The sequence below is a fragment of the Porphyromonas canoris genome, from assembly GCF_000765975.1.
GTDB classification, from domain to species: domain Bacteria; phylum Bacteroidota; class Bacteroidia; order Bacteroidales; family Porphyromonadaceae; genus Porphyromonas_A; species Porphyromonas_A canoris.
Genome location: NZ_JQZX01000009.1, coordinates 287,679 through 345,349 on the forward strand (window position 1 = coordinate 287,679; position 57,671 = coordinate 345,349).

The following is a 57,671-nucleotide window of genomic DNA, read 5'->3' on the forward strand; positions in this document are numbered from 1 at the left end:
CCAAAGTATTGCCCCAATGATGAGGGCATAAGCCAAGATGTACACTGCGATTGCCAAAGTGATGGTAAGGAGTAGCCGAATGAGGAATTTCCCTGCACATAACCCTGCCAGCCAAAGCCAGACGCTTCCGCCCCAAAGGAGAGAGCCTGCGAGTGTAAGAGCCACCCAAATTGATATTTTGTATCTCGGTTTCATCTTGTCTGATTTTTTTGATTTTATGCGGATTCCAGAGGTGAGGGAGGTAGAGTTTCCATTTTTCTTTTTCTCTGTCCTCGTGTTTCCGACATTTTTTTTATGCGTTTTTCCGTCGGGTCGGTCGTTTTCGTTTCAGGGGCTTAAAAAGGTAGGGCTTAGGACAAACAAGGTTTTACGGCGAGAATACTACCTGCAATGAAATGGAAGTGTGGAGATTGTCGCCTAAACGGCTTGCCGCCCCGACCTTTTTTGTACGTGAAAGCCCGGAACTACCTTTGCCGCTGACAACGAACAACCGATCCCGATGCGAATACATAGAATGGAACGTGGAGAGGAACACCGCAGAGGATAGAGCGAAAAAATGAAAGGCAGCCTTCACAAGAAAGACTGCCACAACAATGAGCAATGAGACGAAAAAATAGAATCAGCTGTCTGGATAGAGAGCCGTCAGAAAAGAAAAACGGAGAAAGTTTCGTCTTTCTCCGTAGATAGTATTACCTTTGAGGTAGGTTATTTGAGTTACACAAAGCATTGTATATTATTGCAGAAGATAGGTCGCTAAATCATTACCTACTGCATTTCATAACTCATTCGACTGTTGATAGCCAATTACTTAGGGGTAAATAATAGATTTTCGGAAAAAGTACCTAATCTTTTCGGAAAAAGTACCTAATCTTTTCAGAAAAAGTACCCACGTGATTTTTCGTTAGCGAGCTATCTTGTTGAAGAATAGAGTGTTACCATTTAGGGATAGATGGATAGGTAACGATTTAGAAATGAGCGGAGTGCATTGAGGCACATTGTTTTGAATAGCCAAAGAACGCTCACTTTTACTACTTGCAAAGGTACATATTTGCGAGGGAAAGTGAGCGTCTTTCCTTGTTTTTCTTCTTGTCAGTGAAAGAAAAAAGCAATTACAGCCGTTGCGAGCGGTTGCGATTGATGAGTTGTTTCCATTTCTGCTCGCACCAATCAGTTATGGGAAGTCCGTTGATGGTGAGGAGCGGTCGTTTCTTCTCATCCTTGATGATACAGATTTCGCTGTCCTCTTCCGTAAACTCTCTCTTGTATAATCCCGAATAGGCTTTAGCCGTACCTCGCTGGGGGGCTTCCGTTCGATACATCTCCGCTATCCTATCATCAGAGAAGTTCATCTTTCTGAGCATCAGACGGATATTCAAAAGCTGGTAGAAGCCACTGAAGAAACGTTTTATCCAATTCCGCTCTTCCTCATAAACCTGCACGGTCTCTTTCAATTCGGCAATGGCTCTGTCCCTTCCCTTGACCGTGTCCTGCAAGAGTACCACCTCCTTTCGGATTTCATTCTTCTCCTTTTCCGAAAGATACTGTTGCCGTTTGGCTTCCTGCTCCAAGTCTGCAATACGCTTCTCTGCCTTGTCGAGTTCGGGGTTCCCAAAGAGGGAGTACAGCGTGCCTTTCATTCGGAGCTTGCCTGCCTGCTTCTCCAGCTCCTTTATCTTGGCTGTGAGTTCCGCCTTTTGAGCTTCCTTCTCTTTCGTGGATTTGAGAATTTCCTTGTAATACTCCATCGTGGTGCGGTGCTTGGCTTCCGAGCCGTGTACGCCCCGTTCCAATCCGAAACGCTGCACTCGCTTGGCATAGTCCGTTTGATACTGCTCCAGCTTCTTGGGCGTAAGCACATCATCGGCACAAAGCCGTACCTTGTTTTTCTTCGTCTTGTACTTCCGCTTCCCATTCTCGGCTTCCTCTTTGGCTTTCCTTCTTTCGCCCGTGACAATCGGAACGACCGTGGCGTGAATATGGGGAGTTTCCTCATCTGCGTGCAGCGTGGCAGCGACCACGTTGTCTGCTCCGAAAGTGGAGCGAAGCCAATCCATCGATTCATCACACCACTCGTACAGGCGTCCTTCCTGCTCTATGCGAGCCATATCCTCCGGTGAACTCGACAGAATAAAGCGCAGGGCTTTGACTTGGTTCTTTGCTACCTTTCGGTAGATACCGGCTGTGGCGATGCGATGCTCTATCGCTTCGCTACGGTTGGTCACATTTGCAGGGAATTGCACCAATTCCCTGTTCAGGTGTGTGCGAGAAGGATCGACGTTACTCGGGGTATATGTCCGTGCTATATGAGCGGTATTTCCCGAGTCGTTGCTTCTCGCCTTGTCTATATGTAATACGACGTAGCCCATTGTTTGAAAATTGTTTTAAGGGGTATCCAAAGGGGCGGACTCCCTTGGCTCAGGGGGGTATTTTTAGCGATAACGAAGTGCAGCGTGAAGAAAATGCCCTAATGAGCTATGGCATTTCTTGAAATGTCCGCTCTGCCCTTTCCGAAGTTTGCCCTTGAGGAGCTTGCATTCTCTGAATGCTCAGAGGGCTTTGTTTCTAAGTTTAGCTCTGCAAACTTGCTGTTCTGAGGAACTGCCGTAGCTATCGAAACAAAGCAATCTGTCTGCTTTTGTTCTCTTTTAGTCCCTAAGGATGCCCAGTTGATATTTGGTTTTGATTGCACTCTTTTGCCTTATCTGCGAAATCCACGCTTAACGACCAATTGAGGTTTCTTCTGTTTCTGTTCCATAGCTTGTTGGCGAGAAATGTGGTACTCGTTGAGGTCTTTGTATCGGGCATAGTGTCGGCTCATATCTTCTACCTTGATGCCTGCTGAGCGAAGAGATTGGAGGGCTTTTCGTCCTGCTTCATCGTTATCGAAGAAAGCCCGAACGGAGTCGATGCCGTTCTCGTGGAGATAGGCGATGGCTCGGGAAAGATTGCTGACGGAGTTCAACACAAGGCAGGGGGAGGTTTCTTTCCCTTTCATCGTGAGAAGGGAAAGGAAGTCCATAAAGCCCTCGAAGATGCAGAGAGGAGCGTTGTGCGCTTCTCCTACAATCACGGAAATATCCTTCGGTGCGATTGTTCCCTTGAATGTCTTGTCATCCCGAAGCTCATACCCTCCTGCACGGTTGGGAAAGCCGATGGCAGAGTACTCTCGTCCTCCTACCTTATAGCGAACGTGGCGGAGATAAGGACTTGCCACGGCAAGGTCTATCTTGCGCACCTCTCGGAGATAGTTTTGCAGATGTAGGGGCAACTCTTCACTGATGGAGAGAATGCGCCTTGTACTTGTGGTATTGGGCGTAGTAATGGTTGTTTCACGATGAAAGGAAGAAGAGGCGAGGGTTATCGCTTTCCCTTCGGCAAGATGCGCCATTGCTTCGTAGGCACTGCATCCTTGCATCTTCATCACAAGGTCGATGATGCTTCCGCCTTGGCTCGTGCCGTAGTCGTGCCACAGATTTTTCCGAAAGTCCACTTTCAGGCTGGCGTTGTGGTCTTCTCTGTAGGGTGCGTGATAAAGGGCATAGCCGTTATAAAGCTTGGCAGGCTCGATGCCACAGGCGTGCAGGTAGTCGCCTATCGGTATCGCCTTGATGTATTGTAGGTCGTAATATTCGTTGTTCATTGCTGTTATCGTTGGATTGGAATTGTTCGTATTCATAGTTCGCTCTGTTTTCTCTTTTTGGAATTTTCCTCTTTTTATCTTACTACTCTTCTACATTCAGATAAGAGATTGACAGTGAAAGAGAAAAGTGTAACACTTCATTCTGTTTTATCCTTCTACACCTCCTGTCTACACCTTTTCTCATTCATTCTTCCGTAGAAGCGTAGAAAGATGGTAGTAAGCCGTGTTGCAAGATGAATCCCTCCTGCAATCCTTTCTCTTTCACTGTATTATCCTTAGTTGTAGTAACGTAGTAAGGAGAATAGGAAAGAAAAGAGAAAGAAGTATTGCAAGGAGGGGTAACAACAAGGTGCTATGGCGGTTGCTCGGGGTAAATCTTACGGACGGCATAGACATATACGGGATTGCCGTTTATCCTGCAACACTCCTTTGTATAGCCAGCCTTTCGTAAGGCTTCCCCCATCCGCTTGGCGGAGAGGGATTGTCGGGTATAGCAGGAGAGGTAACCCACTATCTCCGAATTGGTCATATAGAAGCGTTTTGTTGCCGTCTCTGCCTCCGTGGGAAAGGTGAAATAGCGGAGCAACAGTTCCATCTCTGTCGTATAGACTTGGAAGGCTTCGCTGTTTCTATGCAATTCAATAATCTCTTCATCATTGAACCAATAGCGAAACCCTTCATTCAACCGTGTCTTGGCTTCGCTGTAAACGGCATCCATCGGAATGCTCTTGGCTCGGTCTATCTCTATCGCCAGCACCTCAAAAGGGAGGAAGCGTCTGCTCCCTGTCGGGTCGGTGAGGAAGTCGTTGCCATTGACCGAAGCCACGAAACTTGCCAAGTGGGGTCGCTCCTCGATATGCTTCTCGTAAGGCATACGGTACTTCACCTGCGGACAGGTAATGAGATTCTTCAGTTCGTTCTCGTCCCGTTTATTGAGGGCTTTGAGTTGGTCGTCAATATTGATGATAAGATTTTGCCCGATAAGGCTCAGCACGTCCTTCTCCTGTGGGTATATCTTCCCCGTATAGCGGTAATCGGAGAGAGAGGGAGGACAGAGCAAATCAAGAAACGTGGTCTTGAACTTACCCTGATCACCTGTCAGTACAAGGCAGGTATGATTACGACAATGCTTGTCGTCCATCGCATTGGCGACTACTGCCACCAACCATTTGGTAAGGTATTCCCGCCACTTATCGGGATTGATTACGCTCACGCAGTCGGCAAGGGCGGTGATAGCTTCCGCATTTCTTTTCGTCAGCGGTAAGGCTTCGAAATAGGTTTGTACAGGGTTGACACGTGGGGAGAAATCGCTTTCGATGATGCTGTACAAGTTATCGGGCGAGGTCTGTATATCGGCTTCCTTGTCCAAGGCTCGTTTGAGGGTATTGATGCAGTAGCGGTCTATGGCTGTGTAATCGCCCGTTCCTCGTGGACGGTACTCTGCTCGGTGCAATACGGTATTGTACCGAAACTCGTAACGAGCCGAAAGGAACTCTTCTATTTGCGTGTTCTTGGAGAGGTTGTCCTTCTCTTCTTTTTTCATTGTTCGTATCTCTTTTATTTGCTTGATTTTGAACTTTCATCCGAAAACGGATGCTGAAACCAAGTTAAAGAGGCGAACAAGTGAAGCCAAGCCTTATGGCGTTGTTGCATCGAGGTGCTGCATATTTCTTCGGCAAAAGGAAAGGATACCTCACATTTTCTCCTCAAAAATCAGAAAAAGACAAATGGAAGAACGGGAAACGCTACCCGAATGGCTGTATCGAATTACGTGCAGATGCATGCCTTTGCCTTTTCGATGAAAGCAGAGGGAAAAGCCTAAAAGACAGGTAGGAAGATTCTCTCTAACAGAGCCACTTCATACTATATCGACGCCAGAAGTATCTAGGAAGATTCTCTCTAACAGAGCCACTTCATTCTATATCGACGCCAGAAGTATCCACTTAGCAGGAATGGAGTAAACAGTATATGTTGGTTCGTTATTTTCGCATCGAAACAGGATTTTTCCTCTCGGAAGGAATTTGGAGAAACGGAGAGAAAAGGCAGGGAATCCCTTCTGAAAATAGATAGGTTTTACTTATACATTTGCCTGCAAATTCCTGCGATTTCCTTTGATCTCATCAGGTCAGAGAACAAGGATTTCGGCTGCATACATTTGCACCAAAAAGAGAAAACAACAACAATTAAAACGATATTGATATGAGATTTACCGCCATCGACACCTCCGCTTGGGAGGAACTGAAAAAGAGCATCGAAGAACTGGCTCTTTGCATGAGAGAACACTTCGGTACGAAGCCCGAAGTCCCTGACCTGTTGCACAATGGGGACGTGTGCCGAATACTCAACATCAGCAAGCGAACGCTCCAGCATTATCGGGATACTTCCGTATTGCCCTTCATTCAAATCGGGCATAAGTGCTACTACAAACGTGAGGATGTGGAAGCACTCCTCGAAAAGTCGAACCGAAAAATACAATGACTATGGAACACGAAATCGTAAACAAAGAAACACCCGAAATGAAACAACTCATTTCGGGCATTCAAGAAGTAAGCAAACGTATTCGGGAGATTGCCCAAACGCATCGTCCGCTCTTCGGGGGAGAAATCTATCTCACAGGGCGGGAGGTCTGCGAACGGCTTTTCATCAGTCCCCGCACCTTGCAGGACTATCGCGACAAAGGCATTATCCCCTACACCCAAATTGCAGGGAAAATTCTCTATCGACTCTCTGACATAAACCAACTATTGCAAGAGAACTATCGGAGATAACTGTTTATTCTTTTGCTATGATATTTTGTTGTGCCTTAAAGAATCAAGAGGATTGACAAACGACTTTTTCTTTTGTAAATAGGAATGCCACCCTGTCAATGTGCTGATGTACTTGAAAAGAGATTTATGACTATTACACCTGCCACGATAAGCGCAATGCCGATTCCATCTGGAATATCAAATTGTTGCTTAAATACTATACCCAGTACAATATCCAATGCCGCCTACATCGTATAGTCAACACCTCGCGGAATTATTTTCAGAGACACGAAATCGAATCAGACAATGTAAGTAACGCAGACTCACACTATACACAACGGTATGGGAGACAAAGCTTTAAGTTTACGTGTAACTCCACCTGACGGAAAGCGCATGTTGGCGATAGTTGTTTCTCTCTATTTTGTTTGGTCTGCATAGTTCCAATACATCACTGTCGCTATATACCCTGCAATACTCGTCAGTACTAAAATTCCGTAGCTGTAATTGTCAAGTAAGATTTTGTATTCGCCGCCTACACCACTATAAAGTGCGGGGACTGACCAAGGAAAATATGAGCCGTAACCTGTCGCTGCAATTACTTGTGCAAATACCAATGTCAATGCAACAAAGCCCAAAGGTGCAAGATAGCCTTTGCTCCAAAGAGCGAAAAATGCAATCGGAAAACCAATAATAATTGTCAAAACGGTCGTAAAGAAATAGTCGCCTAACGATTGGAGCAGCCAACCACTGCCTGGTGGTGGGAGTTGCAAAAGTGCTCCGAAAACAAATGCCAGCAACAAATTTGACAGCACAAGCAGGAAACACCAAAGTACGAACAGACTAAATTTTGCGTTCAGAATTTGTGTTCGTGATGTAGGGAGTGAAAGCAAATCTTTAGCTGTTCCGTCAGAATATTCACGACCAAAAATCCAACTTGCCACGAACCCGAAAACCAAAATACCGCCAACGCTAACGGCTTGTGTTAGTATATCAAAATACGATTCCCAATTTGCCTCAAAGTTCATTGCTTTTGCTTTGGCAACAAGTGTGCCTGTTTTTCCCAATGCTTCGCCACCTTGAATGATAAAAATGCAAACAGCACCCATAATTGGTGCTAATGCAAATGCGATAAAAGTTGCCCAAATAATTTTCGAGCATTTTATTTTTATCAGTTCTGCTTGTAATGCACGTATTTGCTGTTTCATAGTTTGTTCCCTTTTATGGTCCGTAGAAAATACATTTCTAAATCTTCCGTAAATAGGAAAATTTGTTTGGGGGGAAGTCCGTTTTCTGTCAATAGTTTTGATATGAGTTCCGGTTTTTCCAATGCTTCGCTATTTGTAATTTCTATTTCGTTTGTCTCTATTGGTTTAACTGAATAATTGGCATTTTGTAAATGTTGAATTGCCTTTTGATTGTCTGTTGTTTGCACCAGAATTTTCTTGATGATTTGACTTGATAATTCTTTTGTCGTCAACTCCTTAATCAGTCTTCCTTCGTGAATGATGGCAATACGGTTTGCAACTTTGGAAATTTCGCCGAGTATGTGACTTGAAAGAAAAATGGTTGAACCATTTTCAGCAAGGTTGATTAAAAGCTCCCGAACTTCGACAATTCCTTCCGGGTCTAAACCGTTTATTGGTTCGTCCAATATCAGAAGTTTAGGTTTGTGTATGAGTGCTTTTGCAAGTCCTAACCGTTGTTGGTTGCCAAGAGATAAGGCGTTGGCTTTGGTGTTTCTGTATTTTGTGAGTTTTAGTTTTTCAATAATCTCGTCAATCACTTTGGGGTTGTTCTGCTGTCGCAACTTGTAAATCACTTTCAGGTTTTCGTAAACCGAAAGATTGGGATATGAATAGGGCGTTTCAACCAAATAACCGATGTCATTCCATTGCCTGAATTGCGGTGTAAGTTCGTTGCCAAAAAGTGTGATTGTTCCGCTATCGGGTTTTATCATTCCTAACAGCATACGAATTAGGGTTGTCTTACCCGCACCGTTTAGTCCCAAAAAACCGTAAATCTCGCCCTGATTAACGTGAATGGAAATGTTATCTGTTGCAACGGTTGAACCGAAGCGTTTCGTTAAAGTATTTGTCTTTATGATTTCCATCTTTTCCATTATCTATAAATAGTTTGCTACAATTGCTACTAGCGGTCAGGCGATATTAGTTAACGCCAGTTCGATTTAAGCACAAGTAGGAAGTTTGGGTTTTCTAACGATTTCAATATTCAGTTCAGGCTTCTTAGGGAGGAAGTTGTAGGCAATCAGCCCCGAGATAAGGTTGGTAAGAAAATTGTTAACACTACGATGTCTGGTATGCTCTATCTGACAGACGTTTTTGAGCATATCATTGACGGTCTCTATGAGAGCTCTTTTCCTTAGTAACACTTTGTCGTAAAGATGCATAAGAGAGTTCTTCATGTTCTTTTTGATTCTTGTGATCATATGAATATCATCGACAAAGAGTTGATCAAAAAGACTTTGGGAAATATACCCTCTATCTCCGATGAGTTTGCCGAAAAGCTTCTTGGTGAAAGACGAGTCCTTAAGGGGCTCTCTGTCATCACAATTGCCCGGAGTGATCTGATATTTGATGATTTCTCCTTTGTCGTTAATGACAATGTGTAACTTAAAGCCATAAAACCAGCCCATGGTACACTTCCCTTTTCGAGCCAATCCTTTCATTGTCTTATGTCCTTGAGCTCGTTTGACATGACAGGCTCTCAGCGGGGTGGAGTCTATAAAAGAGATACCTGTACATTCGCCTAAACAGCACATATTCAGGAATGCGATGAGCTTGTATCCCACTTTACTTTGCAATTCGACAAATCGATTGTAGGAGACAAGATCAGGAAATTCGGATCGACACGAGTGGGTGATATATTGCAGATAAAAAGCCTTGAGATCTCTGTACCTTGAGAGATGAAAGAGTATAAGGATGGTCATTACCTCACCGTCAGACATCCTAGACTTCCTGTTTCTACACTTTTTACCATCCTTTTCTATACTCTTTTCCTTGATTGTTTGGTCAAAAAGCTTTGAGAAGTCATCTACCATACAAAAAATATCAACTATATTTGTCTTCATAAAGTGGCGTTTTATTTGTGTGTATCACCTTGGTTTTCAGATACTAATATACAAATAATTCGCCACTTTTTCAATTATAACCACAACAATATTAGGCACTTAATAAAGTTGATGAGATAGTTTCATTCATCGTTTTCTTATATCGAACTGACGTTAGTTAGACTTAAATGATAAATTTTCCTCTAAAAACAAAGGCGCAGTGTTACACCGTCGCCAATCTACGTTTGCGGGTATGAAGATACGAATTTTAGCACAAAAAAGGAATTTCAATGCTAACAAATTATTTCTTTAGAATCATTCAAGTCTCTACTAAGCAAGGACTGCAAAATAAGAGAAAGGGGCTTGTTCCATGATTAAGTAAGTAGAAGCGGTACTTCTTTATTGATCTAAATTTACAGACCTCCTTTCCGTATTAATCTTTCTATATCCATTGCAATCTTTTGGTCAGTGATTTGGGCATAAATTTGCGTGCTGGAGATGGAGGCGTGTCCCATCATCTTGGCGATGCTTTCTATCGGAATACCTGCCTCCAAAGTCAGCGTGCCGAAACTGTGTCTTCCGACATGCCAAGTCAGCGGAGTGCGAATGCCACAAGCCCAACCAACGGCTTTAAGGTGGGTGGATAGTTTGCCTTTGCTCATTGTGTCAGGGAATATCTTATAATCCTTCTTGCTTTTTTCTTTTGTGTAAAGGGAGAGTATCTGCTCCGCTATCGGATGCAGGGGGATCAAACTCTCCACCTCCGTTTTCTGTCTTGCCTTGCGGATATACCGCTTCCCCTCACTGTTCGTTTCGATTTGCGAAGCTCGCAGGCTTTGCAAGTCGGCAAATGCCAATCCCGTAAAGACGGAAAAAAGAAACATTCTTCGGCTTAGTTCCGCCCCCTCATCCTGCAATGGGAATGCCAAGAGCTTTGCCACATCACCTTTGTTTAGGAAACGAGGTTTACGCTCCACGGCTTCATACTTCCCCTCTTCAAATGGATTAAAGCGTATTGTCCCCTGACCGACGGCTCGATACATCAACCTACTCAACCAGCAGAGATGCTTATTTATTGTTGCAGGAGCATAGCCCTCCTTCTTCAAATAAAAACGGTAATCATCAAAAAAGTCTATCGTTAGAGCCGTTAGGGGAATATCCTCCTCTCCACGACTTCGCACAAAAGCATTGAGTTGCTTGTCGGAACTTCGATTGTTGCTACACGTTCCTTCACTCTTGCTTTCTCGCTGCGCTTTGAGTTCGTCTGCACTGAGGGCAAGAAGTGTCGTTGGAGTCCTCCCGATGCCTTGCAGGTGGTTCTTCAGAAGTTCGGCACTCACCACTCCATATTTATAAAGCAAAGTATTGTACCCCTGTTCGATTTCCGCCCGAAAGTTTCGCAGGTGTTGGTTGGTCTTTTTGTCCGTTGTCTCTCCTCGCTTCACGCTCCAATGGTGAGGAACAATGCTTTCGCCTGTGGTTATTACCACGTTTGAGCCATCAATGGTGATGCGACAAAGGATTGTCGTTGTACCGTCTGCTTTAGTCTTGTTCTTATTGATATAGAATAAGATTTTGAATGTACTGCGCATAATCTTTTCGTGTGCTATGTAAATGGTAATTACTTTTTACCCAAAGCTCCTAAGCTTTCGGGCAAAAACTTTATTTCTTTCTCGGAAAAGCTTAGGTGCTTTTGAGAGCATATTCTTGAATGTCACAAAAAGAGTTGTAAATCTTCAGTGAAAGAAAGAAATCGCTCGAACTCATCAAAGAGTTTCTTTGGAGTAACGTGGGCGTACCGTTCGGTCGTTTGAATGTTGCTATGCCCCAACATTCGGCTAACCGTTTCGATGGGAACACCACGTTCCAAAGTAATCAAGGTGGCAAAAGTGTGGCGACCAACGTGTGCCGAAAGGGGAATGGAGATGCCAGCCCGAAGCTGTAAGGCTTTGAGTTGGGTAAGATAAGCAGAATAGGCAATGGGAGCAAAGAGAGTGTTGCGCTCATCCGATTGATATCGCTCTATCAAACGCACCGCTTCGGATAGGAGTTTTACACGACAAAGGGTATTAGTCTTTTGTCTACGGAACTTCAGCCACAACGCCCCCTCATCATCTATAAAGAGATGTTCCCGATTCAGAGCAACCATATCACAATAGGCAACGCCCGTATAACAGGAGAAGAGAAAGAGATTGCGAGCGGTCTCCAACTCCACTTCATACGGCTCAAAGGTCAAGCCCAGCAACTTATCCAACGAAGCCCTATCCAAAGCCCGAGGTTGTTTGTTCTCTCCTCGCTCTATCTCTACGTGCGCAAATAGTTGTCGCTCTGTCAAGCCTTCACGATACGCCAAACGGCAGACTTTCTTTACCATCAATGCCATCTTACGATAATAGGCTTGCGAAAGTCCCAACTTTCCGACCGAGTAGTGTTGCAAGCATTCCAAGAAATCTTCTTCTATCTGTCCGAAAGGAATGTCTGCCGTATGGTACTTCTCACCAATAAAGACTTGCAGATGCTTACGGATAGTATAGTAACCACTCATAGTCGTAGCCTTTATTTCGATGCCCACCTTTTGCTCCATCTCTTCGACCATTCGGTCGTATCGCTCCAAGAAGGAGGTCTGGCTTTGCATACTGCCTTGAAACTGCTCCTTAATGTCTGTTGCCGTAAACACCGCACCTCGCTCGCAAAGAACTCGATAAGCCGACTGTACCGAGAGAAGCAAGCGTTCCAACTTGCCATTCGTTGCCACTGCTTCACGGCTCTTGCCGTTCAGTCTGCTCTCACGAGCATTCCACAACTTGGGGTCGCACGACAGTTTACAACTGAATTGGGCAATGGTTCGCCCGTAGGTTATCCGCCCCATGATCGGTGCTTGCCCCGACTTGTCCAATCCGCTCTTTTTCAGGTAGAGCAACACCTTGAATTTTTCTCTTTGCATACGCTTCTGTTTTTATGGGCAANCTTGTCCAATCCGCTCTTTTTCAGGTAGAGCAACACCTTGAATTTTTCTCTTTGCATACGCTTCTGTTTTTATGGGCAAAGTTACCCGTTGTCGAAGCGTTTTCAGCTACGCAAAACATTGTAATACAAAGCATAAGCACCGTGATAGAGAAAAGATGAGTTACCGAACACTCTTCTGTCAGTTACCTTCTCTTTCTTCTTCGTTACCATTCTGAAGACAGACTAATGATTTGGTAACGGAACTTCTGCATAAATCCTCGCTTTCTGCACTTTATCCCTCAATACAAACCACCGAGATATGGCGAAAATCCCTCTCATTTCCATTTACTTACCTCTCATCCTCTCTCTAATGCTCTTTCCTCTGATAGTTCCTAATCTTTTCGGAAAAAGTACCTAATCTTTTCGGAAAAAGTACCTAATCTTTTCTGGGAAAGTACCTAATTTTTTTGGAGAAAGTACCTAATCTTTTCGGGAAAGCGTTAAAGGTTTTGGAATATTGATAATTATCTTTTTGAGGAATGCTGATTTCTGCTTGCCCTTATGCAGCTCCGGATCGGAAAGAAAGTGGCAAAAAGAGGACCGACTTCCTGATATAGAAGTCAGTCCTTAAACCGTTCCCCCGAAAAACTTTATCGGATGCCGGGTGTGTTGATCTCTTAAAGATCAAATCATTATGATATGAGTCCGTCAGGAAGAGTCATCGTGATTTCCCTCGTATTCACATCTATGTTTGTGATCCACTCCTCGACGATCGGGATGTAAAATATGTTCTCTTTTTCAGCCGTATCGGTGGCAGATCTTACTTCAAAGAGCGGATTTTCGGCAATCATCATTATGCCTGCTATCTCTCCGATGTGATCGCCTGAAGCGGAGTCGATGACTGAGAAGCCGACCAGCTCGTCCTCCATGAGCTTTTCGTCCTCTCCCGTCCGGTTCAAGTGGTGCTCCCACTCTTCCCGGTCTATGTAAAAAGAAAGCCCGACAAGCTTTTCTGCCTCCTCCATCGAGGATACGAAGCCGACGGAGAGGATGTATTTCCCCTTATTGCCCCTGCTTTGAACGAACGGATAGGGGATCATGCAACCATCTTTTTGAACGAAGATAAACGAGGGCTCTATATCTACGAAGCTGTCCGAAAGAAGCTGCAAAGAAAGCTCGCCTTGTGTCCCGTGGGGCTGAACGCAAGTACCGATCTGCTTGTAATTTTTGGGGAGAAGACTTTGCATGGGTTCTATATCCGTTGTATGTTTGCTCCGATCGAGTTGAGTCTTTCTTCAATGTTCTGATAGCCTCTGTCTATCTGGTTGATGTTGTCTATCCTGCTCACTCCGTTAGCAGACATCGCCGCGATGAGCATCGCAATACCTGCACGAATGTCCGGAGATACCATGTTCGTTGCACGTAGCTTGTTGCTTTCTGCCAACCCTATGACTGTGGCTCTGTGCGGATCGCACAGGATAATCTGCGCTCCCATGTCTATGAGCTTGTCCACGAAGAAGAGACGGCTCTCGAACATCTTTTGATGGATGAGCACACTGCCTCTTGCCTGTGTGGCAACAACCAGAAAAACACTCAAAAGGTCCGGAGTGAGTCCCGGCCATGGAGCATCTGCAATAGTCATAATGGAGCCGTCCATGAAGCTTTCTATCTCATAAATCTCTTGAGACGGGATGTAGAGATCGTCGCCTTTCTCTTCTATCTTTATGCCCAGTCGCCTGAATTGGTTCGGAATAATCCCCAGCTCCCGTATCGCTGTATCCTTTATCGTAATCTCCGAATGAGTCATGGCTGCCATACCGATAAAGCTGCCAACCTCGATCATATCCGGAAGCATTCGGTGAGTAGTACCACTAAGAGAGTCTACACCATGTATCGTCAGAAGATTACTTCCTATTCCCTCTATCTTTGCTCCCATTCTTACAAGCATCTTGCATAGCTGCTGCAGATAGGGTTCGCATGCCGCATTGTAGATTGTAGTAGTTCCTTCTGCCATGACAGAAGCCATGACAATATTGGCTGTACCTGTTACGGACGCTTCATCCAAAAGCATGTATGTTCCGCGAAGACGTTCCGCATGAATGCTGAAAAGATCTTTCTCTTGATTAAACTCAAAATCCGCACCGAGCTTGATAAATCCCTCAAAATGTGTGTCCAATCTTCGTCTTCCGATCTTATCTCCTCCGGGTTTGGCTATAACGGCTCTTCCGAATCGGGCAAGTAACGGACCCAATATAAGAACAGACCCGCGAAGGGTTGAAGTCTTTTCCAGAAACTCTTTCGAGTAAGCAAATTCCAAGTTGATATCTTCCGCTACGAAGCTATATGTATCAGTACCGAGCTTCCGAACATTTACGCCAAGATCTATGAGAAGAGCTATCAGATTCTTGACATCCACGATGTCCGGAATATTTTCTATGATGACTTCTTCTTTCGTAAGAAGTGTGGCAGCTATTATCTGCAATGCTTCATTTTTTGCACCCTGAGGGATGATTTCTCCGCGGAGCCGGTGTCCGCCTTCAATGATAAACGAGGACATACAATTCTAAGATTTTAAGGTTAAAGGTCCATTACCATAATTCTCGGATATTTTGAACGCAACTCAAAAACGCTACTTACGTTGTTGTTTGCTTTTTTTCTTCTGTTTGTGTTTGTCTGAAACAGGCATGGGACTTACATCAGGAAGCAGGCAGTCGAACTCGTCCAAGTATATTTTGCCATCAGACATCTCGTGCAGATCCTTGAAGATCTTTTCATTTTGAACCTCTCCTTTATTCCAAGTGACGTATGCCTTTTTCATCTGTATCGCTGTGATACATTCCCTCTGCTTGCGAAGATCGGGATCTTCTGTTGCCATGGATATCTGTATCATCTTTTCTATTCCATGTCCATAGTGGCGGTATCTTGGAAGATTATAATGATAAGGGATCTTGTCCGGATTAAATTTTGCTTCTTCTTCGCTTCGCACTTCCACAGGAAAGTCAATGTCTAATTTGAAATCAGACATTGCGTACAAGTGATCCCACAATACTTTGACATTCTCTATGTCGTCCGTTTTCACTCCGCTCTTTCTCGCCATGAGGGAAACAATGTACTCGGCACATTTTAATCTTTCTACCCTGTTGGATAAGCCCATACAGATATCCAGCATATCTTGAATGGCTCTTCCATATTCCGGAATAGTCAACTTTTTAAGAGCTGTATTATAAGGGATATTAGGTCTGTTCATTTCTATTTATTTCTTGTTAAGTCTGTTTTGAATGGCTACGGAAGCTTCTTCATAGCCTGGCTTGTTTAACAGAGCAAACATATTACTTTTATATGCTTCTACTCCGGGCTGATCAAAAGGATTAACCCCAAGAAGATATCCACTTATTCCAACCGCTCTTTCAAAGAAATAAAAGAGTTGTCCTAAAGAGAACTCATTCAAAGCCGGAAGCTCAATTCTTATGACAGGAACACCGCCATCCTTATGAGCTAAGATCGTTCCCTCTTCCGCTTTCTTATTTACTTCATCTACACGTTTCCCGGCAATGTAGTTAAGTCCGTCGAGGTTCTCTTTATCTGTTGGGATTTTAACCTCATACTTCGGCGTTGCTGTACTTAGTACGGTCTCAAAGATTATTCTTTCACCTTCCTGTATCCACTGTCCCATGGAGTGAAGATCGGTGGTCAAGTCCACAGCTGCATTGAAGATCCCTTTGAGTTCTTTGCCCTCGCTTTCCCCAAAAAGCTGTTTCCACCACTCGCCAATAAAGTGCATTTTAGGGTGATAGTTTGCAAGGATTTCTATTTTCTTTCCGCTCTGATAGAGAGCATTTCTGACAGCAGCATACTGAATGGATATGTTTTCCTCCCCAATTACTTGAGCAGATGTCTGAAGCATCATCTCTTTAGCTCCGCGTACCAACTCCTTAATATCAAATCCTGCAACAGCTATTGGTAGCAATCCACAAGGAGTTAAGACAGAAAATCTACCACCAACATTGTCCGGAATAATAAAGCTTGTATATCCCTCTTCATCTGCAAGTTTACGAAGAGCGCCCTTGCTGCTATCTGTTATGGCAATAGTGTGCTTGGTGGCAAAATCCTTTCCTTCTTGTGCCTCAAGGAGTTCTTTCAGAAGACGAAAAGCAATGGCAGGTTCGGTTGTTGTACCACTCTTGGAAATATTGATTATTCCAAACTTATGTCCTTTAAGAAGCTCTATAAGTTCATATAAATAATCTTCCGAGATATGATTCCCGGCATAGAGAAGAGTCGCTCCTTTCTTAGTCTTAAAAGGGGCAAAACTATCTTGAAGGGCTTCTACAACTGCTTTTGCTCCGAGATATGAGCCTCCGATACCAATAGTTACAACGAACTCACAGTCTTTGCGAAGCAGATCTGCAACAGATTGTATATGGTTTAGGCCTTGTTCCGAAATATCCTTGGGTAGAGAAAGCCATCCCAGAAAGTCATTCCCTTTTCCGGTCCCATTTTCGAGAGACTCGTTGGCAGCCTGCGCCAAAGGAATCAGCTCTTTATATCTGTTCTCTATATCTGCACTATACAATGCTCCTGCTATCTCAATCTTCATCTTTTGTTATATATACGGTATAATAGTTGTTTGTCAATCTTAAATAAATTGCTTGGTAAGGTCTGCAATAGCTTCCTTGGGAGAGACTTTTTCGTAAAGGATCTTATATACAGCCTCCATTATAGGTAGGTTTGCTTTGAAACGTTTAGACACTTCATGCACACACTTCGCTCCATAGTAACCCTCCGCCACCATCTCCATCTCCAATTGGGCTTGTTTGACGGAGTAACCTTTCCCGATCATGGATCCGAATGTTCTGTTTCGACTAAAACGAGAATAGGCTGTAACCAAGAGGTCTCCAAGATATACAGAGTCTGCTATCTCTCTCTCCTCTTTTTGTACCATATCAACGAAGTCCTTCATCTCTCTAACAGCATTGGAAATCAATACGGCTTGAAAATTGTCCCCATACTTCATGCCGCTACATATTCCTGAAGCTATCGCATAGACATTCTTCAAAACGCTTGCATACTCAACGCCGACAACATCCGTATTTATTGAGCAACGAATATTTTTGCTCGCCACACAGTTCTTTAGTTGCTCAGCTTTCTGTTTGTCGCTACAAGCTATGGTTAGATACGAAAGCCTATCCATTGCCACCTCTTCGGCATGACAAGGTCCGCCTATTGCTCCAATGTAATCTACCGGAATCTTAAGATTGTCATGTAGATAGTCCGAAATAAGCACGTTATCTTCCGGAACAATGCCCTTGATGGCATTGAGAAAAAACTTCCCTTTTGTGTTGGCTTTTTTGATTTTACTCAAAAGATTTCGAACGTAGGGGGATGGTGTTATCAGGATAATTGTGTCGGAGTTTTCTATCAACTCCTCAACATCCGTATAGAAGTTTATTCTATCAGTTTCAAAATTGACACTCGAGAGATAACCGGGGTTATGCCCCCCTTGAATAAACTGCTTTACAGTATCCTTAAATCTGAAATACCAATTTATCTCATCTGCATTTTGGAGCAATATTTTAGCCAAAGCCGTTGCCCAGCTTCCACTACCCAACAAGCCTATACGACCGGGAGACCAGGAAGAATCTTCAAGATTAGTAGCCTTAGCTACTCTATCATCTGCATCAGATAGGGCTTGTGCCATACAATATCTCTATATTTTGATACCCTTTCGGATATAGTCAATACTATTGTCGTTTAGATGTCCTTTCTCGGACGCATTTGTGGGAAGAACAGTACCTCTTGTATACTCTCCTGTCCGGTGAGAAACATTACCAGACGATCCATTCCTATTCCCATTCCACTTGTTGGAGGCATTCCATATTCCAAGGCACGAACAAAGTCTTTGTCTATAAACATTGCTTCGTCATCACCTTTTTGAGAAAGTTTTAGCTGATCTTCAAATCTTTCCAACTGGTCTATCGGATCGTTCAACTCACTGTAAGCATTCGCTATTTCTTTCCCATTGACCATCAGTTCAAATCGTTCCGTAACGCCGGGAATACTTCTGTGCTTCTTAGTAAGAGGAGACATCTCTATCGGGTAGTCTGTGATGAAAGTTGGTTGGATGTAGTGCTTTTCACACTTTTCGCCAAAGATTTCATCAATCATTTTCCCTTTACCCATAGTGTTATCCACCTCTATGTGCATATCCTTACAAGCCTGACGGATTTCGTCTTCATTTTTGTTGTAAATGTCGAATCCCGTATGTTCTAATATGGCATCTCTCATGGAGATCCTTTTATAAGGAGCTTTGAAATCTATTTCAGTAGATCCGATAGTCGTTTTAGTTGTACCCAACACTTCTGTTGCCACATATTCAAGGAGTTGTTCGGTCATGTTCATCATCCAGTTGTAGTCCTTGTAAGCCACATAGATCTCCATAGCTGTAAATTCCGGGTTGTGTGTACGGTCCATACCCTCATTACGGAAATTACGGGAGAACTCATATACTCCGTCAAAGCCACCAACGATAAGTCTTTTCAGATACAGCTCGTTTGCTATACGAAGATAGAGTGGAATATCGAGAGTATTATGGTGGGTGATGAATGGTCTTGCCGCGGCTCCTCCCGGTATTGGTTGGAGTACAGGAGTATCTACTTCCAGCCAACCACGAGCATTGAAGAAGTCTCGCATAGCATTGAATATCTTTGTCCGCTTGATAAAGATCTCTTTCACGCCGGCATTAACCACAAGATCCACATAACGCTGACGGTAACGTTGTTCCGGATCACTGAAGCTATCGAATACCTGATCGTCTTTTGTCTTCACCACAGGAAGGGGACGAAGGCTCTTGGAAAGCAGCTTCAACTCTTGCACATGAATGGATATTTCTCCCATTTTTGTGCGAAAAACATAGCCATAGACCCCAATGAAGTCTCCGATATCCAATAGCTTTTTGAATAGCGTATTGTACAACTCTTTGTCTTCACCCGGACAGATGTCGTCTCTTGTGATATAAAGTTGGATTCGACCCGTAGAATCTTGAAGTTCACAGAAAGCTGCCTTCCCCATAATTCTACGTCCCATAACGCGTCCTGCCACGTATACCATACGTTTCGGTGCATCTTCCGGTTCGTCTTTGAAAGAACTTTTTATCTCTTCAGCATAGGCATTTACGGGGAATTCTTCTGCCGGATAGGGGTCTATACCCAAGTCTATGATTTGTTGAAGACTTTCTCTCCGGATTATTTCCTGTTCTTTTAGGTCTTTTATCTCCATATATCTGTTATGTTTTTATATTTCTACTCTTGTGTCTTTGGGATCATCATCCAAAAGGAAAGAGTCAACCAATAGATACGATACGAAAACAAACAAGAGAACGAAGCAGATAACCATTTTAAGGTATCTGTCCGTCTCCATGTTTTCCATACTCTGAGTACAAAGATAGACAATAATACTCAAACCTTACCGGTGTTATTTACCTTAAAAACGAAATGGGGGTGTTAAGATGGTAAGAATCATAAAAACTCTCATGGAGTTTGCATGAGTTATTCATGGTACACAATCTCATAGAGAAGCATATACTGAGCTTCAAGTCGTCCGGTAGTTTCATTGACATGATACGTTATGGTCTTCTGTGGGTTGCCATATTTATCATGTTCTGTAACAGATTTCGTTGTCATCTTATTGTCTTTGTAGTTTATGGTAATAGTATTGCCATTGTCTTCGTGGGTGATAACGGTTTTCTCACCTGCACTTGTTTCGGTTGTCTCTTCTATCAGTTTGCCTTTCTTGTAGGTATAAGTGTAAGTTGTTATATGCTTCTTGCCTTTCTCTTCTTTGACCTCTTCTACAAGATTTCCTTTGTTGTCAAATTTTCTGCTGACTCGGATCTTTTCCGGAGATCTGTCCAACTTACTTAGAAATAGCTCTTCAATCTCCTCTATTACTCTGCCTTTGCTGTCATATTTGTAGCTCTTTTTGCTGTCCGGTTCCGTTTTGCTCTCTTTTACGAAAGTGATTTCTTCCAACACTCTATTCTGCTTATCGTAGGTATAAGTGTGCTTTTGATAGCTTGGGTTACTGTCGGGAGTTTCAAGGCAATGTTTCTCTATAAGATTGTTTTTATCGTCGTAGAGATAGGTTTCTTTCTTAAAGACAGACTCGTCAAAGGTAGGCTCTTCACCACTTTCCACATCGAAATCGTCATTCATTTTCCGTTCAACGCACAGCTCCTCCATCAGCAATCCCGTCTTTGGATCATACTTGTAGGTCCCTGTATATTTGATCCCCCCTGCAAGAAGATGAGTATAGCCTGTTTTTTTGCCATTCTCATTATATTGGTAGCTGTATTCATCTCTTGGAAGATCATTACTGCTCCTGAACCCTTCAGCCATGAGCTGTCCTTTTTGATCAAACTCACTGAAATCATAATCCGACTGAGAGATCCATACAGAATCACTGTTGATGTAAAATAAAGTGCTTTTTACGAATTTTACATTCCCGTAATATCCTGTTTTTTCATAATTCGGATCTACTGTTTTCTCTTCGCCATTGTCTGAACAACCTCCCCAAATGGCAGGAGATAAAAGGAAAAGCAGGGTCAGAAAAAAATCTTTGTGATGCTTCATAAATGTTGATAGTTTAAGTGGTAGATTGTGGTTCTATGTTTGTGTCGGATTCGTGTGATTCCTCACATGTGACAAATTTACATTTTTATTGATTATAGAAAAGGATAAGGTATAAAAAAGAATATCCTTTTTGTACCTTTGTTCTCATGGAAGACTTAAAAGAACTATTCCGCCGAAACAGATCTTACAGACGTTTCGACGAATCGGAGAAGATTGATGAAGCAGAGATTTCAAAATGGATTGAGTCTGCTCGATTCTGTGCATCGGGGAGAAATCTTCAGCCGATCAAGTATATCATCGTAACCGATGCAGAGCTTTGTAATGCGCTTACCGCAACAGTGAAATGGGCAGGCTACTTACCGGAATGGGATGGACCTGAAGTGGGAGAGAGACCTACGGCTTATGTCGCGCAGCTATTGGATACCACTCTAACCTCTACGGTACGGTTGGATGATGGTTTGCAGCTGTCTGCCATAACGCTCTCTGCCGTCGAAGCCGGTTATGGATGCTGTATATTCCAGAGCTACAATGCTGCCACCATAACCGAGATGCTGGGCTTGCCCGAAGGGTTGAAGCTAATGTCCGTAGTGGCGGTAGGCAAACCCATCGAGGTGGTTATAATAAAAGACATAGAGCCGGGCGAGTGCATCAAATATTACAGAGATGAAAAGAGAAGGCACATAGTGCCTAAAAGAAGGCTCTCGGAGCTGATATACAAGGCACCGGATAAGAAAGCTTGAAAGATGAAGAGCGAAAAGATTGGAATAGCAATAGTAGGCTATGGCAATATCGGGCGTTATGCGTTGGAAGCTATAAAGGCTTCTCCGGATTGTGAACTGCGAGGAGTGGTCAGACGCAACCCTAATGATGTCCCGGAAGAGCTACGCTCTTATAGTGTCGTTGCTTCTTTGGAGCAGCTTTCAAACGTAGATGTCGCTCTGCTTGCTTCGCCTACACGCTTGGTAGAACAGGCTGCCAGAAAAGCATTGGAGCTGGGTATATCTACCGTAGACAGCTTTGACATCCATGGGGAGATCGTTTCTCTCAGACGCTCTTTAGACGAAGTGGCAAAAAAAACAGGGCGTGTAGCCATCACTGCAGCAGGCTGGGATCCGGGGAGCGATAGCGTTGTGCGTATTCTCATGCAGGCAATGGTGCCTCAAGGAATCACTTATACCAACTTTGGTCCCGGTATGAGTATGGGGCACTCTGTTGCTGCAAAATCTATACCCGGAGTAAAAGACGCTCTTTCCATGACTATTCCTCTCGGCACATCTGTACATCGGAGAATAGTCTATGTCGAGCTGGAAGAAGGGTATGATCTTGATCAGGTCTCTGCTTCTATAAAGTCTGACCCTTACTTTGTCCATGATGAAACTCATGTTATAGCCGTAAAGTGTGTGGCTGATCTTAAAGATGTCGGGCATGGAGTGGTAATGAGCCGTAAGGGTGTCAGCGGTTGCACGCACAACCAAATGCTGGATTTCTCCATGCGGATCAATAATCCGGCTCTCACTTCACAGATACTGGTGGCATGTGCAAGAGCAGCTACAAGACTTTCTCCCGGCTGTTACACTCTTCCGGAGATTGCTCCGATTGATTTGCTGCCGGGGGATAGAGAGGAGTGGATATCCAAACTGGTTTAAGAGGATACTCTTTTCCGCTCTTTCAGAACAAAATCAAACGTTAAAACTATAAGCGAAATTCCTGATTTTGCTATCTGTTATAATTTAAGAATGAACGTGTTCAAAATTTTCATTGTTCACGTTCATTTTTTATGTTTAATACGATAAAAAATAGCATTCAAGGCTTGCTTTGTCTCTTTCATGCCTTGCTTTGCTCCATTCATGGTTTGATTTGTAAAAGTCAAGACTCGGTTTATCAAAAAGTTAGGCTTCAGGGGAGTTTTTTAATGCATTGAACTCTTTTTGTAAACAGGTTCAGAGAGAATTTATATTCGCTTTTTGAATATTTATTATAAGTATAAGCCGATAATATGGATAATTATGCTTATATTTGCAAGCGGAATGGAAGGAGGGGGCGTATGCCTTCTCCTTCGTTTTTGTTGAAAATAATATTTCGGAGAAAATAGCTCTGATCTAAATGTAATGCTGAAACATGATAGATAAGCAAGACGTTGTCGCACTGGCAGAACGCTTTATAGAGGAGAGCGGGAAAGAGTACTTCCTTGTAGAGGTGGCTGTTCATCCCGGTAATGCAATCTCCATAGAATTTGACCACATGGATGGTGTCTCCATAGATGAATGCGTTGCACTAAGCAAGTACGTAGAGAAAGGGCTGGATCGTGAAGTGGAAGACTTCGAGCTCGAAGTGGGTTCTCCGGTGCTTACAGACCCGCTTCGTCATCCATTGCAGTACCGTAAGTTTTTCGGAGAGACGGTGGAAGTGTTGTTGAAGAACGGACAGAAGAAAAAGGGTACTCTTGTCTCTTTTGATGGACAGACCGTTACGGTAGAGGTAACAGAGATGCTGAAAAAGGAGGGAGACAAGCGAAAGAAAGCTTATAAAGAGGAGATGAAGTTCTCTCTCGATGAGATAAAATGGACGAAATATATTGTTCCGTTCAAGTAACAGGAAGAGAAATAAAAACATATATACACAATAGCAGACAAGAAGTATGGCTAAGAAAAAAGAGACGATGAGCATGATAGACTCTTTCTCGGAGTTTAAGAGTCTGAAAAATATCGACCGTGAAACCTTGGTGAAGGTTTTGGAAGAGTCGTTTCGTAACGTTATAGCTAAGATGTTTGGCTCTGATAGTAACTTTGACGTTATTATCAACCCGGAGAAGGGAGACTTGGAAATTTGGAGAAACAGGGAGGTTGTCGAAGACGGCCAAGCTACCAATGCCATGACCCAAGTAGAATTATCCGAAGCGTTGGAGCTGGATCCGGATACAGAGTTGGGCGAAGAGCTTACAGATCAGGTTTACTTTGAAGACTTTGGACGCCGTGCCATATTGAATCTTCGCCAGACATTAACTTCGAAGATATTAGAGCTTCAGAAAGATGCTCTCTATGGAGATTATATCAAGAGAGTAGGTCAGATCATCACTGCTGAGGTGTATCAAGTGTGGAAGAAAGAGGTGCTGCTGTTGGACTACGATGGCAACGAACTTATTCTTCCCAAACAATACCTTATCCCCAGAGATCGTATCAAAAAGGGAGATAGTGTAAGAGCTATTATAGAGAGGGTTGAAAACAACAATAATAACCCCAAGATTATACTTTCCAGAACATCCAACGATTTCCTAAAAGCCCTTTTTGAACTGGAAGTGCCTGAAATCGCCGATGAGCTTATCACTATTCGTCGTGTAGCCAGAATACCGGGAGAGAGAGCGAAGATCGCCGTGGAGTCTTTTGATGACAGAATAGACCCCGTGGGTGCTTGCGTTGGTGTCAAAGGAAGCCGTATTCATGGTATTGTGAGAGAGCTTCAGAATGAAAGTATAGACGTGATACAATATACTTCCAACCTTGGATTGTTCATACAACGTGCTTTGAGTCCGGCAAAGATAGCTTCCTATCATGTCAATGAGGAGAATGGTCATATAGAGGTTTATTTGAAGCAAGATCAAATCTCTTTGGCGATAGGTAGAGGTGGAGCAAACATAAAGCTTGCTTCTCAACTTTTAGGACACGAAATAGATATCTTCAGGGATGATGCCGACAGCATTGATGAAGAAGATATTTACCTTGAAGAGTTTGATGACGAAATAGAACCATGGGTGATAGATCTTCTTAAAAGTGTCGGATGCGATACTGCAAAGTCTGTCCTTAACAAGAGCAGGGAAGAGCTTATCCGTGTAACAGATCTTGAGGAAGATACAATAGACTTCGTGTTGGAAGTGCTTCGATCGGAATTTGAGCAAGATACGGTACAGCCATCAACAGAAGAAGATAAGCGCGAAGCCGAGGTCCAAACTTCTGATGAGAGTAAAGACCTGTAAGCTTATTTAGCTCACAAGATGTTTTGGATTTCTTTCCTGTAAAGCATCTGTAAGGATAAGATGGGGATGTATTTAATGAAATAAAAGAGAGTATCAGAGATATGCCAAGTATAAAGATTATAAATATTAGTCGAGACATAAAGGTCGGAGTTAACACGGTAGTTGAATTCCTGCAAAAGAAAGGTGTTGTGGAAGATTTCGGTCCCAATACACGTGTCTCTCCGGAAGACGGGGTGGCTTGTGTAAAAGAGCTGGGAAAATCTCTTTCACAAGAAGAAAAAGACGATCTGATAAGAAAGTATACATCCCCAAAATCAAATAGAAGTGAAGGCGCAACTACTTCTGCAGAAGAGAAGAAGGAGCACGAAACTGTCGCTTCTAAGGAGTCTTTGCCAAAGAAAGAGGAGGTAATAAAGGCTTCTGTCCCGGAAGATCTTAAACCTAAGATTGTTTCTAAAGGTTCAATAGACTTGTCTGAAGGACACCCTTCAAAGGGAAGATCACAAAAGGAAGCGGAAAGCAAACTTGTTGTGGATAAGGTTGAACCCCAAAAGAATAAGGAAGAGCAAGCCCCCGTGGTAGAAAAAAAACAGGAAGTACAAGCTACGCCGGTTACGATTAAGGAGAATCCGTTGCCTGAGAAGACAGTTCCGGAGAAGAAGACAGAAGATAAGAAGGTAGTTTCTGAAAAGCCGCAAAAGGTGGAAGAGAAAAGGCCGGTGGATACCCCAAATAAGAAAGAGGTTTCTGAAAAACCTTCTGTCGAGAAGAAAGAAAAGCCTAACCAAGAGGTGGCACCAACGTCTTCATCGGCTGTAAGTACAGAAAAGAAAGAGGAGACATCTGTCTCTTCCACTACGGAGTCTCAAATGCCGGGAGTGAAGATCTTAGGAAAGATAGACCTTTCTACAATAGAAGGATACTCAAGTGCCGGACAGAGAAAAAAGAAGAAAGGTAAGGACGGGGCGGAAGCCGATGCCAATGTAGAGAAGAAAAAACGCAAAAGAATCGGCAAACAGAAAGTAGATATAACTTCTCCTGAGAATCAGTCGAAAGAGACAAAGGGCAATCAGAAGAAAAATGCTTCTGCCAATAATGGTGGTCAAAATCAGAAAGGACGAACAGACCAGGCATCTTCCAATAATAACGGTAAACTTGGTCGGAAAGCCAAGCGTGCAGCCGTAGTAGCCAAAGCAGAAGTTTCTCAAGAAGAGATACAAAAGCAGATCAAAGAGACACTGCAACAAATGCAGAATCAAAAGAGAAAAGGTGCTACTGCTGCTAAGTATAGAAAAGATAAAAGAGAAGCTCATCGCCGTGAAGCGGATGAGATGGAAAGAGAAAATGCAGAAAGCAAAGTCTTACGCTTGACGGAGTATGTTACTCCTAACGATCTTTCTTCGATGATAGAGGTTCCGGTGAATGAGATTATCATGCTCTGCTTTAATATTGGAATTATTGTTTCCATCAATCAACGATTAGAGAAAGAAACAATAGATCTCGTACTCGAAGAGTATGGATATACTCCGGAGTATGTCGAAGCAGAGGTAATAGATGCTATCTCTTCGGATGAAGAAGAAAGAGAAGAAGACTTGGTTCCCAGAGCTCCTATTGTTACCGTTATGGGACACGTAGACCATGGTAAAACATCCTTGCTCGATAATATCAGGAAGACTAACGTTATAGCCGGAGAAGCCGGTGGTATCACTCAGCACGTGGGTGCATACAGTGTAAAGCTAAGCGATGGAAGAAGAATTACCTTCTTGGATACTCCGGGTCACGAGGCTTTTACCGCGATGCGTGCACGAGGAGCTAAGGTTACGGATATTGTGATAATTGTGGTTGCTGCCGATGATGGTGTTATGCCTCAGACTATAGAAGCTATAAATCACGCGTCCATGGCAGGTGTTCCTATTATTTTTGCAATAAATAAAATAGATAAGCCTTCTGCAAATCCGGATAAAATAAAAGAAGAACTTGCAAATCTAAACTACCTTGTAGAGGATTGGGGAGGAAAGTATCAGTCTCAAAATATTTCGGCGAAAGGAAATATCGGGATAGATGAACTCTTGGAAAAAGTTCTCTTGGAGGCAGAACTTTTGGATCTTAAGGCAAATCCGAATAAGAGAGCTGCCGGCTCCGTTATCGAATCTACATTGGAACATGGTCGCGGTTATACTACAAAGGTTCTTGTGCAAGAGGGAACTTTGAGAGTGGGAGACTATATCCTTTCCGGTATGCACTACGGTAGGGTAAAAGCTTTGTTCAATGAACGTGGACAAAATGTCGATAACGTAGGTCCTTCGACTCCTGTAAAAGTTTTAGGACTTAATGGAGCTGCTCAAGCGGGGGACGCTCTAAACGTTATGCCATCAGAGCATGAGGCACGAGAGATTGCGGCTAAACGTACGCAGCTTCAGAGAGAACAGAGAGAAAGAATGCATAAAGTTCCGACTCTGCAAGACTTGGGAGCAAGAATCAAAGATGGTAACGTTCAAGAACTTAACGTTATTGTTAAGGGAGATGTTGACGGTTCTGTCGAGGCTCTTTCCGGATCTATTGAAAAGCTTTCTACGGATACCATCCGTATCAGAGTAATCCATAAGGCTGTCGGACAGATTTCGGATTCTGACGTTATGCTGGCCGCTACTTCGGAAGGTCTTATCATTGGTTTCCAAGTACGTCCTTCGGCTTCAGCCAAACGCTTAGCGGAGAGTGAAGGAGTAGAGATACGTACTTACTCTGTTATCTATAATGCACTGGATGACGTGAAAGCAGCTATGGAAGGTATGCTTGAACCTGAATATGAAGAGAATGTAACAGCCAATTTGGAAGTAAGAGAAACATTCCGCATAAGCAAGGTGGGTACTATTGCAGGCTGTATAGTCAAGGATGGTAAGATAAACAGACATAATAAGGTGCGTCTGATACGAGATGGAATCGTACTATATTCCGGAGAGCTTGCATCTCTTAAGAGATTTAAGGATGATGTGAAAGAGGTCGGATATGGATATGAATGCGGTCTGAATCTTGACGGCTATAATGATCTTCTTGTCGGCGATATCATAGAAGCCTATGAGGTTGTAGAGGTAAAGAAAAAACTCTAATAGCTCTCCTTGAACAAGATTAAGTATAGCGCTTTGTGGATATGCAAGGTATAGACATAGCTTTACTAATAATTCTAATTATTGCTTTTATAAAAGGCTTGCGGGATGGTTTCATCCTGCAAGCTTTCTCAGTTTTAGGGTTATTGGCTGCTATGATTTTAGGTATAAGTTTAGCACCGGTATTGATAAACTTTATTCCTATAAAGCCGGAGGGAGGAGCCTTTATAGCTATGTGGATTGTCGCTTGGATAGTAACATCCTCTATTGTTCTGCTTCTTTTCTCAATGCTCAGTAAGATTTTATCTTCTACTGTAAACTCAACTCCTTTGGGATTTATAAACAAATTCTTGGGTGGCCTGTTTTCTATTGTCGCTACAGGTTTGATACTCTCATTTCTTATTGGATTGTATGAAATGGGGAGGTCAAAATTCGGTTTCCCCGATCTCTATAATCCCGAACAAAAGACATTATTATATGATCTTATACGTGAGTTTTCAGTCTTTAGACTTACCTCATAACATCATCAACACATACCATAAATAAAAACACCAAAAACTTTATTACACTTTTAGACTTCATGGAAGAAATACAAGACTCAGATAAAATTATTTCCGATGTAACCTCTTCGGAATATAAGTATGGTTTTGTTACAGATATAGAGACAGAGACTATTCCTAAAGGACTCAATGAGGATATTATCCGTCTGATATCAAAGAAAAAGAACGAACCGGATTGGTTGCTCGAATATCGCCTAAAAGCTTACGAGGCATGGACGAAGATGGAGATGCCTACATGGGCTCATTTGAATGTTCCAACGATAGACTATCAAGATATTATTTATTACGCAGCACCTAAGACAAAGAATCCCAACCTTACGGAAGACGGTGAAATTTTGCCGGAGTTAGTGGAAGCTTTCGATAAGTTAGGTATTCCATTGCACGAAAGAGAAGCTCTTACAGGAATGGCAGTAGACGCCGTTATGGATAGCGTTTCCGTAAAAACCACCTTTAAGGAGACTTTGGCGGAGAAAGGGATTATATTCTGCTCGTTTTCAGAAGCTGTTCAGGAGTATCCGGATCTTGTAAAAAAATATATGGGCAAGGTTGTAGGTTTTAGAGACAACTTCTTTGCGGCTCTTAACTCTGCAGTTTTCAGTGACGGCTCTTTTGTTTATATCCCGAAAGGAGTCAGATGTCCGATGGAGCTAAGTACTTATTTCCGTATAAATTCTGTCAATACCGGACAGTTTGAAAGAACTCTTATCGTCGCAGATGAAGACTCTTATGTCTCTTATTTGGAGGGATGTACAGCTCCCATAAGAGATACCAACCAGCTTCATGCCGCAATTGTAGAAATCATAGCCGAAGATAGAGCAGAGGTTAAATACTCTACTGTTCAAAACTGGTATCCGGGAGATAAAAACGGAAAAGGTGGAATATACAACTTTGTAACGAAAAGAGGAATTTGCAGAGGGTTCAGATCCAAAATTTCATGGACACAGGTTGAGACCGGCTCTGCTATAACATGGAAGTACCCAAGCTGTATCCTTAAAGGAGACGAATCTGTGGGAGAGTTTTACTCTGTTGCGGTTACCAATAATTACCAGATGGCAGATACCGGAACTAAAATGATTCACTTGGGCAAGAATACCAAAAGCCGTATTGTTTCCAAAGGAATTTCTGCCGGATATAGCCAAAATAGTTACAGGGGACTTGTAAAAGTGGCTCCGGATGCGGATAACTCAAGAAATTATTCCCAATGCGACAGTTTGCTGCTTGGTGATAAATGTGGTGCTCATACGTATCCATACGCAGATATTCAGAGTGATACAGCTATCATAGAGCATGAAGCAACTACCTCTAAGATTAGTGAAGATCAGATTTTCTACTGCAATCAAAGAGGGATCAACACTGAAGAGGCTGTAGCTTTGATCGTTAATGGCTATGCCAAGGAGGTGATGAACAAACTACCGATGGAGTTTGCTGTTGAAGCTCAAAAGCTGTTGTCCATCTCTTTGGAAGGTTCTGTCGGATGATGCTATCGGTATCATAACAATTATTTCTGTAATATATACAATCAAAATATACATCAAAAACAATGTTAAGTATTAGAAATCTTCATGCCTCAGTGGAGGGAAAACATATACTCAAAGGTATTAACCTAAACATAAATCCCGGAGAAGTCCATGCAATAATGGGACCTAATGGATCTGGAAAAAGTACTCTCTCTTCAGTCCTTGTAGGGAATCCTCTTTTTGAAGTTACCGAAGGGGAAGTTTTCTTTGAAGGACAAAACTTATTGGAGTTAGAGCCGGAAGAACGCGCTCATTTGGGAATATTTTTGAGTTTTCAGTATCCGGTAGAAATTCCCGGTGTGAGCATGGTTAATTTTATGAGGGCATCTCTCAATGAACTTCGTAAAAGTCAGAAAAAACAACCCCTGTCGGCGACAGAATTTCTCAAGTTAATGAGAGAAAAGAGAGCATTGGTAGAGTTGGATTCCAATCTTGCCAATCGTCCTGTAAACGTAGGTTTCTCCGGAGGAGAAAAGAAGCGCAACGAGATCTTTCAGATGGCAATGTTAGAACCGAAGCTGGCTATCTTGGACGAAACAGACTCCGGATTGGATATTGATGCTCTTCGGATTGTTTCAAATGGTGTGAATGCTCTAAAGACAAAAGAGAATGCCACACTTGTGATAACCCACTATCAGAGACTTTTGGATTATATCAAACCTGATTTTGTGCATGTATTATTGAAAGGACGTATTGTAATGTCCGGTGGCCCGGAGCTTGCTCTCAAATTGGAGGAGCAGGGTTACGATTGGCTAAGAACCGGTGAAGAGACCGAATGATACTGTCTCAGTTTAATTTATGCAAGATACCATGACAAGAATCAGTAATACAACTACTCCGATGGAAGATAGATATGTCGCGCAATACATAGACTTCTATCGGAAATATAAGGATTTATGCAACTCCAACTCTCCGGGAGTGATGAATTTGAGGAGAGAAGAGGCATTGAATATTCTCGAACAGTATGGTCTCCCCAAGAGTTTGAGTGAAGACTACAAAAGATTCGATGTTCAAGCTATTTTAGAAAAAGATTGGGGCATAAAGCTTTCCACACTGAAAAATAAAGCAAACCCATACTGCTCTTGCCGTTGCAGCATGGGAGAGATAGCCCCTCTACGCTTCTACATGCACGATGATGAAGTGTACTCCATTCCTCAAGAAGATAGAGCAACACCCGATGGAAGCTATACCGAAGCCCTGAAGAAAGGTGTTTTTATAGGAAGCATAGTCGAATTTGCTGAGAAACATCCGGATATATTGCAGAAATACTACGGAAAGATAGCGGATATGGAGCGCAATACATTGGCAGCTCTTAATACTCTGTTTGCAAAAGACGTATTTGTTGTTCACATTCCTAAGAATGTAGAGCTGGAGCAGACCATTCAGCTTATCATGCTTAGCGGTGGATATAAAAATGCACTGATTTCTTCCAGAGTGTTGGTGATCGTAGAAGATAAAGCAAAAGCCTCTCTTCTTATTTGTGATCATTCCGTTGCGGACTCTTCTTCTGTCAATAATACCTTGTTGGAGGTTTATGTTGGAAACTCTGCCTCTTTCACTCTATACGATATGGAGGAGACACATGAGGATCATATTCGTATATCCAATGCGCACTACCATCTTGCTGCAAATGCCACGGCAAAGGTTTGTCCTCTGACATTGACCAATGGCAAGACACGTAATAATATCTATGGTTACATAGAGGGAGAACACTCCAGCTTTACCGCTGCAGGTCTTGTCGTATTGGATGGTAGCAAGAGAGCGGACAACTATGTTTGGGTCAATCACTCAGTCCCTCACTGCCATAGTGATCAGCTGTTCAAGTACACTATGGATGATACCGCCGTAGGTAGTTTTACGGGAAGAATTTACGTGGCAAAGGATGCACAAAAAACGCAAGCTTACCAAAACAATAGGGGATTGAATCTTTCAGGTAAAGCCACCATGTACTCCAAACCACAGTTAGAGATCTATGCGGATGATGTTAAGTGTTCTCATGGTATGACTGTCGGACAGATAGACGATGGTGCTGTTTTCTACATGCGTCAGCGTGGTATCCCTTATTGGGAGGCAAAGATGCTTTTGACCATAGCTTTTATGGCAGATGTGTTGGAGTATATAGATTTAGAGCCTTTACGCGAAAAGCTCCAAGATGTACTCGAACAGCGTTATAGAGGAGGAAATTCTTTTTGCCACAATCGTAAGAGTCTTCTACAATAAATAGGTGAGATAGATTAATGATACTGCAAATACTTTTATTGATAGCCGGAATTGTTCTCGTAGTTGTCGGGGCAAATGGGCTCACAGAAGGGGCTTCTGCTGTTTCTAAACGGTTTAATATCTCCGATCTGGTGATAGGGCTTACCGTTGTTGCATTCGGCACATCGGCTCCGGAGCTGAGTGTAAGTATTATCTCTGCTCTGAAAGGAAGTAACGATATTGCTCTTGGAAATGTAATGGGAAGTAATATCTTCAATATTCTGGTTATACTGGGGCTAACAGCTATTATTACTCCCGTAGCTATTGGTAAGACAACACGTAATAAGGAGATGCCTTTTGCTCTCTTTGCTGCTGTGTTGTTAGCCTTAATAGTTTGGGCACCTTGGGCTCCCGGTGCTGTCGAGGATGTTACTCGAATAGAAGGGTTGTTGCTGCTTATCATGGGTTTGGCGTTTGTTATATATACTGTATGGCTCTCCCGGCAGTACAGAAAGAGCAAGCTGAAAGAAGGAATAAAAGAAGATATCCCCTCTGCGGAGTCTATTGCAATCATGCCTATTTGGAAAAGTATAGTATATATCGTAGGAGGACTGGCTGCTCTGATATATGGTGGGCATTTGTTTGTAGAGGCTTCTACATTCATAGCCAAGAGCTTGGGTGTGAGTGAAGCAGTCATCGGACTTACTTTGGTTGCAGCCGGAACATCCTTGCCCGAATTGGCTACTTCTATTGTAGCTTCAATGAAAGGTAAACCTGAGATTGCAGTAGGGAATGTAGTCGGAAGCAATATCTTTAATATCTTCATTGTTTTAGGTACTTCGGCTGTTATCAAACCGATGTCGGGGCTCTCTTTCACCAACATAGATGTTTGGATGCAAATCCTTTCTATGGCAGCTGTCTGGATTTTTGCAAAGTTCTTGTTTCCGGGAGAGATCAAGCGTTGGCAAGGAGCAGTCCTGTTCCTTATATATGTGGCTTATACGCTCTATCTTATTTACGCCGGAGCCTAAGATATTAATCGGCTAAAGAGATCGAGAAGGGATACCCAAAGATATGTGATAAGAAATCTTCCAGAATAGCTTTACAAGTTTTTTCTAACAGGTTAATAAGTTGGCGTAAAGCCCTGATATATTACGGAGCAAGGCTTGATTGGTATCAATCAAGCCTTGTTTTTTTGTCATCAAGGCTTGGTTCTTAAGATTTCAAGCCTGCTTTTAATTTTTTATCATGGTTGCCTCGTTTTTTGATCATGTTAAATCTTTTTTCTCAATACCTTAAATCGACTTTTCTTCTCCCGAAACATTGTTCTAAAAAGTTTATAGATCAAGTTTTCTGCCTTGTTTCCGGTTTTTAATGAATGGAGATAAGATCAGACTCAATGCCACTCCGCCCAATAATCCTCCTATATGCGCCGCATTATCTATACCGGGAGTTATTCCCACCAACAGGTTTGCACCAACGAAGATAGCGGACTCTATCAACAGAGATTTTGCAGAAGTTGATGAAAAAGTTTTGGTCAGTATCAGTGTGATAAACGCTCCATACAGACCGAATATGGCACCGGAAGCTCCAATACCCACGACCGGAGGAGTGTGCCACAGTACACTTGTTATGCTCCCAATAAGCCCCGAAAGCAGATAGATAAACAGATATTGAGAACGCGTTATTCTATTTTCAATGTCTATACCAATGATGGCAAGACAGACTGTATTGGCTATCAGGTGTGTTATACCACTGTGCAGGAAAATGCTTGTAAGCAGTCGCCACCACTGTCCATCACGCACCATAGGACCATAGCAAGCACCCCAATTTATCAGATCATCTGCCTGAAAGGAGAAAAATCCTGCTCCGAAAAACATCATCAACAGGAATACCGCAATGTTGATGTAGATAAGAATAGGCGTAATAAAGAAGCCTTTGTGAGGTATTGCGGAGAGGAGGTTTTCTTTCCATATTATCTGTTCCATCTTATCCGGTTTCCCGGCTTTGATTCTCTTTAACTCCTTGTCATTTACTTTGGGTATGATGGACATCAGGAGCCATAACAGCGTTACGATGAGAACAGCCGTCAGCAGACGTTTCAGGTTATCCCCGTTTCTATGTTCGTATGGTTCACTCATGCCCACCAATATCACAGCGTCAGATATGCCAAGATCATTCCGGTTGAGAAGATTTTGGAAGTTCTTGAAATCTTCGGATGTTTTACCAATTCGTTCAAAGCAGGGGAATGAGAAAAAATCCTTTTGTTCTACTTGAATCCGGTTCTGTCTGATGAATTGATTGAATGCCTCTTCCTTTCTTTCATGGCTCATTCTGTTGGAAACACGATCTCTATAAGAGATACCCAGCCATGCGGAAGGAGTATGAGAAGAAACATCTGTCGAGGTTTTGTATATGGGCATGAGAACATACAGATACATATTGAAATGTTCCGAGTTTCTCCCGCTTATGTCATACGTGGCGTGATAGTATTTGGCTTTTGTATTGATATGATATGAGTCGATGTTGTAGTATTTGGTAGATTCATGCGCATGAATTTCTTCGACGGAGGGTAGTGTGGTCAGCTTACCGGTAGCTGTAACCATATATTTCTGTGCGATTATGGTAGGAATTGTCAGACTGATCCATGCAATGAGGGAATAGATGAAAGGCACTCGTAAGCGCAATGCTTTGACTTTGTTATGGATGAAGAGTCTTGTTACTATTCCGGCAAGTATAATAGGCAGAAGTGTTTCTGTGATGTTCTCATTCAGCTGAAAGATTCCGAGCTTGATAAACAGTACCCAATGTATGAGTGAGTAGCCGATCATTAGCCCGAAGAGGGTTGTTAAGAAGGGTTTGAAAACGATGTTCAGTTTTTCTCTTATCGCCATGGTTTTATGTATAGCATCTTATCGAGATAGCGGAAGTTGGTGAAGTATCTGTTTTTGCTCTCAAGTATCTTGCCGGCTCTTTATGTGTTGTGAGTACATTAAGGTCTTAAAGCCTCTTATCTGTTTCCCCTTTACGGCATTATGAACTATATAGAGCAGTCGTAATACAAATAATATTTTTCTCTATTTATACTTAACCTTAGCCCAAAAGTAACCGTTTTGCTCTCCATGAAAAGGTCTCTAAAATCTTTGTTGTTGAAGATCTTTTGGTGTAGTTGTAACAGCAGGTTTGAGTTTGTAAAATGGACTCCATTCTCTGCTTTTATTATAATGTCAACTTCTTTACCGTCCGGATCTTCGACACATATAGCTATTTCAGGTTTTACTAATGAAATCCTTGATAGATACTGATCCGCCTGTTGGGGAGTCATGACGTCGGAATTTTCTTTGTAAAACGTCTCTCTTACCTCTCTCTCCGTGAATAGATTTTTGTCGCCCAATGTCCACTTTATGTCGTTAAGAAGATTGATGAACAGCCTTTTCTCTTCTGTATCGAATATGACATAGTTTTCAAGCTCATCGCATCCCATAACTTTGTTCAGGGAGTTGATAAGCCTTCTTTTTGCTTCCGGTGTATCTTCTATGATACCAAAATGATACATATCACAGCCGGTCTCTAAAGAAAACAGCAAGTAGCCCTTTTTTCTGATAGGACCGGCATAGAGAATAACCCTGTCATACGGATTGACATCTTCATGATCCTGGAAGAATATTTCATCTAAAGTAAACCCCTCTTTGGATTTTTCTTCTACTATATAGGATAATCCGTGTTTTGACAGCAGTGCATCTAACAGATATTCGATACCAATATCATTATCATTGTCGAAAAACATCAAATGATCGTTCTTGAAAAGCTGCCAATCTAAGACTTTTGTTCCTATGATGTTCATCATCATATTGTCAATATCGTAGACGCCGATAGCATTGTAAAACTCTTTTGCAACTTCTCGAACCTTCCTTTCATGACGAATATCTTCTTCATAACGACCTATCAAATCCGCACTAAACGGCACTAATTCAAAACCTAAGCCCGTCTCAATTTTGGAGAGATGTTTTTCTTGGGTAAGTAAAATCATGGTTTCTTCCAAAAGGTTATCTTTGATCAGGAGCCACAGGTAATACCCTTTCTGCTTAAGAATGTCTGAAGCATGGTTTAGCAAGTCAAAATGGTCTGAGCACACCTTTTGAGTGTTAAAAACCATATTTGTTCTTTTCTCCAACCATTCGATAATACCGGCAAACGAATGCTTTCTTAGTGTTATTCCGAGAGATTGTCTCACCAAAAGCGTGTAGAAAAAATCTTGAAAAGAGAGTGCATCATGCGCCAAAGGATATTCTTCTCTTTTTTCTGTGTTCAAAGCAAAATATTGCTTCGCATAGGATATGAACCCCTCTTTATCTTCTGTCGGACAAAAATGAGCCGTGATATTCTCCATAAATGACAGGTAACCGAGCTTTCTCATCTTCAGAAGCATCTGATATTTAAGATGAGTGAATAAAAGATGATATGCTGCTCTCAGCTCCGCCATACCTTTTATTCCCAGCTTTATACCTTTGGTCTTACGGAGGTTATTGGCTACGTCATGTCTGTTGGTGACGGAAACTTTATTCTGTCTTAAGTCAAGCCCTTCTTTCGTCAAAGAGAGAAAATAATTGTCAGGCTTCTTACTGTGATAAAAAGCTAACTGCAGCGGCGTAAGATAAAGGGAAGAGGGGCTCTCTTCTTCATTTTTATACCGCCATCCTGCATAGTTTTCTCCAAAGAGAACCTGTGCTGTATCAAGCGTAGATAGTGAAACTCCGGAAAGTATTCCTTTTAGTTCTAACATCTCAAGCATCTTGGGAATAGAAAAACAGACTATTTCTTCTTCCGTATATATGCCCATTTTATGAAGACGCTTGGTCATTAAGATAATGTTATCGAAAAACTCTTTTGGGAAATCCTTAGGGTTAGCTGATTTTCCCATTATCTTATATTCTGAATAAAAGGCAATTGGAAGGAATTCTCTTTTAGTGGTCCTACTAAATATGTCGAATATTTTCATTGGCATTCAAGGTGATATGTTCTTCTTGAAGAGTATAATCTCCACAAGAATACAAAATTAAAAGTGTCGATCCAAGAAAAAATGATTTGTTTTTCTTCCCGAAAGCACTAAAGGTTTCTGGAAAAAGCACTAAAGGTTTTGAGGAAAAGCACTAAAGGTTTTGAGGAAAAGCACTAAAGGTTTCGGGGAAAGTACCTAATCTTTTTAGAATAAAAAAAGAGGCTGCATCAAACTTGCATTTGATACAGCCTCTTTGTGGCTCTATTTATTTAGAATAGCTTCTATTCTCTAAATAGCTTCGAGTGTTGAGAGATAAACTCTGAGATTAAGCTTCTGCAGGAGCTTCTTCTTCAGCAGCAGCCACTTCTTCTGCTGTGCCTTCTGCTTCAGCTGCGGCTTCTTCAGCAGCAGCTTTTGCTGCTTCTTGTTTAGCCTTTTCTTCTGCAGCCTTCTTCTCTCTTAGAGCTTCGGCTTTAGCCTTGTTTACTTCTTTTTCTGCTTCAAGACGTTGCTTTGCTTCAGCGTTCTTTGCTTCCACAAGCTTTTGTCGCTCTGCTTGGAAGCCTTTTACCTTTGCTTCTTTCCAAGCGTCAAAACGTCTTTGTGCTTCTTCGAGAGTAAACTTCTCTTTCTTAACACCACCAAGGAGGTGCTTCATGAGCAGAACACCTTCTCTTGAGAGGATGTTTCTTGTAGTGTCTGTAGGTTGTGCGCCTACGTTCAGCCAATACAATGCTCTTTCAAAGTTCAAATCCACTGTAGCAGGATTGGTATTTGGGTTGTAAGTACCCAAACGCTCAATGAATTTACCGTCACGCGGTGCTCTGCTATCTGCCACCACGATTCTGTAGAAGGGATAACCCTTGCGACCGTGTCTTTGCAATCTAATCTTAGTTGCCATTAATTTTGAAAATTAAGAATGTGAATAATTGATTTGTACGGCTTCCTCCCGTGAGCTACGCGTAACTCGGAGGAAATCAGGCACAAAGGTACGTTTTTAATTTTTATTCTGCAAGAGAAAGATCTATCACTCCCGTATTGAAGTATTTAAGGGTGATGGTACGCATCAAGCGGTTGTAGATAGCTCGGATATGCGTGGCTTTTGCTTCGGCATATTTATTCTTGACGATCTCCCATTCGTAGCTGCTAATCCTCCCCGCATCAAACTCCAATCCTGCAAGGCGAAGACTCTCTTCGGCATATTCTTCGTTGGATTTGGCTTGCTTGTGCTGTTCGATGGATTTGTTCAGGTCTATTTTTGCCAGAGATATGTTTTGCTCTTCTTCTGCCTGCTTTATTTTCAGGTCGTTCTCCATCTGCCGTTTTTGCAGAGTTGCACGCTTGATACCGCTTCTGATCTGTCCTTTCGAGAATATCGGGATGTTTAGAGACAGTCCTATGTATGTACGTCCGTTGCTTTTCATCTGATCTGCAAACGGGATGTTCACTCCTTTGAGATTCTTATCGAGAGAGAAGTAGTATCCGTTGCTGTATCCGGCATTCATGGAGAGTGAGGGCCAAAGAGCGGCTTTTGCGCGTTTGATGTCATATTCGGCTTTGTCTACTTCTCCTTGTGCTAGAGCGATGGTGGGGGAGACCCAGTTGAAGTTTTTTGTCTCTGCATCGCTCAGGAGAAGACGTCCGAGGATTTCTTCGGCAGAAGTGGTCGCGATGTCGATGTTGGGATCTTTGCCTGCTCCCATATCGAAGAGAAGGTTGGCTTTAGCCCTTTCTGCATCGGCTTTGGTTTCTGCTACGCTCAACTTGTCCGATCCTGCTTGGGTTTGGAGTTCCATCAGCTTGGATTCCGGGAGCTTTCCTGCCTTAACGCGAGCTTCTGTTTCGTTTAGGTTTTTCATTGTCAGTGCAAGGCGTTCTTCCGCAACCTGTACGATCTCTTTGGCAAGAAGCAGGTTGATGTAGCCTTCCACTATTTTTAGGACGACTCTGTCTTCTGCTTCTCGTATGATGAATGGTGTCTGCTCGTGTGCGAGCTTGCTTTTCTTGTAGTGATACCATTTGGCTCCACCTTCAAACAGCGACAGACCGGCTCCTATGGAGAATGACGTGTTACCGGAGCTGACATCTCTGAACACTCCCGATTTATCTTGAGAGCGTCCGAAGGAGAGGGATTCTCCCACAGACCCACCAAGATTAGGAGTAAAAGCCATCTTGGAGTCTTTGAGTTCGATCTCGATGGCATCTATCCTGTTTTGAAGGTTTATCAACATCGGGCTGTGCTGCTTGGCATATTCGATACATTCCGACAGCTTTTTCTCCTGAGCCTCTGCCCGATTCAGGGGTAAAAACAGAGCCAAAATAAGGGAGAAAAATGGCAGGTATAAAGGTCTCTTAAAAAAGCAATAAAGGTTTCTTGAAAAAGCACTAAAGGTTTCTTGAAAAAGCACTAAAGGTTTTTGAAGAAAGCAATAAAGCTTTTTGGAGAAAGCTCTAAAGCTTTTTGAGGAAAGCAATAAAGAGCTCTTGAAAAGGGGGCGAGGTTTTTTGGAAAAAGGAGCGTTGGTCTCTCTGAAAAGGTATGTCGGTTTCATGACTTTTGCTTAAAATCTTTATTTCTTATTGCCTCTTATGATCTCATTTTCGGTCAGACCGGAAAGGACTTCCACTTTGAGTCCGTCCGATATTCCGAGCTGAACTTCTTTCTTTTCAAAGTCTTCTTCTTTGCTACCCCCTTTGGAGACGTAGACAAAGCTTTTGTCGCCTTCGTAGTAAACGCATTTTTCCGGGATGGTCATCACGTTTTCCTTCCTGTCCAAAATGATTTCGGCATTGCTGCTGAAACCGGCACGTATGCCTGTCAGGTCTGTTTTGTCCAGAGCAGCTTTTACTTCAAACATTACAGAGCCGGATGTCTGCACACCTTTGGGAGATACATACTCTACTATCGCAGGGAATGTCTTCTTAGGCATTGCTCCTATTCTGATGGTAACATCGGCGCCCACCTTGATCTTTGCCACATCGCTTTCGTTCACATTACCTATGAAGAGAAGATCTTTGAGGTCTGCAATGCTTACGATGGTGGTACCTTCGTTGAAGTTGTTGGACTGTATGACGCTCTGACCGACCTTTACGGGTTGTTCCAAGATAAGACCCGAAACGGTGGCGCGTACAAGGGTGTTGTTGGAGCTTTTGGTGGATGCACTGGATCCTTTGCTTACCAGTTCGAGAGTCTCTTTGGCAGAGTTGTAGTCGATGGTTGCACGATCAAAAGCAGCTTTGCTCTCTTGGAATCGTTCTGTGGCAAGTACTTTTTGCTCGTAAAGGGACTTGTCTCTCTCGTAAACTTCTCTTACCTGATTCAACTGTATAAGCGCTGTCTCGACTCTGGCTTGTGCATTTTGTACGGTGGCAATATCCGGAACCATCGCTATACGGGCTACAAGTTCGCCGGCTTGCACCATCTCTCCGGGTTGCTTCAAAAGTTCGGCAACGATACCGGTCATCTGAGGCTTGATGAGGACAAGATCTCGCGGCTCGATACTTCCCGTTAGGATAGTGTTCAGCTCCACAGTGTCATTTGTGGTTGGGTTTAAGGTTTCGTAGGCAACGGTCTTGTTTCCGGTTTTGGAGATAATGCTTCCTACAACAGAGATGACTACTAAGGCAATCACAACGCCCAGTATCACTTTTAATACTCTTTTTTTCTTGCTCATGATGGTTTATGTTTTTGTGTTTAATGTATTCGGATTATAATAGTATGTGTGTTGTTTTATTCATCTCTTATTGCGTCTATGGCTTTCACCTCAAGGGCTTTGTAAACCGGAAGAAGACCGGCAAGAATACCGGAGATCAAAACAATAAGTATTGAAATGATCAGAATGTGAAGCGGAGGATAGGGCGAGACGATAAACTCTCTGATACCGTTTATATTTTCTACCACACTTCCGATGCCGAGAGCTACAAGCAGACCAAGGAATAAGCCGGTAAAGCCTGCAAGAGAGATGATAAAAACAGATTCCAAGATAAACTGCTCGAATATATCTCTCGGCTTGGCTCCCAAAGCTCGGCGCACTCCGATCTCTCTCTGTCTTTCTCTTACCGTTACCAAAAGAATGTTGGAAACACTGATGATACCGGTAATAAGAGTTCCCATCCCGATAAGCCAGACTAAGATCTTTATCCCTCCCGTAATCATGCCGAAGAGGCCAAAGATGATTCGCATACCGGCAGAGATAAGCACGTCTTTATCTTCCGGATGGATGTGATACTTTCTTGAGAAATAAGAGAAAAGCTCCTCTTTTACCTCCTCTTCCGAAATATCCTGTTTGGGCGTTCCCAATAAAAGAACATTTGCTTCGGGGTTATCATTTGCCACGAATGGAAGGGGAATATAAGCAGAGTATGCCGAATTAGGGCCGAAAACCTGCATGTTCGCTTCTCCCGTTACTCCGATAACTCTGAAAGACATCCCTGCAACAAAAATGTGTTTGCCTAAAGCTTCTTCCGGAGAGTCAAACAGAGATTTTAGGACATTCATTCCAATGACGCAGACATTCTTTTTATCCATTATGTCTTTATCCGACAGAAGCCTGCCGGCAACCAATGCCGGGCGGTTTTGTTCCAAGTATCCTGTTGAGACACCCATCATATAGCCTCTGCCTTTCTTTTGAGTAGAGTTTATCGTACTCATCCAGCCTCCGTTCTGATTTTCCCAGATCATGGAGCAGACCACGTTGCTTAGTGTCCTGCTCTGTTTCTTGATCTGCAGATAGTCATCATAGGTTGTCTCCAGCCTTCTGTTGTTTTTATATCCCTGATAAGGGCGAGTGGTGGTGGAGAGCATATAAGCTGTAAGGTTGCTCGAAACAGATTCGACCTGTCTGTTTATTCCATTTTCCATCCCTATACCTATGCTTAGCAGGACTGTAAAGATGAACATCCCGAAGAATACTCCCATGGAAGTCATAACACTTCTACGCTTATTGGTGCGTATGGTGTACCATATTTCGGTCTGTCTTTCTTTGTCTAAAAAGTGTATCATAACTGTATATCTTTATATCTCACACCACTATTTCATATCTCTCATTGCTACAATAGCAGGTATTTTGATCGCTTTTCTTGCAGGAGCATACCCAGCTACGATACCGGCAATAATGAGAACAATGAGTGCTCCGAATGCTATTTGAAGATCCACTTGAGGGTCGGAAAATATGTACATTGCCATATCATTATTGTCATTGGGAATGATTTGTTTACCCCAACCATTTCGCTCAAAAAGATCTCCGATCAGGTCTAATAACCCAACTCCTGCAAGGAGCCCGATCATCCCCGAAAAGACAGAGAGTATAATAGACTCTCCCAAGACAAGAGCCAGTATATTATAGGGTTTTGCTCCGAGTGCTTTCCGAATTCCAATCTCTTTGAAGCGTTCCTGTACAGTTACCTGCATAATATTTGATACCCCTACAACCCCTATTGTCAGCGTACCTATACCTATAATCCAAAGCAACATCTGAATGCCGGAAAAGATTTTCTGGATCGTTTTGGCATTTTGAGACGGATTGTCTATAAACATGGCTCCGTAATCGTCAGGGGATGCTTTCACAATCCTACAAATCTGAGATCGAAACTCATCCTCGTAATCTGCCAACTTTTCTGATGATATGTGAGGATGTGGATAAGCCATAAGGGTTGAGAAAGAGAGGACATTGTTCGGATACGTATTGGCATAAGTAGCAAAAGGGATCTTATGAGTTCCTCTGCTGTATGCATCTATGTCTTGTCTTACTCCGATAACCTTAAACATTATACCATTTATAAGAACAGAGCTGTTTAGACACTCTTCTTTATTGGAAAAGATTTTAAGAACATCTTTTTCGGATAAAAGAATCACCTTATGCCCCTCTTTCATTTCTTGAGGTGTGAACGTTCGCCCCATTACTATTGTTTCGGAGTTCTTTTCGTGCTCTGCGACTGAGAGAGTTGTTATTTTCGCATCGCAAACACCATAGGTTGTACTTATTCTTGTAAAGTTTTCTTGCACCGGTTCTATGGCATAGAAAATATTTTTATTCATCTCTCTCAGGAGATCCAATTGTGCCGGTTTGAGAGAAAGCCATCTGCCTGCCTGGTAACCGGCATAAGGTTCTCTTGTGTCCCACAAGTAGACCTTAACATTTGCTTCAAGCTGTCCTAACTCTCCCGCTGTTTTGCGAATTCCATTTTCAACTCCTTTTCCGGACCCCAAAAGAAGAATCAATATGATGATTCCCCAAGCAATAGAGAATGCGGTAAGAGCACTTCTTAGCTTATTGTTCTTAAGGGAGTGAAACAGTTCTTGAAAAAAAGAGATCATATCTTGTATTGTTTAGGATTAGATGATAAGCCCGTCACGTATATATATGGTACGTTGGGTTTCTTCTGCCACGCTTCGTTCGTGCGTTACAATGATCATGGTCATATTTTCGGAAGTATTGATCTCTTTTAGAAGATTGATAACCTCCGTTGTTGTTGTACTATCGAGTGCTCCTGTCGGTTCATCCGCCAAGATAACAGAAGGTTTGGAGATCAAAGCTCTTGCAATAGCAACACGTTGCTTCTGTCCTCCGGACATTTCGTTCGGTTTGTGATGACTCCAGTCCAGCAAGCCCACTTTATCCAAGTATTCGTGTGCTCTTTTCATCCTTTCTTTTCGTCCGATTCCCTGATAAAACAGAGGAAGTGCAACATTTTCCGCAGCAGTCTTAAACGGAATTAGGTTAAAACTCTGAAATACAAATCCTATATCTTTTCCTCGTATGGCAGCAGCCTCTTTTTCGGATAGGTTTTGGATTATTTTCCCATTGAGTCTGTAATATCCCTCATCGTAAGTGTCCAGGATACCGAGTATATTCAGCAATGTACTTTTGCCTGAACCGCTCGCGCCCATTATGGCAACCATCTCTCCTTTTTCCACTTCAAGGCTGACACCTTTAAGTACATGTAGTGGTTGAACTCCCGGATAGGTTTTGTGTAGATCTTTTATCTGTATCATGATGTTTGGTATTTGATGCAAAGGTATAATATCATAATGAATTATGCAATACATAGTACGGATATATTTTTATTACATTAGTAATACTTTGTACTCTTATTAGTTTAGATATTAAGACCTAAAAGAATGTAATAGCTTTGATTGATAATACTTTATAGAATAAATAGCTATATTTGTCTTGCTCAATAGAGCAGAGAAAAAATTTTTAAAATAGTGGAACAAAAAGTGCTTAATTCTATTCCCGAACATATCCTACAACGAAAAGAGCGTATGCGGACCTGCCTTACATACCTTAAAGAAGAGGGCAAGGTTCCCAGCCTCAAGGAGTTGGCAGACAGGCTTTCTCTGCCTCCGGGAAGTGTGCGCTCAGCTTTTCACGACTCTTCTCGCTTTCTTAGTGAAAAGTTTATAGACTCTTTTTTGAGCGTTTTTCCAGGTACATTCTCTAAGGCATGGGTTATGGAAGGAGTGGGAGAGATGCTTTTGGCACAAACGCCACAGCCTTACACCGCAAAATCTTCTAAGGAAGGAGCCACACGTAGTGAGCGTTTTACCTACATTATGAAGCAGGAAGGGGAGAATTATCAAACATTAGCTCAAAAACTTTCAGGTATTTCTCAAACAACGCTTTATCGTATCTCAAAAAGGCAGAGTATCCCACACGAAAAGACCTGCGACAAGCTTCTGGAGGCTTATCCATACTATAGCAGACTATGGCTGCTGCATGGCAGCGGACCTATCTATAACGCTCAGTGGAATGATGCTATCCCTAACATCGACGACTCTAAACGAGAATACCTGAGGAGCAATGCCACTTTCTATGACAATGTACATCAGATGTATGTCCCTTTTGTCCCTATTCACGCCTATGCCGGAAAACTCAATTCGTATGAAGACGAAGTTTTTTTGGAAAGTTTGGAGCATAAACCTGTATTGGCGGATCAGAAGTATTTTGGGCATTATCTCTTATTTGAGGTCAAGGGCGACTCTATGACGGATGGATCTATGAACTCCATCCTCGATAAAGATATTTTACTTTGCCGAAGCATCAAACCGGAATATTGGCTATCGAAGCTGCACACGCATCATTGGCCCTACTTTCTTTTTGTAACTGTTTCAGAGGGATTGGTACTTAAATCTATTAAAGAACAAAACATAGATAAAGGATACTTTGTACTCTCATCTCTCAATCCGATGTTTGAAGACATCAAGATAGAGATGAATGACATCAGAGAGATCTATAACGTGGTACAGCTTGTGTCCCGAAAGTTCAAGCGTTAGGCTCTACTCTTCAAAAGAAGAAAAGTCGTCTATTACGGGATGACTTTTTCTGTAAAAGAAGGTTTTGAAACAAGGTGCAGACCGGAATAAGATAGGATAAAGATATATCTGTTTTTTTCTTAAATATCTCGGCAGCCACGTAATTCTCTCAAAAAATGTATCTTTGTATTTAGTAGGAAAAATCCTGCTGTACCACGATTAAGAGACGTAATATATCATCATGAAGCTTAGACGCAATAAAAAAATAAAACTGCATAGAGAAGGAGTTGGTCTTCTCGCAGGCACATTTGTTCTATTTTTCTTTGTTGTGGCATATTTGTATGCTTTTGTGGAGAATAAGCTGGCATTCTATATTGTTACTCCCATAGCTCTTATTTTATTCCTCTTGGAGGTCAACTTTTTTCGTTCTCCATTGAGAAAATATGGTCAGGATACAGCCAAAAAGATTGTAGCGCCTGCTGATGGTAAAATTGTTGCTGTGGAAGAAGTTTATGAACCTGAAGTATTGAAGTGCAACTGTATTCAGATATCGGTTTTTATGTCTGTATTTAACGTTCATGCCAACTGGTATCCGGTCGATGGTTTTGTCAGATTGGTCCGTCATCATCAAGGTAGATTTATGGCTGCTTATCTCCCTAAGAGCAGTGTTGAGAATGAGCGTTCTACGGTAGTGATAGAGACTGAATGCGGACGGATGATTCTTGCTCGGCAGATTGCAGGGGCGGTAGCCAAGAGAATCATAACCTACGCCAAAGAGGGAGAGGAGTGCTATATAGACGAACACATGGGCTTTATTAAGTTTGGCTCTCGTGTAGATGTTTATATCCCGTTGGATAGTACCGTAAAAGTAGAAATAGGACAAGTCGTCACAGGTAATCAGACTCTTTTGGCAGAGTTGTCTTAATATTCAATTGAAGAACCCATGAAGAAACACATTCCGAATCTGCTTACACTCTGTAATGCTCTATGTGGAGCGATGGCGGTGGCTATGGCTGCTGCAGAACTTTTCCATTGTGCTGTCGGACTCATTGCCATTGCAGCCGTATTGGATTTTCTGGATGGCTTCGCTGCCAGGATGCTAAAGGCCTTTTCTCCTATTGGAAAAGATCTCGACTCTCTTGCCGATCTTCTCTCTTTCGGAATAGCTCCTGCCTTTATGCTATTCATGGTATTACAACCGTATGTAGGGTGGACAGCATTGTCGGTTATGGTACTTGTTGTCGCTTCTGTTTACAGACTGGCAAAGTTCAATAACGATCCTCGCCAGACTTCTACTTTTATTGGACTTCCTACCCCTGCCAATGCGATGTTTTGGATTGGTATGGTTATGTTTTTGAAGAATAACAGCCAGTGGCTTACATTAGGTTATATGCCATATTTGGTCATTGGTATAGCAGTATTGTTCAGCTACCTTTTGGTTTCTGAGATACCGATGCTGTCTCTAAAGAAAAGAAATGTCTGGATTTATGCCTTACTTGTCATATCTGTCGCTCTGATTTCTGTATTTGGTATGCTTGGATTCTCTCTGGCAATATTCTTGTACATTCTTCTTTCGTTGGCACTATGTAAACACATATACGAATAAGACAAAGATTATGGAGATAATATTAGGCATATTCATAGCACTATGCTTGTACTACCTTGTAAGATATATCATAGAAAAGAAATATGGATCTATACAGGGATTTTTTATCAGCCGTCTGGCAAAACGATTTGCAGAGCAAGCCTCCAGATATTCTCAAGCAGGAGAGTCTCAAAAAAGAGGACGAAGGCAGCAGAACACAGAGACACAGAAGCCGAAAGACTCTGTTTCTGTGATTCGAAGTGCCGGTATGGACAAAAAAAATGCTGAGTACGCCGAATATGAAGAATTGTAAAAGATATTGATATGAGTCGGAAACAAAATAAAATTCACAAAGGTCATATAGAAGGGCTACACTGCGCAGGCTGTGTAGCCTTTGCTACAAAAACAGCACAGGAAATAGAGGGAGTAGAGGAGGTAAACATCTCTCTGCTTCATAAAACCATAGAGATTTCCGTTGCCAAACATGAGCAGGCAGATACCGTAAAGAGTGTACTCCACGAGGCAGGTTATAATGTAACATGGGATGGTCAGCCTCAAGAAGAGCTTCTTGAAGATAAAAGTATTCTGATCAGAATGATTACCGCCATTGTTATGGCAGTATTACTTATGGGGATTCATCTGATGCATGGTTTTCACTGGCACCCTCTTCCAAAAGTGGTAGAAGATATAGCAGCTCTTCTCTTTGCATCTGTTTCGTTTGCCTACTGCGCATTGCCATATCATCAACGAGCCTTAAAGATGCTCAAGTTAAAGACGACCAATATGGATACGCTCATAAGTCTGAGCATCTCCGTGGCATACTTCTTTAGCATATATATCATACTCTCTTCTCACTTACGGGGAGAGGCCTCTCATGATACGATGCACTATTTTGATGCCGTGGGTATGATTGTGGCTTTTGTACTCGTTGGAAAAAGATTGGAAGAGAGAGCAAAGCAGCAGACTACCGTGGCTTATGGAGAGCTCATGGGCAGAGTGCCGCAGCATGCTTCTGTAAAAAGGAATGGAGAGTTTGTTTCTGTTCCAATTTCCGAAGTGATGGTAGGAGATATTCTACGTCTTAGACAAGGAGAATATGTGGCTGTCGATGGTGTTGTCATGGAAGGAACTGCCACAGTGGATGAGAGCACCATAACGGGCGAACCCATTCCAAAGCTGAAGGATGCCGGTGATGCTCTGTTTGCAGCAACGGTTTCCACATCCGGATTACTGGAGTATCGGGCAGAAGTAGTAGGGAAAGAGACTCTTTTCGGCAAGATATTGGAGGCGGTTAAAAGGGTTCAAGGCATGCAGGCACCTATTCAACGCATTGCAGATAAGGTCGCTTCTTATTTTGTTCCTGTAATTCTTATTTTGGCTCTACTCACCTTTGTGCTATGGAGTGTATCCTCTATCCCCGGCTCTGTATCCTTAGGACTCTTTTTTGCAGTTTCGATACTTGCCATTGCTTGCCCTTGTGCAATGGGATTGGCAACACCTACGGCGATTACAGTTGCAGTGGGAAGAGCTGCCAAAGAACACTTGCTAATCTCAAACGTGGTCGCATTGGAAAATATGTCCGGAGTTACTGATGTTGTGTTGGATAAGACGGGCACACTGACCTTGGGACGTCCTCAGGTCGTGGCTTCTCTGTGGTGGGGAGAAAAAGAAGCAATAAAGAGAGTGGTGATAGAAGCCGAACGGAGAAGCACTCATCCACTGGCAGAAGCCATTATAGAACGGCTCTCCGTAGGACTCACAGAGAGAAAAGAGGTCTCTCTTACCGGCTTTGAAGAAAAGATCGGCAAGGGACTTGAGTTTGAAGATGTACAAGGAATAAGATACAAGATCGGCAGTGCGGAGTATGCCGATGCTCCTACAAAGAATCCATCGGAGAAGTCCGTCCTTTCGGGTTTTCTGCTTTCGCATCCCAATGCCACCTTTATCTATCTTTCCCGAAACGGCTATCTTACGGCTGTATGGGCTATTGAAGACTGTTTGAAATCTACCGCAACGTCATTTATACAGGATTTGAAGTCCGGTAACATCACGCCTCATCTTCTTTCCGGAGACAGAGAAGAAGCTGTAAAAGCACTTGCGCTTAAGCTGGGGATAGATAAATATAAAGGAGGTTTAACACCGGAGGACAAGGCGGAATATCTTCGAGCCTTAAAAGGAAAAGGTAAAAAGGTGGCGATGATTGGCGATGGTGTCAACGACTCTCCCTCTATGGCTGTTGCGGATATCAGCATAGCCATGGCCACCGGAAGTGATATTGCCAAAGAGGTTTCCGATCTTACGGTCATAGGTACTACTCTTACACCGATATCTACATTCATCAATCTTTCCAAGAGGACGAAGAGAATCATATATGAAAACTTCGCTTGGGCATTTCTCTACAACCTTGTTGCCATTCCGATGGCTGCGGGTGTTTTCTATCCGAAACTCTATATCTCTCCTCTCTGGTCTGCCGGAGCCATGGCTATGAGTTCGATTATTGTCGTTGCCAATAGTCTGCGTTTGAGACGAGTAAAACTTTAGGGTAGAAAGATCTGTCTAATCATAAATAAAAAGGGAGGTAAATTCTTTTTCTGAATTTTACCTCCCTTGATTTTTTCCAACTCTTATCTTTCTTGTCGTAGCCATATCTATTTTATTTGTTGTACACGTTTACTTCTTTGCATGAACCTTTATAGAATCTGAAATCAAGGTGCGAATCCCTCAAATCATGCTTTGATTTTCGGCAATCAAGCTGCGATGGTTGCAAACCGAACCTTGATTTGCAGAATTGTTAAGCTTTATCTCCCTTTTTTAGCGTGATAACAACATTTTATGAATGGGTTAAGATGAGAAAAGAAAGCGGTCTCCGAAAAAGAGAGAACGGATAACAAAAGAGCCATAAGAGCAATGCGCTTACCGACGTTTGGCAAAAAAACTTTTCATCAGAGTGGCGCACTCTTCCTCAAGAACGCCTGTCGTAAGCTCCGTTTTGGGGTGAAGAATTTTATCTGAAACAGTACGAAATCCGAATTTAGCCTCAGGAGCGCCAAAAACCACTCTGCCAAGTCTGCCCCATTTGATGGCTCCGGCACACATGACACAAGGCTCTATGGTAATGTATAGAGTACAATCCGTAAGAAACTTTGCCCCTAAATGCATTTGGGCAGCAGTGATGGCAAGAATCTCTGCATGTGCCGTTACGTCGCATAGCTGCTCCGTTCTGTTGTGTTCGGATGCAATGATCTTTCCGTTGGAGACTATCACTGCTCCAATAGGAACTTCATTCTCTTCGTATGCGACAGTGGCTTCTCGCAGAGCCGCACGCATAAAAAACTCATCGGAAAGTAAGTTGTCTTGCATATTTTATACGTTTTATATTTACATTTGCCTTTCGGAATAAGACTTCGGATAATGGCAAGGCACAATCAATATGGTAGTATCGGAGAGAAGTATGCGGTAGATACTTTGACGGATATGGGACTCAATATCCTCGATACCAATGTTAAGATCGGACGGTATGAGATAGACATCATCGCAATGGAAGGGGATGTGCTTGTCTTTATAGAGGTGAAGTCGAGAAACAGTCTGCCTTCGGCTCTTGGGATTGAAGAGATTATACCTTCCGGCAAGCAGCGCCATATCTTATCTGCAGTGGATCTCTATTTGCATTCTTCTACCATAGAGTATAGAGATGTCAGGATAGACTATTTCTTTGTCTGCGATAATGACATAAAGGCATTAGAGTATCTACACGTTCGTAATGCTCTAATGCCTTTTGTCTGATCTTATCTCAGCTTCAGAATATCTCCTTCTGTCGGCAGGTATTCGTCGTTCAGCTTGTTTAGCTTGTATAAGCTGCTTAGCTTGATGCCATATCTTTGCGAAATGGTATGGATGCTTTCTCCAACGGATACAATATGTTCAAAATGCGGAGGTTGTGCTCTGGAAAGCTTCGGTTGAAGATACACAATGTCTCCGGCAGCAAGTGGATAACCCGCCGGAAAATCGTTGTAAGAGGAGAGCTTTTGTTCGGAGATCTCATACTCTTGAGCAATAAAAGCCAGGTTGTCTCCTCTTTCTGCAATGATGTAGAGAAGATTGCCGTTGAGATAGGGCTGACGTTCTCCTTTTGCATTTCTCGTTTTTTCTTCAACCACAGGTCTGCTTGTCTTCTGTTCCGGAAGATATGGATTGACTCTCTCTATCTCCTTTTGAGGTCTGTTGTATTCGTAATATCTGCTCACATTTCCTTGGTCTACAAGATACAGCCGATAGTCTTCTATAATCTTGATGAGCTTATTGGCATACGCTTTATCCGTGGCATATCCCGCTCTTTGCAGACCTTTAGCCCAGCCTTTATAGTCGCTGACATCGAGCTGGAATAGGGGAGCATACCTTTTTCTTTTTAGAAACTCCGCATGGTCTGCAAAGGACTCTTCCGGAGAGTTGTAGGCTCTGAAACACTCGTTGGGTCTGTCATCCGTATGAAATGTTTTGGCTCCTCTCCAGGAGTTGTGGCATTTGATACCGAAATGATTATTGGCTTTCCTTGCCAATGTAGACTGTCCGGCTCCGCTTTCCAAGAGTCCTTGTGCCAAAGTTATGCTCGCCGGAATGCGGTATTGACGCTGATGCTTGTAGGCTAAAGGCGCATAGCGTTGTATGTAGGCGTCATATTTGGAGTTGATACCTCTTGTCCCTTGCGGTGTTGGTGGGGGAGCAACCTGTCTGGGAGCAGAGCAGGAAGCGAGTAGGAGTACTATAAAGCAAAGAATGTAAGAGTGTTTCATACGGAATTTATTTGGTGTTAAACTTCTATGGCTTCACCTTTCAGGGTTGCGGATGTTGCTTCTGTTATGCGTACCTGGGCAAGCTGACCTATCCGGTAGGAGCCTTTATCGAATACGACCACTTTGTTTTGTTGGGTACGTCCGAAGAGTTGATCTCTCGACTTTTTTGAGAATCCCTCTATGAGTACTTCAAAAACTTTTCCGATGTCTTGCTTATTGCTTTTTTCGGAAAGTTCGTTTTGCAGATTGATCATTCTCTGAAGACGATCCAACTTCACCTCTTCCGGGACATCGTCCGGAAGCCTTTTTGCTGCATAAGTACCTGGCCTTTCGGAGTATTTGAACATAAAAGCAGAGTCGTATCCTACCTCTCTCATGAGGTCGAGAGTCTCTTGAAAGTCTTCTTCTGTCTCCGAATGGAAGCCACAAAACATATCTGTAGAAATTCCACAGTCCGGCATTATGGATCTTATTTTACTTACTCTGTCCAGATACCATTCTCTGGTATAGTTTCTATTCATCACCTTTAAGATCTTGTTGCTCCCGCTCTGAGCCGGCAGGTGTATATGCTTACATATATTATGGTACTTGCTCATGACAAGCAGTGTCTCGTCACTCATGTCTTTGGGATGGGGAGAGGTAAATCGGATTCTCATATTGGGAGCTCGCAGTGCGATCAATTCCAACAACTTCGCAAAGTTGATCTCTTCTCCCTCCGGAGTGGTATAGAGATAAGAGTTGACATTCTGTCCCAAAAGAGTAACCTCTCTATATCCTTTTTCTTTCATGTGATCTATCTCATTCAGTATGCTTTGGATAGATCTGCTTCGCTCTCTGCCGCGAGTATAAGGTACGATGCAGTAAGTACAGAAGTTGTTGCACCCTCTCATGATAGAGAGAAATCCGCTGATGTGAAGCCCGCTCATTTTCAGAGGGATTACATCCTTGTATGTCTCTTGAGTGGAAAGCTCTACGTTTATTGCTTTCTCTCCTTTCTCCGCAGCACCGACAAGGTTCGGGAGATCCATATAAGAGTCAGGACCTACTACGAGATCTGCGTTATGATTATTGATGAGATCTTCCTTGACACGCTCTGCCATACATCCAAGCACACCAAGTACAACTTTCCTCCCGGACTTCTTTCTCATGTGGTGTAGCTGCTCCAATTTGTTCAATACTTTGGTTTCGGCATTTTCTCTGACCGAACAAGTGTTGATGAATATGGCATCTGCTTCGTCCATGTTCTCTGTTAAACCATATCCGTCTGTCTCCATAATAGATGCCACAACCTCACTGTCTGCGATGTTCATCTGGCATCCATAGGTTTCTATGTATAATAATTTTACGTTGTTTGAATTTTTATAGTCTTTGTTTTTTGTATTAATCATGGGATGAAATTAAATTTTTTGTCTTATCTCTATTTGCGAAATAAAAATATTCAAAGTATTTGTTGGATCAAAATATTATTATTACCTTTGCAAGCAAACGCATAAGATTTTTCATAGTTAAGGTTTTGGTTAATTACATGAAGGGCTTAGACCGTGAGGTTTGAGCCCTTTTTTCTTTATCTTTGTAGGGAAATAAATAGAATTATTTGCGAGGGGATAAAACAATTCATACATTTGGGGGCAAATGTACGAATAAACTCCTATAAGATAATAAGGTATGGGTGCTTTTATAATGCTGGCTACAATCTTCGGGCTGATCGGATTCTTTGTGAAGCAAATTTCTAAACAGAAAGAGAAAGCACAGGAAGAAGAGATTGGGACGGACAATGTCTTTGACTGGAATTTCTTCGGTCAAAAGAGCGTAAAGGGCTTGTCTGATGAGCTTTTCAAGCTTAAAGAAAAGAGTGTAAAGCCAAGTCTTGATTTTGGAAGCGATACGAAAGAGATCTTTCAGCAACCCCCTTTGGATGTGATTCCGACTCACTCGATCCGGCAAAAGTATGACTTCAAGGCGGAGGCAGAAGGGAAAACTTTTCAGGCAGAGTACAGATTCGAGCCGGAGGAAGAGAAGAGACCGGAGAGCCTTCATACCCAATCGGAGATAGAGGATTATATTCCTGACAACATCGAGGAGTGGAGAAGAGCCATAATCTTTTCCGAGTTGTTGAAGCGCAGATTTTAGCTCAACAAAACCACAGAAAGACTAAGAGAGGAGAGACGGATCCTCATAGAGTAGAAGAATAATACATAGACATAACCATATATCAATTATTAAATTAGCTTATGGCATTGAAATTCATGACCGCAGAAGAGGCTGCGGTATTGGTAAAAGACAACGACAACATTGGTTTTAGCGGATTTACTGCAGCCGGTTGTCCCAAGGTTGTTACTAAAGCAATAGCGGATCGTGCAAGAAAAGAGCATGAAGAAGGACGTCCTTTCCGCATAGGAATGTTTACCGGAGCGTCATCGGGCGACCGAATGGATGGAGAGTTGGCACGAGCAAATGCGATAAAGTTCAGAACTCCTTACCAAAGCAATAAGGATCTTCGCAATCTACTCAACAGCAACGGCACATCTTACGTCGATATGCACCTTTCAATGCTCCCTCAATATCTTCGTTATGGTTATCTGGGAAAGGTTAATGTTGCCATTGTGGAAGCCTGCGATGTAACGGAAGAAGGGGAGATCGTGCCGACTTCTGCGGTGGGAATCCTTCCTACCATCTGTCGTTTGGCAGACAAGATCATCGTGGAGCTCAACGACAAACACCCGAAAGAGATTCGCGGCTTGCACGACCTTTATGAGCCGGCAGACCCTCCCGTTCGCAAAGAGATACCTATATACAATGTAAGAGACAGGATAGGAACGACCACCATAAAGGTAGATCCGGAAAAGATCGTTGCAGTGGTCAAGACATCCGAGCCGAATGACGAAGGAGGCTTTGCTCCCCTTGACGATGTAACAAGAGCCATAGGAAAGAATGTTGCAGACTTCCTTGTGAAAGAGATGCGCGAGGGTCGTATGCCTAAGAGTTTCCTACCTCTTCAGAGCGGTGTGGGTAATGTAGCCAATGCCGTGCTTGGAGCTTTGGGAGACAACCCCGATGTTCCAAACTTCGAGGTCTACACCGAAGTGATTCAAGACTCCGTGATCAGCCTTATGAAGAAAGGGCGCGTAACGTATGCGAGCGGATGTTCTCTTACCGTTTCCCGCGATGTGATACAGGAGATCTATGCCAATCTCGACTTCTTCAAGGACAAGATTGTTCTGCGTCCGCAGGAGATTTCCAACAATCCCGAAATCGTTCGTCGTTTAGGACTCATCACCATCAATACCGCTCTCGAAGCGGATATTTTCGGTAACGTAAACTCCACTCACGTTCTGGGCACAAAGATGATGAACGGTATCGGAGGGTCGGGAGACTTTACCCGTTCCGCATATCTTTCCATCTTTACCACACCATCTACGGCAAAGGACGGAGACATCAGCGCGTTCGTTCCGATGGTTTCTCACCTGGATCACTCCGAGCACTCGGTGAACATCATTATTTCCGAGTATGGCGTTGCCGATCTTAGAGGGAAAGCACCGAGAGAAAGAGCGGAAGCGATCATCGAAAATTGTGTGCATCCGGACTATCGTCCCGTTTTGCGCGAGTATCTGCAGCTGGGCGTAAAGGGACACACACCTCAGTGCCTGAGTGCCGCATTTGCCTTCCACGAACAGTTTGCAAAGACCGGCAGCATGAAGAATGTCAAGTGGGCAGACTACACAAGATAACCGCGCTTGTATTTATACATTATATGATATACCATCAGAAAGATATACCCATCTCTTTTTCGGAAGAAGGTGGGTATATTTTTTCTTAAACGAAGCTATTACTATTTATGAAAGCAGAGACAAGAAAAGAGATAGATGCTCTCATACAGAGTGAGATAGTGCCGGCAACGGGCTGTACGGAACCCATTGCCGTAGCCTTCACCACCGCTGCTGCGGCAGAGCTGTTGGACGATGCCCCCACGCAGATAGACGTTTATCTCAGCACGAATGTCCTCAAGAATGCGATGGGAGTGGGCATTCCCGGCACGGGCATGATAGGTCTTCCCATTGCCATTGCGCTCGGAGCCATAATAAGAGACTCTTCCATGGGGCTCAACATCCTTGGCGGCATCTCTCCGGAGCTGGTCGAAAAAGGCAAGCAGCTCCTTGATAACATATCCATTAAAATCGGGCTGAAACAAGAGCCCGTGGACAAGCTCTACATCGAGACCGTCATCACCACGCCGAGCGGAACAGCTTCCGCCGTGGTGGAGCATCTCCATACCAACATCATAAAACTCACCAGAAACGGCGAGACGCTCCTCTCCCGATCTTCCGAAGAGACCTCCGGCGGGAGAGAAGAAGAGACAGACGGACACATCATGCTCGACTACGACCTCGTCTACCGCTACGCCATGGAAGCGCCCCTCGAAGAGATCCGCTACATCATAGGAGCCGCCGAGATGAACAAGAAAGCATCCGAGGAGTCCTCACAGGGCGACTTCGGGCACGGCATCGGCAAGATGCTGACCTCCCCACAGGCGCACCACCTCATGGGCGACACCGTCTACACCCGGGTACTCTCCATGACCGCGAATGCCTGCGACGGCCGCATGGGTGGCATGCCCATCCCCGTCATGAGCAACAGCGGCAGCGGCAACCAAGGTATAGCCTCCTCGCTCCCCGTCTACAGCTACGCCAAAGAGATCGGAGCCTCTGAAGAACAGATGGCGAGAGCCATCATGCTCAGCAGCCTCATGGTCATCTACATCAAGCAGTCTCTCGGCAGGCTCTCCGCCCTTTGCGGATGCGTCGTGGCAGCCACCGGATCCGCCTGCGGCATCACCTACCTCATGGGAGGCACCAAAGAGCAGATCGGGTATGCCATCAAAAACATGATAGCCAACATCACCGGTATGATGTGCGACGGAGCCAAGCCCGGATGCGCCCTCAAGGTAGCCACCGGAGTATCGTCCGCCATGCTGGCTGCGATGATGGCAATAGAGCAGCGAGTGGTAACCTCCACCGAAGGCATCATCGACAATGACGTGGACAAAACCATCCGTAACCTCACCCTCATCGGTGCCGATGCGATGCAGCAGGTGGACAAGGTCGTGCTCGACATCATGACCACGAAATAGGGGGGGAGGAGTCCCAATTCGCGTGAGCAATCTTCTGTGGATCCTATTGCTCCGTCGCCTTCACTCACCAGAACATCCTTGCGGAAGCATCCGAAACACCTTCCGCCAACCATGAAAATTCCATGCGCATAGAGAAGTCTATGTGCATGGAATTTTTTTTCGTGGATAAGAGGGAGAAAACTTGCGTACGTACGAAAAAAACTTGCGTGTAGGCACAGAAAAAAATCTAAAGGATTGCTTGGGATGTATCAGAAGATTGTCGGGAAAGCAGTAAAGGATTATCGGAAAAGTGGCGGAGGATTATCGGAAAAGTGGCGGAGGATTATCGGGGAAGTGGCGGAGGATTATCAGGGAAGTAGTAAAGGATTGCTTGCGAAGTAGCGGAAGATTGCTTGGGATGTAGTAGAGGATTTCCTTGAAAGCTCTTGAGGATAATCTTGGAAGTTATTAAGGATAATCTTGGAAGTTATTAAGGATAATCTTGGAAGCTATTAAGGATAATTTTGGAAGTTATTAAGGATAATTTTGGAAGTTATTA

49 protein-coding genes (1 of these 49 only partly in view) are annotated in these 57,671 nt (G+C 43.1%); 22 read left to right on the forward strand and 27 right to left on the reverse strand.

From position 1 onward, the window contains the following. The 4 genes from HQ29_RS06075 to HQ29_RS06095 form a co-directional block, all read right to left on the reverse strand. Positions 1–195, reverse strand: the 5' portion of a protein-coding gene (locus tag HQ29_RS06075) for a hypothetical protein (RefSeq protein ID WP_036868295.1). Its footprint begins 15 nt before the window's first position; only the first 195 of its 210 coding nucleotides appear in the window; the start codon lies at positions 193–195; the stop codon falls past the left edge of the window. Positions 196–1,109: 914 nt separating this feature from the next. Continuing rightward, positions 1,110–2,366 (reverse strand): MobV family relaxase, encoded by a 1,257-nt coding sequence (gene mobV / locus HQ29_RS06080; RefSeq protein ID WP_036868297.1) that lies wholly within the window; start codon positions 2,364–2,366, stop codon positions 1,110–1,112. A 332-nt stretch (positions 2,367–2,698) separates the two neighbouring features. Continuing rightward, a complete protein-coding gene (locus HQ29_RS06090; protein ID WP_200878520.1) occupies positions 2,699–3,640 on the reverse strand; it encodes a toprim domain-containing protein in 942 nt (313 codons plus the stop codon). 352 nt (positions 3,641–3,992) lie between these two features. Continuing rightward, positions 3,993–5,183, reverse strand: coding sequence for a VapE domain-containing protein (locus HQ29_RS06095; protein ID WP_036868301.1), 1,191 nt, complete (start codon positions 5,181–5,183; stop codon positions 3,993–3,995). A gap of 656 nt (positions 5,184–5,839) precedes the next feature. On the opposite strand from HQ29_RS06095, the gene HQ29_RS06105 reads away from it, so the two are divergent. Further along, on the forward strand, positions 5,840–6,118 hold the full coding sequence (locus tag HQ29_RS06105) for a helix-turn-helix domain-containing protein (RefSeq protein WP_036868303.1): 279 nt from the start codon (positions 5,840–5,842) through the stop codon (positions 6,116–6,118). Between the two features lie 2 nt (positions 6,119–6,120). Further along, positions 6,121–6,408, forward strand: a complete 288-nt coding sequence (locus HQ29_RS06110) for a helix-turn-helix domain-containing protein (RefSeq protein WP_036868305.1) — start codon at positions 6,121–6,123, stop codon at positions 6,406–6,408. 395 nt (positions 6,409–6,803) lie between these two features. Here the strand turns inward: HQ29_RS06110 and HQ29_RS06115 are convergent, their stop codons facing one another. From HQ29_RS06115 to HQ29_RS06170, 12 genes are all read right to left on the reverse strand, one after another. Then, positions 6,804–7,592 (reverse strand): ABC transporter permease, encoded by a 789-nt coding sequence (locus HQ29_RS06115; protein WP_036845116.1) that lies wholly within the window; start codon positions 7,590–7,592, stop codon positions 6,804–6,806. Next, entirely contained in the window at positions 7,589–8,506 is a 918-nt protein-coding gene (locus tag HQ29_RS06120; RefSeq protein ID WP_200878519.1) for an ABC transporter ATP-binding protein, read from the reverse strand. The genes HQ29_RS06115 and HQ29_RS06120 overlap by 4 nt, the downstream gene beginning before the upstream one ends. Before the next feature lie 66 nt (positions 8,507–8,572). Beyond that, a complete protein-coding gene (locus tag HQ29_RS06125) occupies positions 8,573–9,475 on the reverse strand; it encodes an IS982 family transposase (protein ID WP_036868308.1) in 903 nt (300 codons plus the stop codon). Between the two features lie 392 nt (positions 9,476–9,867). Then, entirely contained in the window at positions 9,868–11,046 is a 1,179-nt protein-coding gene (locus HQ29_RS06130) for a site-specific integrase (RefSeq protein WP_036868310.1), read from the reverse strand. Positions 11,047–11,168: 122 nt separating this feature from the next. Further along, positions 11,169–12,398, reverse strand: coding sequence for a site-specific integrase (locus tag HQ29_RS06135; RefSeq protein ID WP_036868312.1), 1,230 nt, complete (start codon positions 12,396–12,398; stop codon positions 11,169–11,171). 694 nt (positions 12,399–13,092) lie between these two features. Next, positions 13,093–13,647 carry a ribosome maturation factor RimM gene (rimM, locus tag HQ29_RS06140; RefSeq protein WP_036788923.1) on the reverse strand — a complete coding sequence of 185 codons (555 nt, stop codon included), beginning with the start codon at positions 13,645–13,647 and terminating at the stop codon, positions 13,093–13,095. 5 nt (positions 13,648–13,652) lie between these two features. Continuing rightward, positions 13,653–14,957, reverse strand: coding sequence for a UDP-N-acetylglucosamine 1-carboxyvinyltransferase (gene murA / locus HQ29_RS06145; RefSeq protein ID WP_036868314.1), 1,305 nt, complete (start codon positions 14,955–14,957; stop codon positions 13,653–13,655). A 72-nt stretch (positions 14,958–15,029) separates the two neighbouring features. Continuing rightward, positions 15,030–15,647, reverse strand: a complete 618-nt coding sequence (locus tag HQ29_RS06150; protein WP_052089895.1) for a DUF4290 domain-containing protein — start codon at positions 15,645–15,647, stop codon at positions 15,030–15,032. Between the two features lie 6 nt (positions 15,648–15,653). Next, entirely contained in the window at positions 15,654–16,997 is a 1,344-nt protein-coding gene (locus HQ29_RS06155) for a glucose-6-phosphate isomerase (protein WP_036868317.1), read from the reverse strand. A 39-nt stretch (positions 16,998–17,036) separates the two neighbouring features. Beyond that, a complete protein-coding gene (locus tag HQ29_RS06160) occupies positions 17,037–18,098 on the reverse strand; it encodes an NAD(P)H-dependent glycerol-3-phosphate dehydrogenase (protein WP_081964515.1) in 1,062 nt (353 codons plus the stop codon). Between the two features lie 53 nt (positions 18,099–18,151). Then, positions 18,152–19,675: a lysine--tRNA ligase gene (gene lysS, locus HQ29_RS06165; protein ID WP_036846235.1), complete on the reverse strand. Its 1,524-nt coding sequence runs from the start codon at positions 19,673–19,675 to the stop codon at positions 18,152–18,154. Between the two features lie 269 nt (positions 19,676–19,944). Continuing rightward, complete coding sequence (locus HQ29_RS06170; RefSeq protein WP_036846239.1) at positions 19,945–21,027, reverse strand: hypothetical protein; 1,083 nt, start codon at positions 21,025–21,027, stop codon at positions 19,945–19,947. A gap of 146 nt (positions 21,028–21,173) precedes the next feature. Between HQ29_RS06170 and HQ29_RS06175 the strand changes: the two genes are divergently transcribed. From HQ29_RS06175 to HQ29_RS06220, 10 genes are all read left to right on the forward strand, one after another. Beyond that, positions 21,174–21,767 (forward strand): nitroreductase family protein, encoded by a 594-nt coding sequence (locus HQ29_RS06175; RefSeq protein ID WP_036868322.1) that lies wholly within the window; start codon positions 21,174–21,176, stop codon positions 21,765–21,767. 3 nt (positions 21,768–21,770) lie between these two features. After that, on the forward strand, positions 21,771–22,673 hold the full coding sequence (locus tag HQ29_RS06180) for a diaminopimelate dehydrogenase (RefSeq protein WP_036868326.1): 903 nt from the start codon (positions 21,771–21,773) through the stop codon (positions 22,671–22,673). Between the two features lie 472 nt (positions 22,674–23,145). Further along, positions 23,146–23,619, forward strand: a complete 474-nt coding sequence (rimP, locus tag HQ29_RS06185) for a ribosome assembly cofactor RimP (protein WP_036863645.1) — start codon at positions 23,146–23,148, stop codon at positions 23,617–23,619. Between the two features lie 46 nt (positions 23,620–23,665). Then, entirely contained in the window at positions 23,666–24,997 is a 1,332-nt protein-coding gene (gene nusA, locus HQ29_RS06190; protein WP_036846248.1) for a transcription termination factor NusA, read from the forward strand. A gap of 101 nt (positions 24,998–25,098) precedes the next feature. After that, complete coding sequence (gene infB, locus HQ29_RS06195; RefSeq protein WP_036868328.1) at positions 25,099–28,104, forward strand: translation initiation factor IF-2; 3,006 nt, start codon at positions 25,099–25,101, stop codon at positions 28,102–28,104. A gap of 41 nt (positions 28,105–28,145) precedes the next feature. Beyond that, positions 28,146–28,622 (forward strand): CvpA family protein, encoded by a 477-nt coding sequence (locus tag HQ29_RS06200; RefSeq protein WP_036863636.1) that lies wholly within the window; start codon positions 28,146–28,148, stop codon positions 28,620–28,622. A 59-nt stretch (positions 28,623–28,681) separates the two neighbouring features. Beyond that, on the forward strand, positions 28,682–30,139 hold the full coding sequence (gene sufB, locus HQ29_RS06205) for a Fe-S cluster assembly protein SufB (RefSeq protein ID WP_036788945.1): 1,458 nt from the start codon (positions 28,682–28,684) through the stop codon (positions 30,137–30,139). A gap of 62 nt (positions 30,140–30,201) precedes the next feature. After that, positions 30,202–30,957 carry a Fe-S cluster assembly ATPase SufC gene (gene sufC / locus HQ29_RS06210; protein ID WP_036788947.1) on the forward strand — a complete coding sequence of 252 codons (756 nt, stop codon included), beginning with the start codon at positions 30,202–30,204 and terminating at the stop codon, positions 30,955–30,957. 31 nt (positions 30,958–30,988) lie between these two features. Next, positions 30,989–32,398: a Fe-S cluster assembly protein SufD gene (gene sufD, locus HQ29_RS06215; protein ID WP_160217630.1), complete on the forward strand. Its 1,410-nt coding sequence runs from the start codon at positions 30,989–30,991 to the stop codon at positions 32,396–32,398. Positions 32,399–32,421: 23 nt separating this feature from the next. After that, positions 32,422–33,408, forward strand: coding sequence for a calcium/sodium antiporter (locus HQ29_RS06220; RefSeq protein ID WP_036868455.1), 987 nt, complete (start codon positions 32,422–32,424; stop codon positions 33,406–33,408). A gap of 306 nt (positions 33,409–33,714) precedes the next feature. Here the strand turns inward: HQ29_RS06220 and HQ29_RS06225 are convergent, their stop codons facing one another. The 8 genes from HQ29_RS06225 to HQ29_RS06260 all read right to left on the reverse strand — a co-directional run bounded on the left by HQ29_RS06225 (position 33,715) and on the right by HQ29_RS06260 (position 44,370). Beyond that, complete coding sequence (locus HQ29_RS06225) at positions 33,715–35,271, reverse strand: rhomboid family intramembrane serine protease (protein ID WP_036868330.1); 1,557 nt, start codon at positions 35,269–35,271, stop codon at positions 33,715–33,717. A gap of 146 nt (positions 35,272–35,417) precedes the next feature. Continuing rightward, positions 35,418–37,298 carry a hypothetical protein gene (locus HQ29_RS06230; RefSeq protein ID WP_152566499.1) on the reverse strand — a complete coding sequence of 627 codons (1,881 nt, stop codon included), beginning with the start codon at positions 37,296–37,298 and terminating at the stop codon, positions 35,418–35,420. A 403-nt stretch (positions 37,299–37,701) separates the two neighbouring features. Next, positions 37,702–38,277: a 30S ribosomal protein S16 gene (locus tag HQ29_RS06235; RefSeq protein ID WP_036845060.1), complete on the reverse strand. Its 576-nt coding sequence runs from the start codon at positions 38,275–38,277 to the stop codon at positions 37,702–37,704. Between the two features lie 103 nt (positions 38,278–38,380). Then, positions 38,381–39,694: a TolC family protein gene (locus HQ29_RS06240; RefSeq protein WP_161781562.1), complete on the reverse strand. Its 1,314-nt coding sequence runs from the start codon at positions 39,692–39,694 to the stop codon at positions 38,381–38,383. A 252-nt stretch (positions 39,695–39,946) separates the two neighbouring features. Then, positions 39,947–41,050 (reverse strand): efflux RND transporter periplasmic adaptor subunit, encoded by a 1,104-nt coding sequence (locus HQ29_RS06245; RefSeq protein ID WP_036868334.1) that lies wholly within the window; start codon positions 41,048–41,050, stop codon positions 39,947–39,949. Positions 41,051–41,106: 56 nt separating this feature from the next. Beyond that, the gene (locus tag HQ29_RS06250) at positions 41,107–42,378 is read right to left on the reverse strand and encodes an ABC transporter permease (RefSeq protein WP_052089900.1); all 1,272 of its coding nucleotides are present in this window, start codon (positions 42,376–42,378) and stop codon (positions 41,107–41,109) included. A gap of 27 nt (positions 42,379–42,405) precedes the next feature. Further along, positions 42,406–43,692, reverse strand: a complete 1,287-nt coding sequence (locus HQ29_RS06255) for an ABC transporter permease (protein ID WP_036868336.1) — start codon at positions 43,690–43,692, stop codon at positions 42,406–42,408. Between the two features lie 18 nt (positions 43,693–43,710). Continuing rightward, positions 43,711–44,370, reverse strand: a complete 660-nt coding sequence (locus HQ29_RS06260; RefSeq protein WP_036868338.1) for an ABC transporter ATP-binding protein — start codon at positions 44,368–44,370, stop codon at positions 43,711–43,713. A 225-nt stretch (positions 44,371–44,595) separates the two neighbouring features. On the opposite strand from HQ29_RS06260, the gene HQ29_RS06265 reads away from it, so the two are divergent. From HQ29_RS06265 to HQ29_RS06285, 5 genes are all read left to right on the forward strand, one after another. Next, positions 44,596–45,651 (forward strand): S24 family peptidase, encoded by a 1,056-nt coding sequence (locus tag HQ29_RS06265; RefSeq protein WP_152565493.1) that lies wholly within the window; start codon positions 44,596–44,598, stop codon positions 45,649–45,651. A 217-nt stretch (positions 45,652–45,868) separates the two neighbouring features. Beyond that, positions 45,869–46,555: a phosphatidylserine decarboxylase family protein gene (locus HQ29_RS06270; RefSeq protein WP_036868340.1), complete on the forward strand. Its 687-nt coding sequence runs from the start codon at positions 45,869–45,871 to the stop codon at positions 46,553–46,555. 18 nt (positions 46,556–46,573) lie between these two features. Further along, positions 46,574–47,236, forward strand: a complete 663-nt coding sequence (gene pssA / locus HQ29_RS06275) for a CDP-diacylglycerol--serine O-phosphatidyltransferase (RefSeq protein WP_036788966.1) — start codon at positions 46,574–46,576, stop codon at positions 47,234–47,236. A 10-nt stretch (positions 47,237–47,246) separates the two neighbouring features. Then, complete coding sequence (locus HQ29_RS06280) at positions 47,247–47,528, forward strand: hypothetical protein (protein WP_036845076.1); 282 nt, start codon at positions 47,247–47,249, stop codon at positions 47,526–47,528. Positions 47,529–47,539: 11 nt separating this feature from the next. Continuing rightward, positions 47,540–49,756: a heavy metal translocating P-type ATPase gene (locus HQ29_RS06285; protein WP_052089903.1), complete on the forward strand. Its 2,217-nt coding sequence runs from the start codon at positions 47,540–47,542 to the stop codon at positions 49,754–49,756. Between the two features lie 372 nt (positions 49,757–50,128). Here HQ29_RS06285 and HQ29_RS06290 read toward each other — a convergent pair whose 3' ends face one another. Continuing rightward, positions 50,129–50,575 carry a nucleoside deaminase gene (locus tag HQ29_RS06290; RefSeq protein ID WP_036868342.1) on the reverse strand — a complete coding sequence of 149 codons (447 nt, stop codon included), beginning with the start codon at positions 50,573–50,575 and terminating at the stop codon, positions 50,129–50,131. Between the two features lie 51 nt (positions 50,576–50,626). On the opposite strand from HQ29_RS06290, the gene HQ29_RS06295 reads away from it, so the two are divergent. Further along, positions 50,627–50,998, forward strand: coding sequence for a YraN family protein (locus HQ29_RS06295; protein WP_052089905.1), 372 nt, complete (start codon positions 50,627–50,629; stop codon positions 50,996–50,998). A 2-nt stretch (positions 50,999–51,000) separates the two neighbouring features. Here HQ29_RS06295 and HQ29_RS06300 read toward each other — a convergent pair whose 3' ends face one another. Together HQ29_RS06300 and miaB are read right to left on the reverse strand one after the other, a co-directional pair. After that, on the reverse strand, positions 51,001–52,005 hold the full coding sequence (locus tag HQ29_RS06300) for a glucosaminidase domain-containing protein (RefSeq protein WP_036868344.1): 1,005 nt from the start codon (positions 52,003–52,005) through the stop codon (positions 51,001–51,003). A gap of 17 nt (positions 52,006–52,022) precedes the next feature. Then, complete coding sequence (gene miaB / locus HQ29_RS06305) at positions 52,023–53,393, reverse strand: tRNA (N6-isopentenyl adenosine(37)-C2)-methylthiotransferase MiaB (RefSeq protein WP_036868346.1); 1,371 nt, start codon at positions 53,391–53,393, stop codon at positions 52,023–52,025. Positions 53,394–53,670: 277 nt separating this feature from the next. On the opposite strand from miaB, the gene HQ29_RS06310 reads away from it, so the two are divergent. From HQ29_RS06310 to HQ29_RS10410, 4 genes are all read left to right on the forward strand, one after another. Then, on the forward strand, positions 53,671–54,135 hold the full coding sequence (locus HQ29_RS06310) for a hypothetical protein (RefSeq protein WP_036868348.1): 465 nt from the start codon (positions 53,671–53,673) through the stop codon (positions 54,133–54,135). A gap of 101 nt (positions 54,136–54,236) precedes the next feature. Then, positions 54,237–55,733: an acetyl-CoA hydrolase/transferase family protein gene (locus HQ29_RS06315; RefSeq protein ID WP_036868349.1), complete on the forward strand. Its 1,497-nt coding sequence runs from the start codon at positions 54,237–54,239 to the stop codon at positions 55,731–55,733. Between the two features lie 107 nt (positions 55,734–55,840). Continuing rightward, a complete protein-coding gene (locus HQ29_RS06320; RefSeq protein WP_036845089.1) occupies positions 55,841–57,133 on the forward strand; it encodes an L-cysteine desulfidase family protein in 1,293 nt (430 codons plus the stop codon). 243 nt (positions 57,134–57,376) lie between these two features. After that, a complete protein-coding gene (locus HQ29_RS10410; protein ID WP_161781563.1) occupies positions 57,377–57,514 on the forward strand; it encodes a hypothetical protein in 138 nt (45 codons plus the stop codon). The last annotated feature ends 157 nt before the right edge of the window (positions 57,515–57,671 follow it).

What these genes read in the sequence shown, in the direction of transcription:
- mobV (WP_036868297.1), bottom strand. Translation starts at nt 2,366, where the DNA reads ATGGGCTACGTCGTATTACATATAGACAAGGCGAGAAGCAACGACTCG.
- HQ29_RS06090 (WP_200878520.1), bottom strand. Translation starts at nt 3,640, where the DNA reads ATGAACAACGAATATTACGACCTACAATACATCAAGGCGATACCGATA.
- HQ29_RS06095 (WP_036868301.1), bottom strand. Translation starts at nt 5,183, where the DNA reads ATGAAAAAAGAAGAGAAGGACAACCTCTCCAAGAACACGCAAATAGAA.
- HQ29_RS06105 (WP_036868303.1), top strand. Translation starts at nt 5,840, where the DNA reads ATGAGATTTACCGCCATCGACACCTCCGCTTGGGAGGAACTGAAAAAG.
- HQ29_RS06110 (WP_036868305.1), top strand. Translation starts at nt 6,121, where the DNA reads ATGGAACACGAAATCGTAAACAAAGAAACACCCGAAATGAAACAACTC.
- HQ29_RS06115 (WP_036845116.1), bottom strand. Translation starts at nt 7,592, where the DNA reads ATGAAACAGCAAATACGTGCATTACAAGCAGAACTGATAAAAATAAAA.
- HQ29_RS06120 (WP_200878519.1), bottom strand. Translation starts at nt 8,506, where the DNA reads ATGGAAAAGATGGAAATCATAAAGACAAATACTTTAACGAAACGCTTC.
- HQ29_RS06125 (WP_036868308.1), bottom strand. Translation starts at nt 9,475, where the DNA reads ATGAAGACAAATATAGTTGATATTTTTTGTATGGTAGATGACTTCTCA.
- HQ29_RS06130 (WP_036868310.1), bottom strand. Translation starts at nt 11,046, where the DNA reads ATGCGCAGTACATTCAAAATCTTATTCTATATCAATAAGAACAAGACT.
- HQ29_RS06135 (WP_036868312.1), bottom strand. Translation starts at nt 12,398, where the DNA reads ATGCAAAGAGAAAAATTCAAGGTGTTGCTCTACCTGAAAAAGAGCGGA.
- rimM (WP_036788923.1), bottom strand. Translation starts at nt 13,647, where the DNA reads ATGCAAAGTCTTCTCCCCAAAAATTACAAGCAGATCGGTACTTGCGTT.
- murA (WP_036868314.1), bottom strand. Translation starts at nt 14,957, where the DNA reads ATGTCCTCGTTTATCATTGAAGGCGGACACCGGCTCCGCGGAGAAATC.
- HQ29_RS06150 (WP_052089895.1), bottom strand. Translation starts at nt 15,647, where the DNA reads ATGAACAGACCTAATATCCCTTATAATACAGCTCTTAAAAAGTTGACT.
- HQ29_RS06155 (WP_036868317.1), bottom strand. Translation starts at nt 16,997, where the DNA reads ATGAAGATTGAGATAGCAGGAGCATTGTATAGTGCAGATATAGAGAAC.
- HQ29_RS06160 (WP_081964515.1), bottom strand. Translation starts at nt 18,098, where the DNA reads ATGGCACAAGCCCTATCTGATGCAGATGATAGAGTAGCTAAGGCTACT.
- lysS (WP_036846235.1), bottom strand. Translation starts at nt 19,675, where the DNA reads ATGGAGATAAAAGACCTAAAAGAACAGGAAATAATCCGGAGAGAAAGT.
- HQ29_RS06170 (WP_036846239.1), bottom strand. Translation starts at nt 21,027, where the DNA reads ATGAAGCATCACAAAGATTTTTTTCTGACCCTGCTTTTCCTTTTATCT.
- HQ29_RS06175 (WP_036868322.1), top strand. Translation starts at nt 21,174, where the DNA reads ATGGAAGACTTAAAAGAACTATTCCGCCGAAACAGATCTTACAGACGT.
- HQ29_RS06180 (WP_036868326.1), top strand. Translation starts at nt 21,771, where the DNA reads ATGAAGAGCGAAAAGATTGGAATAGCAATAGTAGGCTATGGCAATATC.
- rimP (WP_036863645.1), top strand. Translation starts at nt 23,146, where the DNA reads ATGATAGATAAGCAAGACGTTGTCGCACTGGCAGAACGCTTTATAGAG.
- nusA (WP_036846248.1), top strand. Translation starts at nt 23,666, where the DNA reads ATGGCTAAGAAAAAAGAGACGATGAGCATGATAGACTCTTTCTCGGAG.
- infB (WP_036868328.1), top strand. Translation starts at nt 25,099, where the DNA reads ATGCCAAGTATAAAGATTATAAATATTAGTCGAGACATAAAGGTCGGA.
- HQ29_RS06200 (WP_036863636.1), top strand. Translation starts at nt 28,146, where the DNA reads ATGCAAGGTATAGACATAGCTTTACTAATAATTCTAATTATTGCTTTT.
- sufB (WP_036788945.1), top strand. Translation starts at nt 28,682, where the DNA reads ATGGAAGAAATACAAGACTCAGATAAAATTATTTCCGATGTAACCTCT.
- sufC (WP_036788947.1), top strand. Translation starts at nt 30,202, where the DNA reads ATGTTAAGTATTAGAAATCTTCATGCCTCAGTGGAGGGAAAACATATA.
- sufD (WP_160217630.1), top strand. Translation starts at nt 30,989, where the DNA reads ATGACAAGAATCAGTAATACAACTACTCCGATGGAAGATAGATATGTC.
- HQ29_RS06225 (WP_036868330.1), bottom strand. Translation starts at nt 35,271, where the DNA reads ATGGCGATAAGAGAAAAACTGAACATCGTTTTCAAACCCTTCTTAACA.
- HQ29_RS06230 (WP_152566499.1), bottom strand. Translation starts at nt 37,298, where the DNA reads ATGGGAAAATCAGCTAACCCTAAGGATTTCCCAAAAGAGTTTTTCGAT.
- HQ29_RS06235 (WP_036845060.1), bottom strand. Translation starts at nt 38,277, where the DNA reads ATGGCAACTAAGATTAGATTGCAAAGACACGGTCGCAAGGGTTATCCC.
- HQ29_RS06245 (WP_036868334.1), bottom strand. Translation starts at nt 41,050, where the DNA reads ATGAGCAAGAAAAAAAGAGTATTAAAAGTGATACTGGGCGTTGTGATT.
- HQ29_RS06250 (WP_052089900.1), bottom strand. Translation starts at nt 42,378, where the DNA reads ATGATACACTTTTTAGACAAAGAAAGACAGACCGAAATATGGTACACC.
- HQ29_RS06255 (WP_036868336.1), bottom strand. Translation starts at nt 43,692, where the DNA reads ATGATCTCTTTTTTTCAAGAACTGTTTCACTCCCTTAAGAACAATAAG.
- HQ29_RS06260 (WP_036868338.1), bottom strand. Translation starts at nt 44,370, where the DNA reads ATGATACAGATAAAAGATCTACACAAAACCTATCCGGGAGTTCAACCA.
- pssA (WP_036788966.1), top strand. Translation starts at nt 46,574, where the DNA reads ATGAAGAAACACATTCCGAATCTGCTTACACTCTGTAATGCTCTATGT.
- HQ29_RS06280 (WP_036845076.1), top strand. Translation starts at nt 47,247, where the DNA reads ATGGAGATAATATTAGGCATATTCATAGCACTATGCTTGTACTACCTT.
- HQ29_RS06285 (WP_052089903.1), top strand. Translation starts at nt 47,540, where the DNA reads ATGAGTCGGAAACAAAATAAAATTCACAAAGGTCATATAGAAGGGCTA.
- HQ29_RS06290 (WP_036868342.1), bottom strand. Translation starts at nt 50,575, where the DNA reads ATGCAAGACAACTTACTTTCCGATGAGTTTTTTATGCGTGCGGCTCTG.
- HQ29_RS06295 (WP_052089905.1), top strand. Translation starts at nt 50,627, where the DNA reads ATGGCAAGGCACAATCAATATGGTAGTATCGGAGAGAAGTATGCGGTA.
- HQ29_RS06300 (WP_036868344.1), bottom strand. Translation starts at nt 52,005, where the DNA reads ATGAAACACTCTTACATTCTTTGCTTTATAGTACTCCTACTCGCTTCC.
- miaB (WP_036868346.1), bottom strand. Translation starts at nt 53,393, where the DNA reads ATGATTAATACAAAAAACAAAGACTATAAAAATTCAAACAACGTAAAA.
- HQ29_RS06310 (WP_036868348.1), top strand. Translation starts at nt 53,671, where the DNA reads ATGGGTGCTTTTATAATGCTGGCTACAATCTTCGGGCTGATCGGATTC.
- HQ29_RS06315 (WP_036868349.1), top strand. Translation starts at nt 54,237, where the DNA reads ATGGCATTGAAATTCATGACCGCAGAAGAGGCTGCGGTATTGGTAAAA.
- HQ29_RS06320 (WP_036845089.1), top strand. Translation starts at nt 55,841, where the DNA reads ATGAAAGCAGAGACAAGAAAAGAGATAGATGCTCTCATACAGAGTGAG.
- HQ29_RS10410 (WP_161781563.1), top strand. Translation starts at nt 57,377, where the DNA reads ATGTATCAGAAGATTGTCGGGAAAGCAGTAAAGGATTATCGGAAAAGT.